Annotated in this window: 22 protein-coding genes, 1 tRNA gene and 2 pseudogenes; 7 read left to right on the top strand and 18 right to left on the bottom strand. The window is 69.1% G+C overall.

Annotated elements, in window-relative coordinates:
* Nucleotides 1-44: 44 nt before the first annotated feature.
* From ACWEO7_RS05140 to gmd, 8 genes are read right to left on the bottom strand one after another with little or no spacing between them, the layout of a single operon-like run.
* Nucleotides 45-1394: a cytochrome P450 gene (locus tag ACWEO7_RS05140; RefSeq protein WP_452420918.1), complete on the bottom strand. Its 1350-nt coding sequence runs from the start codon at nt 1392-1394 to the stop codon at nt 45-47.
* 11 nt (nt 1395-1405) lie between these two features.
* Complete coding sequence (locus ACWEO7_RS05135) at nt 1406-2683, bottom strand: flavin-containing monooxygenase (RefSeq protein WP_452420916.1); 1278 nt, start codon at nt 2681-2683, stop codon at nt 1406-1408.
* Nucleotides 2680-4248 (bottom strand): glycosyltransferase family 87 protein, encoded by a 1569-nt coding sequence (locus ACWEO7_RS05130; protein WP_452420914.1) that lies wholly within the window; start codon nt 4246-4248, stop codon nt 2680-2682. The genes ACWEO7_RS05135 and ACWEO7_RS05130 overlap by 4 nt, the downstream gene beginning before the upstream one ends.
* 55 nt (nt 4249-4303) lie before the next feature.
* Nucleotides 4304-5482: a nucleotide disphospho-sugar-binding domain-containing protein gene (locus ACWEO7_RS05125; RefSeq protein ID WP_452420912.1), complete on the bottom strand. Its 1179-nt coding sequence runs from the start codon at nt 5480-5482 to the stop codon at nt 4304-4306.
* A gap of 4 nt (nt 5483-5486) precedes the next feature.
* Nucleotides 5487-6671, bottom strand: coding sequence for a class I SAM-dependent methyltransferase (locus ACWEO7_RS05120; protein ID WP_452420910.1), 1185 nt, complete (start codon nt 6669-6671; stop codon nt 5487-5489).
* Nucleotide 6672: 1 nt separating this feature from the next.
* On the bottom strand, nt 6673-7620 hold the full coding sequence (locus tag ACWEO7_RS05115) for a GDP-mannose 4,6-dehydratase (RefSeq protein WP_452420908.1): 948 nt from the start codon (nt 7618-7620) through the stop codon (nt 6673-6675).
* A 1-nt stretch (nt 7621) separates the two neighbouring features.
* On the bottom strand, nt 7622-8875 hold the full coding sequence (locus tag ACWEO7_RS05110; protein ID WP_452420906.1) for a class I SAM-dependent methyltransferase: 1254 nt from the start codon (nt 8873-8875) through the stop codon (nt 7622-7624).
* The gene (gene gmd / locus ACWEO7_RS05105) at nt 8872-9894 is read right to left on the bottom strand and encodes a GDP-mannose 4,6-dehydratase (protein ID WP_452420904.1); all 1023 of its coding nucleotides are present in this window, start codon (nt 9892-9894) and stop codon (nt 8872-8874) included. Before gmd ends, ACWEO7_RS05110 begins: the two co-directional genes overlap by 4 nt.
* Nucleotides 9895-10010: 116 nt before the next feature.
* On the opposite strand from gmd, the gene ACWEO7_RS05100 reads away from it, so the two are divergent.
* Nucleotides 10011-10739 (top strand): polyprenol monophosphomannose synthase, encoded by a 729-nt coding sequence (locus tag ACWEO7_RS05100; RefSeq protein WP_397077952.1) that lies wholly within the window; start codon nt 10011-10013, stop codon nt 10737-10739.
* On the opposite strand, the gene ACWEO7_RS05095 is transcribed toward ACWEO7_RS05100, so the two are convergent.
* From ACWEO7_RS05095 to ACWEO7_RS05060, 8 genes and pseudogenes are all read right to left on the bottom strand, one after another.
* Nucleotides 10717-11442, bottom strand: a complete 726-nt coding sequence (locus ACWEO7_RS05095) for a hypothetical protein (RefSeq protein WP_452420903.1) — start codon at nt 11440-11442, stop codon at nt 10717-10719. The genes ACWEO7_RS05100 and ACWEO7_RS05095 overlap by 23 nt on opposite strands.
* A 58-nt stretch (nt 11443-11500) precedes the next feature.
* Nucleotides 11501-11914 (bottom strand): cupin domain-containing protein, encoded by a 414-nt coding sequence (locus ACWEO7_RS05090; protein ID WP_450017369.1) that lies wholly within the window; start codon nt 11912-11914, stop codon nt 11501-11503.
* Nucleotides 11915-11929: 15 nt separating this feature from the next.
* Entirely contained in the window at nt 11930-13762 is a 1833-nt protein-coding gene (locus ACWEO7_RS05085) for a thioesterase domain-containing protein (RefSeq protein ID WP_452420901.1), read from the bottom strand.
* Nucleotides 13759-15708 (bottom strand): thioester reductase domain-containing protein, encoded by a 1950-nt coding sequence (locus ACWEO7_RS05080; RefSeq protein WP_452421065.1) that lies wholly within the window; start codon nt 15706-15708, stop codon nt 13759-13761. The genes ACWEO7_RS05085 and ACWEO7_RS05080 overlap by 4 nt, the downstream gene beginning before the upstream one ends.
* A 102-nt stretch (nt 15709-15810) precedes the next feature.
* Nucleotides 15811-15858: pseudogene (locus ACWEO7_RS05075) on the bottom strand (hypothetical protein); the annotation flags it as partial.
* 20 nt (nt 15859-15878) lie between these two features.
* A pseudogene (locus ACWEO7_RS05070) lies at nt 15879-25679 on the bottom strand (SDR family NAD(P)-dependent oxidoreductase); the annotation flags it as partial.
* The gene (locus tag ACWEO7_RS05065) at nt 25676-47365 is read right to left on the bottom strand and encodes an SDR family NAD(P)-dependent oxidoreductase (RefSeq protein WP_452420899.1); all 21690 of its coding nucleotides are present in this window, start codon (nt 47363-47365) and stop codon (nt 25676-25678) included. The gene ACWEO7_RS05065 and the pseudogene ACWEO7_RS05070, both read right to left, overlap by 4 nt.
* A 178-nt stretch (nt 47366-47543) precedes the next feature.
* Nucleotides 47544-47894: a winged helix-turn-helix transcriptional regulator gene (locus ACWEO7_RS05060; RefSeq protein WP_452420898.1), complete on the bottom strand. Its 351-nt coding sequence runs from the start codon at nt 47892-47894 to the stop codon at nt 47544-47546.
* A 143-nt stretch (nt 47895-48037) separates the two neighbouring features.
* On the opposite strand from ACWEO7_RS05060, the gene ACWEO7_RS05055 reads away from it, so the two are divergent.
* From ACWEO7_RS05055 to ACWEO7_RS05030, 6 genes are all read left to right on the top strand, one after another.
* Nucleotides 48038-48907 (top strand): NAD(P)-dependent oxidoreductase, encoded by an 870-nt coding sequence (locus ACWEO7_RS05055; protein WP_452420897.1) that lies wholly within the window; start codon nt 48038-48040, stop codon nt 48905-48907.
* Nucleotides 48908-49040: 133 nt separating this feature from the next.
* Nucleotides 49041-49125, top strand: a tRNA-Leu gene (locus ACWEO7_RS05050).
* A gap of 110 nt (nt 49126-49235) precedes the next feature.
* On the top strand, nt 49236-49694 hold the full coding sequence (locus ACWEO7_RS05045) for a hypothetical protein (RefSeq protein ID WP_452420895.1): 459 nt from the start codon (nt 49236-49238) through the stop codon (nt 49692-49694).
* Nucleotides 49691-50773 (top strand): tyrosine-type recombinase/integrase, encoded by a 1083-nt coding sequence (locus tag ACWEO7_RS05040; protein WP_452420894.1) that lies wholly within the window; start codon nt 49691-49693, stop codon nt 50771-50773. The genes ACWEO7_RS05045 and ACWEO7_RS05040 overlap by 4 nt, the downstream gene beginning before the upstream one ends.
* Entirely contained in the window at nt 50773-52176 is a 1404-nt protein-coding gene (locus tag ACWEO7_RS05035; protein ID WP_452420893.1) for a hypothetical protein, read from the top strand. Before ACWEO7_RS05040 ends, ACWEO7_RS05035 begins: the two co-directional genes overlap by 1 nt.
* Nucleotides 52177-52537: 361 nt before the next feature.
* Nucleotides 52538-54838 (top strand): hypothetical protein, encoded by a 2301-nt coding sequence (locus ACWEO7_RS05030; RefSeq protein ID WP_452420891.1) that lies wholly within the window; start codon nt 52538-52540, stop codon nt 54836-54838.
* 163 nt (nt 54839-55001) lie between these two features.
* On the opposite strand, the gene ACWEO7_RS05025 is transcribed toward ACWEO7_RS05030, so the two are convergent.
* Together ACWEO7_RS05025 and ACWEO7_RS05020 are read right to left on the bottom strand one after the other, a co-directional pair.
* The gene (locus tag ACWEO7_RS05025) at nt 55002-55598 is read right to left on the bottom strand and encodes a hypothetical protein (protein ID WP_452420889.1); all 597 of its coding nucleotides are present in this window, start codon (nt 55596-55598) and stop codon (nt 55002-55004) included.
* Nucleotides 55599-55600: 2 nt separating this feature from the next.
* Nucleotides 55601-57145 (bottom strand): hypothetical protein, encoded by a 1545-nt coding sequence (locus ACWEO7_RS05020; RefSeq protein WP_452420887.1) that lies wholly within the window; start codon nt 57143-57145, stop codon nt 55601-55603.
* Nucleotides 57146-57671 lie beyond the last annotated feature (526 nt).

Below are 57671 nucleotides of genomic sequence, written 5' to 3'. Positions count from 1 at the left end.
ACCCTCGGCAGCGTCGATCGCCACGTCTGCTCCGGCGGGCGAGGTCAGGTCGTGACGGGTTCGGTGACGCGGCGGACCGGGCGGATGCGGATGCCGAACTCCGGGCGCAGGTTCACCGAAGCCAGCGGCACCACCGGGTGGGTGTCGTCGAGTTCGAGGCGGAAACGCTGCACCGTCATGGCCAGGATCAGCACCATCTCCGTCATCGACATGTCCTTGCCCAGGCAGATGCGCGGGCCGCCGGAGAACGGAAAGAACGCGAACTTGTGTCGTTCGGCCACGGCGGCGTCGGCGAAACGCTCGGGACGGAACTGCTCCGGGTCGTCCCACAGACGTTTGTCGCGGTGGATGTAGTACATGCACAACGTGACCCGCGCGCCCGCGGGCACGTGGTAGCCGCCGATCTCGTCATCGGCGATCGGCGTGCGTTCGACGATCCAGGCGGGCGGATACAGCCGCATCGTCTCCTCGATCACCATGCGGCAGTAGCTGAGCTGCCCCAGATCGGCGAAGGTGGGCGTGCGGTCGCCGATCACGGAGCGCACCTCCTCGGCCAGTCGCTCTTGGATCTCGGGATGGGTGGCCAGCAGGTAGCACGCCCACGACAGCGCGTTGGCCGGTGACTCGTGACCGGCCACCAGCAAGGTCTTGATCTCGTTGAGCAAGTCCTCCTCCCGCATGCCCTGCCCGCCCTCGTCGCGAGCGCGCACCAGCGCGGTGAGCACGTCGCTGGTGTCGCCGCCGCGGCGGCGTTCGTCGATGAGATGGCGCACCACGTCGTCGAGTTCGCCGACCTTGCGCGCGACCCGGCGGGCCTCCGGCGTCGGGAACGACTGCGGTAGCTTCACCGGCGCGTTCACCCGCTTCATGATGAGCGCGAACGCCGCGCGCATCGCGTCGGTCACCTGTGTGGTGCCGGTGGACAGGTCGATGCTGAACAGGATCCGGCCGGTCACCGCGAGCAGCAGCTTGACGTAGTCGTCGTAGATGTCGCGGAATTCTCCGGCCGCGGCGTCCCAGCTGTCGAGCATCGCCGCGGCGCTGTCGGTGATGTCGTCGGCGAAACCCTTGACGTGCGAGTGGGAGAACGCCGGGGAGATGAGTTTGCGCTGTCCGCGCCAGTACTCCAGGTTGTTGGTGGTCAGTTGCCCGTCGCCGAGCAGGATGCTGAACTCGTCGTAGATCGGGCTCTTGCGATAGTTGGTGTAGTTGTCCTTGAGAACGTACTCGGTCATCGCCGGATCAGCGACGAGGTAGACCAGCATCGGGCCCGCCTTGACCCGCACGACGTCGCCGTAGCCGTCCAGCAACGCGCCCACCGTCGTCAGCGGGTTTTTCGCCAGTTTCGGCAGCATGCGTCCGGTTTCCACCAGACCGGGCCCGGGTGCTTTCATGGTCCGACCTTTCACTTCAAGAGCTTGGCGTGCTTGCGCAGCTGGTTCACGTAGTCCTGTTTCTCCACCACCAGCGGGTACTGGTCGGCGTGATAGAGCCGCAGCCCGGCGTACAGGTCGGGCCGGCGGCCCTGGGTGGCGCGGTCGAAACGCTCGACCCGCGCCGGGTCGTTCGCCTTGGCGCGCAGATATTCGGCGACCAACTCCGCCTGCTTCTCGTAGACGTCCCAGTGCGAGCCGATCGGCCGCACCATCCCGATCACGAACAAGTCGCGGGTGTGCGGCGGAAAGATGTTGAGATACAGACCCGGTCGCAGGCTGCCGTCGGCCCAGTTCAACAGAGTTCGGTCGACGACGGGGTAGTTCGGCACGAAACCGGTGGCCAGCACCACCAGGTCGACTTTCTCCTCGCTGCCGTCGGCGAACGTCACCCGGTCGTCGTCGATCGATGTGACGTCGGGTTTGGGTGTGATGTCGCCGTGCGTGTAGTAGTGGTGCAACTGGTCGCCGAGCATCGGGATGACGATGCCCTCGGCGAAATCGGGCACCGGCAGCCCGAACGAGCGGGAGCGGCCGCGCAGATAGGAGAACAGCCGCTCGAAGGCCCGCTTGCGCAGCGGCCGCCACATCCGGCCCTGCAGCATGCTGTCGGTCGGGCGGCCAAGCATGTACTTGGGCATGCAGTAGAACCCGCGCCTGCTGCTGTGCAGGGTCAGCGCGGCGTTGACCGCGCAGTCGGACAGGATGTCGGCCGCCGACTGCCCGGCCCCGATCACCAGCACCCGCTTGCCGAGCACCTGTTCGGGATCGCGGTACTCGCTCGAATGCAGCACGGGCACCGTGCCCGAGCCGGGGATGTCGATGCGGCGCGGGGTGCGGTCGTGGCCGGTGGCGATGACGACTCCCGCGTAGTGTCGCTCGGATCCGTCGGCCAGCGTCACCGACCAGCCGTCACCGCTGGGCTTGACGTGCTGCACCGCGGTGTTGAACCGGATCCGCGGCCACAGCTCGAAGGCGTCGGCGTAGGCGTTGAGGTAGCGCAGCACGAGTTCGTGGCCGGGATAGTCGGGATAGTCTTCGGGCATCGGAAAACCCGAGAACGCTTGCACCCCTTTGGAAGCGATCACGTGAGTGTTGCGGCTGACCGGCGAGTCCGGGCGCCGGGCGTCCCAGATCCCGCCGATACCGTCGGCCGCTTCGAGCACCTCGAAATCCAAGCCGTGCGCGGCGAATTCGCGTGCGGTCGCCAGACCGGCCGCGCCCGCGCCGATCACACAATAGGTGCTCATGCCGCGGCGACCCGTTCCGTCTGTGCGGAGTCCTCCTGCGGCGGAGTGGGTTCCGGCTCGGTGCCCGCGCTCGCCCGCCAGGCCACGAAGAAGCAGGCCACGTAGATGATCGTCTGCGCCACCAGCGTGAAGTAGACGTTCTCGTTGTAGACCGCGATGATCAGCCAGGCCACCGTCAGCAGTGCGACGGTGCGTTTGCCGCCGCGCATCAGCCCCGCGTACACCGCCAGCATCCACACCGCGCCCACCGCGATGTACACCCACGGCCCGAACGGCGCGCGGAACGACGCCAGCGTCAGCACCGCCAGCCAGATGGCCAGCTGCTCGGCGCGCACCCGCGGCCCTTCGGCCCCCGCCGACAGCCGCCGGTGGATGCGCACCGCGGTGACCGCCACCAGGATCAGCAGCAGCAAGGTGTAGACGTTGGTGATCACGCGTGCGGGACCGACCGGATCGCCGATGTCCCAGCCCATGATGTTCGCCTTGTAGGGCAGCCCGAACGGCGAATAGTTGACCAGCTGATTGGCGCGTTCGACCAGCACGAACTGGTGGAACTCCCCGCTGGCCAGCCGCTTCCAGGTGCCGTCGGACAAGAACCGCCGCCACGGCTCCCAACCGAAGATCGCCAACGTCGCCAGCGAATACAGGCCGCCGAACACGGCCGTCCAGGCCGCGGGCCGCCAGCGCCGCTGGACCAGCAGATAGACCAGCAGAATCGCCGGGGACACCTTGGCGACGATCGCGAACGCCAGCGCCGCGCCGCCGAAGATATTGCGCCGCAGATGGAAAAGCGCCATCGCGCCCGCACCGCCCACATACAGCACCAGCACGTGGACGTTGCCGATCTGCATGGTCGCCAGCGTCGGCAGGCTGACCCACACCACCGGGGTCAGCGCCGCCAGCACCCCGCCCTGCCTGCCGCCGACCCAGCGGGCGATGGCGAACATGGCCACCAGCACGATCGCCACATACAGCGAGTAGTACAGCGCCCGCAGCGTGGCGAAGTCGTGGCTGAACAGCAGCAGCAATCGCGGCAGCAGCAGGAACGGCGGCGGGTAGAGGTAGGCGTCGCGATCCTGCGGTGTCACCGCGGGCAGGATCGAATCCGCGTGGGGCGACTCGTAACGGTGACGGACGTAGAGACCGGCCGGGTCGTGTTCGGCCATGAGCGCGCCGCTGATGTAGCCGGACAGGTGGGTCTTCTTGACCAGGAAGTCGTCGTCGGCCGACAGCGAGGCGTCCACGTTGTCGGCGTCGAGGATGAACTGCGTCAACCGGGCCAGGACCGCGACGACGAGCACGATCACCAGGCTCCACAGCACCCGCACCACGATCGGTTTGCTGCGCACCACCTCCCGCCACTCGTCGGGCACCCTCGGCACGAACAGCACGAACAGCACCGCCGCGCACACGATGCCGAGCACGGCGGTCACGGGGCCCGGTAGGCCGGTGAGCGCGAGCACGATCATCACGACGGGGACGAGAATGCCGACCACGAACACCGCGTACATCGCGGCGTAGTAGTCGAGCGAACCACGGAACCTGGTCCATGTCCTGGATATCATCTGCAACCTACGGCTTTCGGTTCCCGCGCCGCCCGGTTCGGGCCGCGCGGACGGTCTATCTGGTCGCTGCTCCGGCGTGCTCGGCCAGCTGCGGAACAACTTGGGACACCACGTCGCCGGGTGCGGGTGCGGCGCGCAGGTCGGCGCCGATCTGTTCGGCGGCGGCGCGGAAACGCGGCTCGCGCAGCAGCGTGCGGATCGCGGTGGTGAGCGCCTCGACGTCGCCTTGCCCGGCAGCGGTCTCGGCGGCCAGCCCGGCCCCGCTGCGCACCAGGCCCCTGGCGTAATCGAACTGGTCGAACATCTGCGGCAGCACCAGTTGCGGTAGGCCGAACCAGCCTGCGGTGAGGCCGGTGGTCGAGCCGCCGTGATGCACGAGCAGATCGCAGCTGGACAGGAAGAGGTTCAGCGGAACCTCTTCCACGACACGGACATGGTCGGGCAGTTCGCCGACCGTGGCCCGGTCCGGTGCCGAGAGCGCGACGATGACCTCCGCGTCGTCGAAGGCGGCCAGCGCGGCGAGCACGGACTGCAGCGGCCGGGGACCGGTCAGGCCGAGCGTGCTGCCGCCCATGCAGACCGCGATCCGTTTGCGGCCGTGCTGGTTGCGGTGCCACGGCGGCAGCACGCCGGTGCCGTTGAACGGGACGTAGCCCAGCCGGATGCTCGGCGGAGCGTCGGGCGCTTGCAGCCGCGGCGGGCAGATATCGAGCACGGCGACCGGATCGGCCAGCCGAGTGCCCGCCTCCTCGGCGAGTGCGGCGGTGCGGTCGGTGAAGGGACCGCCGGTGGGGTCGATGCCCCAGCGGTGCACCAGCACCGGCAGCTCCAGTTGCGCGCCGAGCGCGCGGCCGATGGTGGCCAGCGGGTCGGTGAGGATCACCTCCGCGCCCCAGTCGGTGGCCACCGCGGCGAATGTCTCGAGGTATTGGCGGGCGTGGTTGTGCCAATTCTGCGCGGCGATCTGCCACAAGCCCTGTCCGCTGGACTGGTCGCGGTCGGCGAACAGCGGCAGCGGGAACATGCCCGGGTTCACCTGGGTGCGCAACTGGTCCATCGGCACGTCCAGCGCGGTCACCTCGACGGCGTTGAGCCCCGAGCGCAGCGCCGTCGCCGTCACGTCGTTGCGCGAGGCGACCAGCACTTCGTGGCCTGCCTGGCGCAGCGCCCAGCAGAACGGCACCATCGCCAGCAGATGGCCCGACGAGGGCACCGGCACGACTAGAAACTTCATCCGATCACTCCTTCGGCTTCATCCACTCCATCGGATTGGTGTGCCGAGGCACCCATGATGGAGCCGATTGCTCGGCAGTGCGGCGTTTTTCGATCACCACGATGTTGTGGTAGAAGTGCAGCGCCCCGATCCAGTCGTCGAAAGCGCCTGCCGCCCGGCCGGATTCCTTCTCGAATTCCTGGTGGTGCAGCGCGTCCACCAGGGTTTTCAGATAACCGATGGTGGTGGCCGGATCGTCGGTCGCGGTGCTGCTTCCGCCCCAGCCCGACCAGTAGGACGTCTGAGTGTCCTCCACCACGTACAGTCCGCCGGGCCGCAGGTGGGCGAACAGCGCACCGAACGAGGCGATCACGTCGCCGCTGATGTGGCTGCCGTCGTCGATGATGATGTCGAACGGGCCGAGGGAGTTGCCGAGCCCGTCGAGGAACGCCGGGTCGCCCTGATCGCCGCGCAGGGGTTGCAGGCGCGGCTCGGCGATGCCGGACTTGTCGAAGTAGTCCAGCCCGAACACCAGGCCGCGGCGGAAGTACTGCTTCCACATCCGCAGCGACGCGCCGCCGACGTCGGGGGCGGTGTATCCGCCGATGCCCAGTTCGAGGATGCGGACCCGGCTGTGGCGCAGCGGCGCGAAGTGCCGCTCGTAGTGCTGGGTGTACCAGTGCCCGCCCCACTTGTCCGAACCGAAGTGCAGCGACAGCGCGTTGAGGTCGTAGTGGTGGGGACGGCAGGCGGTGACGATGCGGTCGGCGGCTACGGCGGCGGCGTCGCGGGCCAGTCGCCACGGGTCGTCGGGCGCGAAACTGCCCGGCCCCGGCTCGTCCTTGATCGTGATGGCGCGGGTGCCAAGGGCGGCGTCGGGCGGTCCGTAGACCGCGCGCAGCAACTCCACCAGATCCTGGCGCACCACCAGCCACGGATCCTCCAGGGTGCCCGGCGCGACCGCGGGGTCCTCGGCGCCGAAGGTGACCAGGTAGTCCAGCTGCTTGCCCTCGTGGGTCAACTCGAACACCGCGGTCACCGGTTGTCCCGGGCGGGCGCCGTAGCCCGCGCGCCAGGCGATCTCCTTCAGCACCGCGTCGGCGACGGTCTCGGTGCCGATCTCGCCGATCCGGGCGGCGGTCTCCTCGGGGACGCCGTCGGCGACGGAGATCAAGTGGGCGGCGAGAACGTTCTCGTCGTTCAGGGTCACGTCATCCATCCGTTCCGCCGGTGCGTACCGGCCTCGATTGCTCAGCAAGGCGCACGCCCTCGGCGACGAGCATGGCCCGCACCATGCCGTGGAAATCCACCGATGGGCGCCACCCGGTCCGCGCGCGCAACTTCTTCGCCTCACCCACTCGCGGTCGCCCGCCGCGGGTGAGCACCGAGGAGCGTTCGCGGACATGGTCGTGCCAGTCCAGTCCGGCCATGCCGAACGCCGCCGCGCAGAACTGCGCGACCGTGTGGTGTTCGCCGGTGGCGACGACGAACTCGTCCGGCGCGTCGAGCGCCAGGATCCGCGTCATCGCCTCGACGTAGTCCGGGGCGTATCCCCAGTCGGCGCCCGCGTCCAGCCTGCCCACCTCCACCGCGCCGGTCTCACCGCGCTGGATCCTGGCGACGGCGCGCACGATCTTGCGGGTGACGAATTTCTCTGCTCGGAGGGAAGATTCGTGGTTGAACAGGATGCCGGCCGCCGCGAAGACGCCGCGGGCACGGTAGGCGCGGCAGGCCAGCAGGCCGGCCGCTTTGGTCACCCCGTAGATGGAGTCCGGCCGCAGCCCGCTGTTCTCGTCGCACACCGCGTCGCCGTCGGAGCCGAAGACGTGCGACGAGGCCGCGTAGAACAGGCGGGTGCCGGTGCGGTGGCGATCGATCGCCTCCGCGAAATGCTGCACCGGCAGCGTGTTCACCCGATGCGAGGCGCGGGCCAGCTCGTGCGGGTCGCCGTGGTCGTCCTGCGAGGAATGTTGCACCGCCGCCAGCAGGTAGACCTGCTGGGGGCGTTCGGCGGCGACGAGTTCCTCGACCGCGGCGGCGTCGGTGATGTCGACCGGGCCGTCGCGGCCGATGCGCAGCACGCGCTCGCCGCGCCCGGCGAGCAGGTCCGACAGCAGCGTGCCGTCCTGCCCGGCCGCGCCCGTGACGACGATGGTCATCTCACACCACGTCCAGTTCCGGCAGCGGGAACACCAACCGCCCGCCCGCCGCGCGGAAAGCGCTCTCCCGCTCCAGCATCATGGTGCGGAAATGCCAAGGCAGCACGAAGAACTGGTCGGGCGCCATGGCACGCGCCTGCTCCTCGGACACGATCGGGATCGCGCTGCCGGGGGTGAACTTGCCGAACTTGTCGTCGTTGACCTCCGCGATGCACGCCAGATCCTCCGGCCCGATCCCGCAGTGCTGCAGCACCACGTTGCCTTTCGTGGAGGCTCCGTACCCGAGCGTGCGCAGACCGGCCTTGCGGGAGCGGTCGAAGAACTCCCGGACCTGTTCGCGGTGCTGGTCGACCCGTTTGGCGAATTCCGCGTACGGCTGCGAGGTGTGCAACCCGAGCGCGGACTCCTCGTGGCGCATCCGATCCAGCGCGGCGGCGTCGGCAGGCGAGGCGACCCCTTGCTTGCCGAGTGTGAGTGCGAAGCTGCCGCCGTTGACGGTATTGCGTTCCACCTCGAGCACCACGAATCCGCACCGCCGCGCCATCCACTCGATCTGGTCGAGGGTGTAGTACTCGAGGTGCTCGTGACAGATGGTGTCGTAGGAGGTGGTGGCCAGCATCGCGGGCAGATAGCTCTGTTCGAGCACCCAGATGCCGTCGTCGGCGAGGCTGTCGTACACCGCGCGCATGAACTCCAGCGGGCGCGGGACGTCGTAGAACATGGCGATCGAGGTGATCACCTTGGCCCGCCGCCCCTCGAGCACCGATTCGGCCAGCTCGTGGTCGAAGTAACCGGTCACCAACCGCACGTGCGGCGGATAGAACCGGCGGAACTTCTCCCCCAGCGGGTCGATGCCCAGAATCGTCGCCGACCCTTCCGGATAGGCGCGCAGCAACGTCGCGTCGTTGCTGCCGATGTCGATCACCACGTCGTCCGGTGCCAGTGACACCCGCTGCCGGATCCTGTCCACCCGGTGGGCGAGGTGCTCGATCATCGATCGATTCAGCCCGGAGCGGTATCCGTAGCCGGGCGAATACATTTCGCCGAAGTCCGCGGTGTGGCGCAACTGCACCAGCCCGCACTCCTCGCTGCCTTCGGGCACGCAGCGCACCAACTCCAACGGGTAGCGCGGCACCTCGGTCGGTTCGGTGGCCGGGAACACTCCCGTCAACGCCATCGTGCCGAGGTCGACGACCGTTTCGAGCCGGGTGTTCCCGCACACCCGGCAGCCCTGCACCGCCACTGCTTGCGTCACGCGTTCTCCATATCGTGGGCGACCATCAACTCGACGAGCTCGGTGAAACTCGTCCGGGGCTGCCACCCGAGCTTCTCGCGCGCCTTGCTCGGGTCACCGGTGAGATGATGCACCTCGGCGGGGCGGAAGTAGGTCGGATCGACCTCGACGAGCACTCGCGAGGTCCGTCGGTCGATCCCCTTCTCGGTCAATCCGGTTCCTTCCCATATCAATTCGACACCGGTGGCGGAGAACGCGGTCTCGCACAGCTCGCGCACGCTGTGCGTCTCGCCGGTGGCGATCACGTAGTCGTCGGGTTCGGGCTGTTGCAGCATGAGCCACATCGCCTCGACGTACTCCTTGGCGTATCCCCAGTCCCGGCGGGCGTCCAGGTTGCCGATGAACAACTTCTCCTGTTTGCCCTGCGCGATGCGCACCGCGCCCCTGGTCACCTTGCGGGTGACGAAAACCTCGCCGCGCCTGGGTGATTCGTGGTTCAACAGGGTGCCGTTGACCGTGTACATCCCGTAGGCCTCGCGGTGGTTGACCGTGATCCAGTACGCGTACAGCTTCGCCACCGCGTACGGCGAGCGCGGATGGAACGGTGTGCGCTCGCTGAGCGCCACGTCGTGCAGGCCGCCGTAGAGCTCCGAGGACGAAGCCTGGTAGAACCGGGTCGCGATGCCGGTCTTGCGGATGGCGTCCAGGATGCGCAGCGTGCCGATGGCGTTGGTCTCCGCGGTGAACTCCGGGATCTGGAACGAGATGTGCACGTGCGACTGCGCGCCCAGGTTGTAGATCTCCGCCGGTCGTACGTCCTCCAGGATCCGGTTGAGACTGCTGGAATCCATCAGATCCCCGTAGTGCAGGAACAGCCGGCGTTGGGAATGGGTATCGGAATACAGGTGGTCTATGCGGTCGGTATTGAAATTCGATGCACGCCTGACAATCCCGTGCACCTCATATCCTTGCTGCAACAGGAATTCTGTCAGATAAGACCCGTCCTGGCCGGTGATGCCGGTTATCAGTGCCTTTCTCATCAAACCTCCAGCCCCGAGACTAACCGGTCGCCAAATGGCGGGCAATACCTATCTTTCGGTCGCCGCCGGTATTAGAATTCGATTGCATGAGCGCGGCCTCCGAAAAAACTCTGGTAATGATTCCGACGTACAACGAGCGTCGCAACGTGGGCCCGTTGCTCGCTCAGATTTTGGAACAGGGCTCCGATTTCGACGTCCTGTTCGTCGACGACAATTCTCCGGACGGTACCGGAGATCTGCTCGATGAGCTGGCCCGACAGCACGCGCCCCGCATCCATGTGCTGCACAGGGCGGGACGGCAAGGCGTCGGCTCCGCACACCAGGCCGGTATCCGCTGGGCATACGCGCAGGGATATGCGCACATCATCACGATGGATTCCGATTTCGCGCATCCGCCGTCGTATCTTCCGGCATTGCGCGCCGCTTCCGACGGTTTCGACATCGTGGTCGGATCGCGATATCTGAAAGAGGACAGCCTCGCCGACTGGACTCCCTTCCGCAAGGTCCTCACCCGGGTCGGGCATTTTCTCACCGTGACACTGCTGCGGATGCCCTACGATGCCACCGGCGCGTTCCGATACTACCGGTTGGACACGGTTCCGGTGGCGGCTTTCGATCGCGTTCGTTCGACCGGCTACTCCTTCTTCTTCGAAAGTCTCTACATCCTCGCCGCCAATGGTTTCCGGATCGAACAGGTGCCGATCCACGTCCTCAACCGCACCGCGGGCGCGTCCAAGATGCGCACCCGCGATGTCGCGACCAGCGTGCGTTTCCTGCTGGTGCTGTGCGCGGAGAAGTACCTGCGCCCCGGCAGGCATCGCGTCACCTCGCCGGCGCATCGCTGACCCTCCGCCCGGCCAGCCAGTCGATCACCGCCGCCGCCTCCGGCCAGTCCGGGCCGGTGGCGGTGGTCGGGAACTGGTCGTCGACAAAATCTTTGGCGAACTGCGAGGACGAGCCCACCGCGTCGCGGACCTCCGCCAGCGTCACGGTGGTGCGTGCGCCGACCTCGTGCAGGCCGGTGTCCTCCAGGTGGGCGGCGATCCAGTCGGCGCACCAGTCCACCGGGGCGAAACTCTGCCGGGAGCGGCCGCTGGCGAATACCGGACGGTCGGCGGCCATGTCCGCCAGCACACCCTTGCGGTAGTCGCCGCCGTACATCGGGCCGAGCCGGACGACGAAAGTGTCGCGGCCGGAACACATTCGCTCGGCTTCCGCGCGATGCCGCCCGTAGACCGTGTCCAGCTGGGTCCGTGCGGAGATGCTGCTGATCTGCACGAACCGGTCCCAGCGCCACTGCTCGCGCAGCAGGCGCGTCTTGTCCACCGTCTCCCGGCGATCGTCGCCGGGATGCTGCTCGGCCCAGAACCGCTTCGACGGGCAGGCGGCGTTGATCAGCACGTCGTAACGACCTGCCGTGCAGTGGGATTCGTGGTCGTCGCGCACCACGGGCACGACCTCCCATCGCCGCGTCCTGCCGAGCGCCTCGACCAGTGCGGCGCCCACGTATCCCGCGGCGCCGAGCACCGCCACCCGCATCCCGCTCATGCGAGGTCCTGTCCGGCACGGGCGGTCGCGCTGGTCGGCCGCACCGGCATTCGCCCGCTCACGACTTGCCTTCCAAGGTGTGCGGCAGCGGCGCCACCTGCACGATCGGCGGATCGCACTCGTCCCACGGCTTGGTGAGCATGGCGACGAAGGTCAGCGGGGTGATCGAGTACACGGTGTGCATCACCCCGATCGGCGTGCGCGTGCAGATGCCCTTGCCCACATGGATGAACTCCTCCGGGCAGTCCGGATCCTCGTGGTCGTCCTTGGTCACCAGCACGCCGTTGCCCTCGACGAACAGCAGGTACTCGACGAAATGCGGGTGGTAGTGCAGGCCGCGCACCTTGCCGGGGTGCATGTAGATCAGGTTGAACTCGAGCAGGGGTTCCGGCGGGACCCAGGTGAAAATGCCACCGCGCCCGTCGCGGACGGTGTCGAGGTTGCACGACGGGGTGAGGACTTCGACCTTCATTACTGCATCCCTTCATCAGGCGGATACCGCGTCTGGGCGGACAGCGGCGAGCTTGTCCGCGAGCGAGTCGAGCAGCGCTGCCCGCTGCTCGACGAGAAAGAAGTGGCCGCCGGGCAGCAGCTCGGTGGAGCGCAGTCCCGGCAGGACGTCGCGCCAGGCCTCCAGCTGGGAGGTCGCGACCTGGCGGTCGTCGCGACCACCGAACAGGTGGGCCGGGCACGACGGCGCGGCCGCGGGTGTGAATCGGTAGTCGTCGAAGATCTCGAAGTCGCTGCGCAACGCGGGCAGGAACAGCGCCATCACCTCCGGGGTCTCGCGAACCTCCGGCGGGATGCCGCCGTAATGGCCGACCGCCGCGACGAACTCGTGGTCCGGCAGCTCCGACAACCGACCCGGCCTGGGAAGATGCGGAGCCACCGCGCCACCGAGGAACAACGCGCGTGGCGCGATCCCTTCGGGCAGGCGGCGGGCGACCTCGTAGGCGGCCAATGCGCCGAGGCTGTGGCCGAAGAACGCGAACGGAAGATCGGTCAGCGGCAGCACCGCGGTCAGCGCGCTCTCGACCAGATCGGTGAATCGCCGGATCGGCGTCTGCGCCAGATGCCGTTGGCGGGCGGGCAGTTCCAGAACGCACAGCTCGACCCAGTCGGGCAGCTGGCGCCGCCACGGCGTGTAGGCCGCCGCCTTACCGCCGGCGAAGGGCCAGCAGAACAACCGCAGGCTCGGCGGCGCGGCGCTCTTGCGGTGGATGGTCAGCGCCTGCGCCTCGCGAATTGGTTGCGCCGCAACCGCCGTCGGAGATGTCATCGCGGCCGGAACAGCCGTAGCGGGTTTCGGTGCGACCGGCACAGCCGTTCTCGGTGTGACCGGCGGAGCCGCTGTCAGTGCGGCGGCCGAGGAAACCGCCGAGACCGCCTCAACCGGAGCGGCTTTCGATAAGGGCAGCGCACGTACATCAGCTACCGTCGCGATCCGGGTCACCGGGGCATCCAGCGTCGCGAAGAACTTCGACAGCGGAGCCGACGGGCCCACCTCGTAGCGGGGTGTGCCCGAGCGCAGCAACGCTCGCATGTTCGCCGTCCAGCGCACCGGGGCGGAGATCTGGCGGACCAGATGCTCGGCGACGGTTTCGGGCCGATGGAACTCCCCGGTGTAGTTCGAGGTCACCGCGACCGCGCGCTCGGCCCGCATGCGCGGTGCGCATTCGGCCAGATGCCCGGCGAACTCGTCCTCGATGCCGCGCATCCAGCGGGAGTGGAACGGCGCGCTGACCCGCAACGGGACGAACCGCAGTTCCGGGAAGCGCTCGCCGAGCACGCCACGTGCGGCCGACACAGCGTCGCGTTCACCGCTGATGACCAGCTGATCGGTGGAATTGTCGTTGGCCACCTCGACGCCCGCCTCGGCCACCAGATCGGTCACCCCCGAGTCGGCGATGCCGGGCAGGATCAGCGCGGCCATCGCGCCCGCGCCCTCCGGCACCGCGCGCTGCATCAGCGCGCCGCGCGTGCGCACCAGCCGTACCCCGTCGGCGAGATCGAAGACACCCGCCGCGACCAGCGCTGCATACTCGCCGAGACTGTGCCCGCCGAAAGCGACCGGCTGCCAGCCGGATTCGCTCACCAGCACCCGGTAGGTGGCGATCTCCATCGTCAGCACGCACGGCTGGGTGTACTCCGTGCGATGCAGTCGCGGATCCCGCTCGACGCAGATCCGCAGCAGGTCTTCGCCCACCGCGTCGCTGGCCTCGGCGAAAGTGTCTCGCGCGAGCGGGAATTCGGCGCAGAAATCCGCTCCCATCCCGGTGCGCTGCGCACCCTGCCCCGGGAAGACGATCGTGCAGCTCACCGCAGCACCTCCGCGGTCGGCTCGGCCCCGCGGGGCGCGGGGATGTAGCCCACCTCGGCACAGTGCGCCAGGTACACCCGCACCAGATCCTCGGTCGGCGGGCAGTCGATGCCCGCCGCGCCGAGCACCCGGCGGGTGTAGGTGCAGTCGGCGTAGGAACTCTCCTCGTAGTGGATGGTGCCGAACAGCTCGATGCCGTACTTGAACATCTCCAGGGTCTGGCTGTCGTACACCTCGTCGGTGCCCAGCCGGTAGATCTGCCGATCGGTGGCTCTGCGGTGGAATTCCTCCAGCGGCACCAATGCCACCTCGTACCCGGCGCGCTGGACGTAGCGGACCACGTCGTAGTAGCGGCGGATGTCCGGATTGGTCAGGTGGTAGGTCTCCCGGTAAGTGGCGCGGCGTGTGGCGATGTGCACGATCGCGGCGCTGACATAATCGACCGGACTGATGTCCCAGTGCACCGGCGTCAGCATCGTCTCGCCGGTCTCGATCATCGTCTTGAGGATGTCGTAGTACGCGCCTTTGACGCTGACCTCGGAGAACGGGTACCGGCCTGTCCGGCTGTCGCCCATGATGTTGCCGGGGCGAACGATGTCCCACAGCAGTCCGCGTTCGCTCGCCGCCCGGATCAGCTTCTCGGACTCGTATTTGGTCTGCTGGTAGGGCAGATGATCGTAGCCCTGGCCCAGTTCGAGATCCCGCTCGGTGAACGGCGGGTTGTTGAAGTTGAGCCGATCGCCCAGCGCGCTGAAGCTCGAGACGTACACCAGGTACTTGCCGCGCGAGCGCAACGCGAATTCCACCGCGCGACGCGTTCCTTCGACGTTGATCGGGGCCAAGGCGTCGTAGAAGGTGACCAAGGTGGTGCGGCCCGCGGCGTGGATGGTCAAGTCCACGTCGTCGGCCAGCCGCCGCCAGGTGACCTCGTCCAGGCCGAGCCGTTCGCTGGAGACGTCGCCGAGCACCGCGGTGACGCGTTCGGCGAACGCCTCGTCGAGGGTCGCCTCCGGGTCGTAGGTGCTCAGGAAGTGCTTGATCCGCTGCTCGGCCGCGGCCACGGTCTTGCCGCGCACCAGGCAGGTCACCCGGACGTCGGTGCGGGTGAGCAGATCGTGCAGCAGCTTGCCGCCCAGCACGCCGGTCACGCCGGTGATGAAGACCGACCGCACCGGGATCGGGACCTCCATCGTCACCACGGGGATGTCCTGCTGGGCCGCTGTGGCCGCGGCGGCCACGGTCGGGCGTGGGCCATCGTCGCGTGCCGTGCCGGAGATGATGCCTTCGGCCACCAAATAGTGCGACAGCGACGCGATCGTCGGATGCAGCTCGGTCGATTCCGCCGGGATCTTGACGTCGTAGTGCTTCATCAGCCGGTTGAGCATCCGTACGGTGGCCACCGAGTCGAATCCGAAGTCGGCGAATTCCGCGTCGAGGTCGAGGTCGGCCGGGTCGGTCTTGGTCAGATCGGCGAAGATCTCCCGGATGTGCTCGGCGAGCCGGTCGCACAACTCGCTGTCGAATTCGTCACCGGAGGGCTCGGTGACGGCCGGTGCGGCGACTTCGGCGGTGGGCGTTTCGACCGGTTCCGGCGGTGCCGCAACGTCGTGAAGCGCTGTGCCGTTCGGTGAGTGCCCGTTGCGCTGCTCCGACTGCGGTGGCTCGAGCTCCTGCGTGACCACCGTCTTCGCGACCACGTGCGGTGTGCGTCTGCGGTAGTCCTCGGGCACGATCCAGTACCTGCGCCGGGCGAACGGATAACCGGGCAGACTCAGGATCCGGCCGAACGGCTGCTCGTAGCCCTGTTCCCAGTCCACGGTCCATCCGCCGGCCCACAGCTCGGCGACTCGCGGCAGGTTGCCCGACCGCAGCAGGGCGCCCACTTCGGCGCGGTCGGCATCCGATTCGCCGGGCAGCTCGTCGAGGTCGCGGTGGGTGCGGGCCACGCCGCGGAAGACCAGTAGTCCCTCCGCCGGTGCGGGTGCGCTGGAATCGGCCGTGCTGTCGAGTAGTTCGACGAGTTCGGCCGTCGAGGTGGCGACCACCGCGAGGCGATGTTCGAACGGTGTCCGGCCGACGGCCAGCGTCCACGCCACATCGGGCAGAGCGGGTGATCGCGAAGCCGATCGGCGGTGCGGACGGCCAGCTCCGCCAGCCGGTCGGCGTCGCGGGCCGACAACACCACGATCCTCGGCCGCCCATCTTCCGGCGTTGCCGCGACGGGCTCGGCGTCGGTGAGGATCATGTGGGCGTTGGAGCCTCCCGCGCCGAACGAGCTGACGGCGGTGACGCGTGGTGTGCCGTCGCCGGGGCGCGGCCAGGGCGTGGGCCGGTCGATGACGTGAAACGGTGTCGCCGCGAAGTCGATTCCCGGGTTCGGCGGATCGCTGTGCAGGTTCGGCGCGATGGTGTCGTGGCGCAGTTGCAGCAGGGCCTTGACCACGCCCGCCGCGCCCGCCGCCGCTTCCAGATGTCCGACACTGGATTTCGCCGAGCCGATGCCGCAGTAGCCCTGCTCCGCCGTCGAGCGCCGGTAGGCCTTGGTGAGGGCCGCGATCTCGATCGGGTCGCCCAGCGCGGTACCGGTGCCGTGGGCTTCCACGTAGCCGATGTCGGCCGCGTCGACGCGTGCCGCGGTCAGGGCTCGGCCGATGAGGTCGGCCTGGGCGACGGGGTTGGGGACGGTGAACCCGTTGGTGCGCCCGCCGTGGTTGATGGTGCTGCCCCGGATCACGCCGTAAACGCGGTCACCGTCGGCGCGTGCGTGCCGCAGCGGTTTGAGGACCAACGTGACCACACCCTCGCCCGGCACGTAGCCGTCGCCACCCGCGCCGAACGTCCGGCAGCGGCCGTCGGTGGATGCCCAGCGGCCGTAGCCGAGCAGCAAGTACTTGCCGGGATGGATCGACACGTTCACCCCACCGGCCAGCGCGTAGGCCGCTTCGCCGCGGCGCAGGCTCTCGCAGGCCAGATGCAACGCGGTCAGCGACGCCGAGCATGCCGTGTCGACCGCGAGAGACGGTCCGGTGAAGCCGAAGTGGTAGGACACCCGATTCGCCACCGCGAAATACCCCGAGATCGGCACGCCGACGAACGCCTGATACTCGGCGTAGCCGACCCCGGCGAAGACGCCGGCATCCGGCAGGCCGCGTGCTGCGGCGCTGCGGCGTACCCGATCGGGCGAGTAGCCAGCGTCTTCCAAAGCCGCCCAGGAGGTTTCGAGGAACAGCCGTTGCTGCGGGTCCATCTCCTCGGCGTCTTTGGGGGTGATGCCGAAGAAGCGAGCGTCGAACTTGTCGACGTCATCGATGAATCCGCCCCAGCGCGCGTAGGTGGTGCCCGGTTCGTCGGGATCGTCGGACAGGTATTCGCGGTGATCCCAGCGTTGCGGCGGCACCTCGACGATGCAGTCGCGACCGGCGACCAGGTTGGCCCAGAACTCCTCGATGTCCCCCGCCATCGGGAACTTGCCCGCCATGCCGATGACGGCGATGTCCTCGGCGTCGTCCGCGTCGTCGGCGGAATGCTCGGCGGGAGCGGTGGGCTCGGAGGCGACCTTGCCCACCGGTGCGCCGCCGGATGACGCGGTTGCGGTCGTCGTGTCCTCGGTGACGGCGGCCAGCCGCGGCCCGTGCTCGTCGGCGAGGTAGCCCGCGAGGTCGCGGACGGTCTGGTATTCGAACATCAGCGTGCTCGGCATCGGTCCGAAATCGGTTTCCAGCCGGTCGTTCATCTTGCTGATCAGCACCGAGTCGATGCCGTAGTCCTGCAGCGGGATTCGGGTGCGGATCCGCTGCGGATCGAGTCGGCAGTACTCGGCGAGCAGGCCTTTGAGGTAGGTCTCGGCGGACTGCCGTCGCTGCGCGGGGTCCGGCGGTGTGGGCAGGGCATGATCAGGCGCCGCAAGTCCACGAGGCCGATCGTCGGCAGCGCGCTGGAGCGCGCTGTTGTCCTGGAGCGCAGCGGCTTTCCGGGTCGCGTGCACCGGTGAGCCTTCGACAGGTTGCGAGAATGTCGCAGAGCTATCGAGTGCCGGCTCGACCGTGGACGTGCCGGATGCCACCGGTGCGGCGGTGCTGAGCTCGCGTGGCTCCGCGCCGGTCGATGGGGCTGCGGTGCGCCGCGTCGCGGCGAGGTCCTGAGCGTCGCCGACAACGGAGCTCTGCGACGGGCGCGCCGTGTGCTCGGACGACGGGGCGCTCATGTCCGGTGCCCAGCACCGTTCCCGGTCGAACTCGTAGCCGGGCAGATGAATACGGCGCGCGGCCGGGTCGGCCCAGCCCGCATGTGAGACGTGCCCGCCCTCGACCCATTGCTGTGCCACCGCCTCCGGGTCGTCCAGCACGGTGGCAGTGTCGTGATCCGCGGCGGGGGTATCGGTCGTTCCGGTGTAGACCCCGGCAGGCCGGTCGCCGTCGGCGAAGGCGGCAAGCCGGGCCACGACCGCATCCACCGAATCCCCGACCACCGCGAGCCGATGCTCGAATTCGCTGCGCCCGACCGCGAGCGTGCGCGCGACGTCGGCGAGCGACAGGTCCGGATGCGCCGTGAGATGCCTGCGCAGCGTCCGCGCCATCCGCGACAGGCTCGTAGCGCTGCGCGCGGAGAGCACCACCACCTGCGGTTCCCCCGGCCCCGCGCGCCGTGCGGTCGCTACGACCGGTGCGCCGTCGACCACCAGGTGCGCGTTGGTGCCGCTGAAACCGAAGGAACTGATCGCGGCTCGCCGTGGCGCGCCGTCCCAGGCGCGCAGTTCGGTGTTGACGAAGAACGGCGACTGCTCCAATCCGAGCAGCGGATTCACCGAAGCGACGTGCAGCGAGGGCGGCACCTGTCCGGCGCGCATGGCCAGCAGCACCTTGAACAGGCTCGCCATGCCCGCGGCGTGCGAGGCGTGCCCGATGTTCGATTTCACCGATCCCACCGGGATGACGCCGACCGCGTCGGTGTAGCGGCGAAAGGCCGCGGTGAGTGCCTCGAGTTCGATCGGGTCGCCCAACCGCGTTCCGGTGCCGTGCGTTTCGACGTAACCGATGGTGGACGGATCGATCCCGCCGTCGCGATACACCGCCAGTTCCAGTTCGGTCTGCGAGCGAACGCTGGGTGCGGTGATGCCGTTGGTGCGGCCGTCGTGGTTGATGCCGATACCGCGGATCACCCCGTGGATCGGGTCGCCGTCGCGTTCGGCGGCGGCCAACGGCTTGAGCACCACCACACCGACACCCTCTGCGATCACGAAACCGTCGGCGTCGGCATCGAAACTCGCGCATCGGCCGCGTGGTGAGAGCATGCCCATCGATGAGGCGAGCAGGTGGTATTCGGGTGTCACGAACACCGCGACACCCCCGGCCAGCGCCAACTCCGACTCGCCCGCGGCGAGACTGCGGCAGGCCTGGTGCAACGCGACCAGCGCCGAGGAACAGGCGGTGTCCAGCCCGAGACACGGGCCGGTGAGATCCAGGTGATAGGCCACGCGGGCAGGCAGGATGGCCGGGCTGTTACCGGTGAACACATGATGGGAGCCGACCGTTCCGCGGTTGCGCAGCAGGGTGGCGTAGTCCGACCCCGGTGAGCCCGCGAACACTCCGCATCGGCTGCGCCGCAACGACTTCGGATCGATGGCGGCGTCCTCGATGGCCAGTCGGCTGTGTTCCAGGAACAACCGCTGCTGCGGGTCCATGTAATCGGCTTCGGCGGGCACCATGTCGAAGAACGCCGGATCGAACTGCTCGACGCCGTCGAGGAAGCCGCCCCACTTGGAGTAGGTCTTGCCCGGCGTCGCCGGTCCCGGACGGAAGTGCTCGGCGATCGGCCAGCGGGCGGCGGGAATCTCGGTCACCGCGTCTCGCCCGGTGGCGAGATTGCGCCAGAACTCGTCGAGGTTCGCCGCGCCCGGGAATTGCCCGGACATGCCGATGATGGCGATGTCCATCGATGCCGACCTTTCGCTGGGCCGCGCGGGCGCCGTGGCGGTTGGAGTTGCGGAAGCAGCCACGCCGGTGACGACAGCCGCGCCGCCGTCCGCGGTGGCGCCCTGTTCGGCCATGTGCCTGCTGAGCAGACGCACCGAAGGATGGTCGAATACCACCGTGGGTCGCAGCGCCAAGTCGTAGCGGGCATTGACCCGATCGATGATCTTCACCGCGAGAATGGAATCCACGCCGTACTCCGACAGCGGCAGTTCCGCGCGCACGTCGCCGCGCGCCACGCCGAGGCCGGCGGCCACGAGGGCGATGAGCTCGGCTTCCAAGGCGGCGGCGGTGCCGACCACGGTCGCCGCTTCGGTGTCCACGCGTTCCGACGGTTCCTTGATCTTCGCGAGGCCGGGTTGCGCGACGGGCACGGGCTCGGCCGATGGTTTCACGAGGTCGGCGCTCACCGCGGCCAGCAGCCGGAAACTCGGCTCCGGGTCCGCGGAAAGCCCGGGGCCCCACGCGCGAACGCCGGAGAAACCCGCGGTGGTCATGGCGTCGCGCCACTGCGGTTCGGACAGCAACGGTGAGTGCGGGAGACGCACCTCGGGATCGCGGTAGGAGTGCCAGCCTTCCAACAGCCCGAAGGTCAGAGCGAGGACCTCCAGGTCGGTGGTCGCCTCGGTGCAGGCGAGCACACCGCCCGGCGCGAGCAGCCGCCGGACGTTGCGCAATGTCGCGTCGATCGACCGCGTCGCGTGCAGGACGTTGGCACAGATCACCAGATCGGCTTGGTGCGCGGGGAACCCTTGCGCGACCGGATCCGCCTCGATGTCCAGCACCCCGAACCGCACGTGTGAGCGCGTGCCGAAGGTGCGTCGCCCGTGCGCGAGGAAACTGTGCGACACGTCGGTGTAGTGATAGTCGAACGCGATCCCGCGTTCGGTGAGCGCGTCGAGCACCGCGTGCGTGGAACCGCCGGTGCCCGCACCGACTTCCACGATCCGCACCGGCCGGGTATCGCCATCCCGCTGCGCGACCGCCGACACCAATCCGGCGAGCAAGCCGTTGGTGAAGTCGTAGGCGGCGTTGCCGCGATAGATCGCGCCGACCAGTTCGAGATCCCCGCCGGGGAACAGCACCTCGGTCGCGGACAGCTCGCCGCGCAGTACGCGCGGATAGGCGGCCAGGCAGGCATCGAGCAAGGCCACGTACGGTTCGGTCTCCGGGAAACGGGCGAGCAAGTCCGCGCGCATCCCGCTGGTGCCCGGTGGCGGGCCGGCGACTTCGATCCGGCCCTCGTGCCATCGCACCAGCCCGTGTCGCCGCAGAATGTCCAGGCAGCTGGTGCGTAGCCGGTCGAATTCGGGCCGCACACCCAGGCGCGCGTCCAGCGAGCGCGTGGTCCACTCCCCCGGCGTGAGCCCCATTCCGGCGAAGGTGGCCAGCAGCAGCATCGCCGCGTAGCGGCCGAGTTCGGCTTTACCGGGCTCCACCGTGCCCGCGGGCCGGACGGACGCGTCGAACCGCTCCACCGCGGCATCGAACCCCGCACGCGGCGGTGCGATGATCCAGTAGTCGGTGCGCTCGAAAGGATAGCCGGGCAGCGGGATTCGTTGCCTCGGGCCGCCGCGTCCACGCCAGTCGACATCGGCGCCCGCGACCCACTGCCTGGCCAGCTCCTCCTCGCCGGCCGCGGGCGCGTACAGCGGTGGCCGGGTGTGCGCGTCCACGGTGCCGGTGACCACAGGGCCGAGCTGGTCGGTGCCGAACCGGTCCAGCGCGTCGGCCACCTCGAGCGGCGAGGACGCGACCACCGCGAGCCGGTGGGCCAGTGCGGGCCTGCCCACTTGCAAGGTGCGCACCGCGTCGAGGAAATCCGCGGGGTCGAGGGTGCGGAAGTGCCGTGCCATGATCTCGGCGTAGCGGCGCAGCCGCTCCGGAGTGCGCGCGGACAGCACGAAGATCTCGGGTTCACCGGTGGCGGCCGGACGCACTCGGTCGTCGATGAACTCCGCGAGCACCACGTGAGCGTTGGCGCCGCCCGCCCCGAAGGCGCTGATACCCGCGCGCCGCGCCACCGCGACGCCGTCGACCGTGCGGCGCGGCCAATCCTCCAGTTCACGCGGTAAGTGGAACGGCACCGAGTTGAACGCGATGGCCGGATTGACCTGTGCGGCATGCAATGTCGGCGCGATCAGGCCGTGGCGCAGCTGCAACAGCACCCGGGTGAGACCCGCGACGCCCGCGGCCGCTTCCAGGTGGCCGATGTTCGACTTCGTCGACCCGAGTGCGCGGGAGCGGCCGCCGCCGGTCTCGCCGAAAGCGGCGGCCAGCCCGGCTATTTCGATCGGATCGCCGAGCGGTGTCCCGGTTCCGTGCGCCTCGAGGTAGTCGATCGTGGCGGGGTCGACCCCGGCGGCGCGCAGGGCCTCGCCGATCACGTCGGCTTGTGCCCCGGGATGCGGCACGCTGTATCCGGAGGTCTGCCCGCCGTGATTCACCGCGCTGCCGAGGATCAAGCCGTGGATGGTGTCACCGTCGGCGCGGGCGGCCGACAGCGGCTTCAGATACAGCACCCCGACGCCTTCGCCGGGCACATAGCCGTCGGCGCTCGCGGCGAAGGGCCTGCACCGGCCGCTCTCGGACATCATGCCCAGGCTGTGCAGCAGCAGGAATTTGTCCTCGTGCAGCAGCAGGTTCACCCCGCCGACGAGCGCCGCGTGGCATTCGCCGTCGAGCAGGCTGCGCCGCGCCAGATGCAGTGCGGTCAGCGACGCCGAACACGCGGTGTCCACGGTGAGGCTCGGTCCGCGCAGACCGAGGGTGTAGGAGGTGCGGTTGGCGATGGACGACGGGATCGAGGCCACCGCGACCGGATCGCCGTCGCGGCTGGCCGCCACTCCGAGCAGCCGGTAGTCGCTCCAGGTGGCGCCTACGAACACACCCACCCGGCGGTCTCGCACGGCCGGGTCGGTGTGGTGGTAGCCGGCGTGCTCCAGCGCCGCGTACGCCTGCTGCAGGAACAACCGCTCCTGCGGGTCCAGCAGCGGCGCCTGAACCGGCGGGATGCGGAAGAATTGGGGGTCGAAACCACCCACGTCACGCAGGAATCCGCCGGTCATCGGTGGCGCGCCGGGCGTGCCTCGGGCGGCGGTGAGCCACCAGCGTTCGGCGGGGACCGGGCCGACCGCGTCGTGTCCGTCGCGCAGATTGCGCCAGAACTCCTCGATGTCCTCCGCGTCGGGGTAGCGGCCGCTGATTCCGACGATCGCGATGGGCTCCTCGACGGACTTGCGATGCTCGTGGACCGCCACGGTCGTGTGATGCGCATCTACCGGCGCGGGTGGCGCGTCGGACGGTGCGGTTGCCGGTTGTAGTCGTGCTCGCAGGATGTCGCTCCGGCCCCATACCGCGGCCAGATGTGCGCGGTGGAGCGTCGCGCAGGACACCAGCAGGTCCAGTCCGGTCGCGGTGGGCAGCAGTCCCACACCGGCGCGCCGCAGCGCCGCGATCTGCTCGGCGGGCGGACGCATGCCGCCCTCGGCCCACAGCGGCCAACCGATGCTGATCGTCCTGCTTCCGGCTCGGTCGCGCTGTTCGCCGAAGATGTCGAGATAGCGGTTGGCCGCCGCGTAATCGGCTTGCCCGGGGTTGCCCAGCACCGCGGAGACCGAGGAGAACAACACGGTCAGGTGGGTCTCCGGCAACGCCCGCGTCAAGTGCTCGACGCCGTAGACCTTCGGTGCGAGAACGGTTCTCGCGTCGTCGCGGCTGCTGCCGGACAGCAGTCCGTCGCGCAACTGACCAGCACCGTGGTAGAGCACGTCGACCGGCCCGAAGGTTGCGTGGGCGATCGCGGCGACGCGTTCGGCGTCGGCCGCGACCGACACGTCGGCGCGCACGTGTACGGCTTCCGCGCCGAGTTCGCCGAGCTCGGCCAGCAGTCCCGCGGCCGCCGCGTCGAGCGGACGGCGCGATACCAGCACCAGCCGTGCGCTGTGCTCGGCGGCGAGGCGGAGGGCCAGGTGCCGGGCGATCCCGCCGAATCCCCCGGTGACGACGACCACCGATCCCGTGCGCAGCACCGCCTCGCCGGAACTCGGCGTGGCATCGGTGAGCGGGCGGGTCCGGCGGATCTGGCGTTCCGCGCCGTGGTAGCGGATCTCGGTGGCGGGGTCGCGTTCGTCGACGCCCAGCTCGGTGGCCACGATGTGGTCGATCGGCCGGGCCGGGTCGCGTTGGATGGCCCGCAGCACCGGTTGCGGCTGTTCCAGCCGCAGTGTGCGCGCCGCACCACCCAGGAGGGCGCAACTCGATTCACCCGCGGGTGTCGCCGGTGTGAGAGCCAGCACCAGCCGCACCGGCGGTTCGGACACTCCCCCGACCGCGCGCAGCAGATCGCGCAGCGGCAGGTACACCCGTTCGATCAGCGCCTGCGGGTCACTGTCTGTCGTTTCGGGCCATAAATACACCGCTGCGTCGAAACGCAGCCGCCGGGCCGTCAGCTGGTCGGCCAGCAGCTCCATGTGCCGTGCGTCCGCCGGGTCGACGACGAAAGCGTCTGTACCGGAGACGAACTCGCCACCGGGACGGACTCGGATGACAGTCACGGCCGCGCCGTGCGGGTAAGGGTGCTCTGCGGTGTCGAAGACGAGCAAGCTGGTGGGTTCCCGACGCGGATGCGTGGTGGTGTCGGTCTCCCAGTCGAACCCGAAAACGACGAGGTCGTCCGCCACTACGGATTCCGGCGACGCGACCTCGTCCACTGTCGGCGGGGCCGCCACCTCGGCGACCACGGTGGATTCAATGGGCACGGTGTCCGGGGCCGAGGTGGCGGGGCGGTAGTTCGCGCCGACGATGTCGGCGAGATGTCCGGCGAGCGCGTCGATGGTCTGGTACTCGAACAGCAGTGTCGGATACAGCGGCTCGCCGACCCTCGCCTCCAACTCGGCGGTCAGCCGCAGCAGACGACCGGAATCCAAACCGAGCTCGTAGAAACCGACATCGGTGGCGATCCCCGCGGCGTCAGCGCCGAGTTCACCGGCCACGAGAGCGGCCAGATCGGCGGTGATCACCGCACGCGGATCACCCGAGACCACCGGCACAGTCGTCGGGCGCGGCGCGGCTTGCCCCGGCGATACCGCCTCCGGCCGCGTCAGCAACCGCTGGATATCCGCGCTGCCACGCACACGCTTGGACGTCAGCCGATACCGCGCCACCGGCGCCCCATCCCGGTCGTAGAGCGCCACATCGGCTTCGAGCAGGTCCCCGCCGTGCCCGCCGCCGCGGACCGCCGCCCGCACGAACACCTCCTCGGGAGTCGCGCGCCAGGCTCGGACGTCGCCGAAGAAGATGGGGATGAACGCGCTGTCGTCGTCCACGCCGAGCCGCTGCGGATCGATGAACGGCACGATCGTGGAGGCGTCGAGGAACGTGGGATGCAGCAGGAAGCCGGGCAGATGCGCCGCGGCCTCGGGACCGAGACCCAGCGTCGCGGTGACCACATCGTCGCGGCGGACGAAATGTCCGGTGGCACGCATGAATTCGCGATGATCGATACCGCGGCCGCCGGTCTGGGCGTACAGCTCCGCCATGCCGCGCGCATGCGACGCCGCCCGGAACTCGGCCGCATCGATCCCCGGCGGCTGGTCGGCGGAATCGGACCGCAGCACAACGCATTCCGCGACGGGCTCGATCGCTCCGACCGGCACGCCTTTCGCGTCCAGGCTCTGTACGTCGATGGCGATCCGGCCGGTCGGACGATCGACGCGGAACGCGATGCGCACCGCGCCGTCGTCGGCGAGGGCGACCGGACGCTGGAACAACGCCTCTCGGATCGTCAGCTCGCCGGGCCGGTACCCGGCCGCCATCGCCGCGCGCAGGATCATGTCGAGATACACCACGCCCGGCAGGATCCGCACACCGTGCACGCGATGGTCGCGCACCACCGGGTCCTCGGCGCGCAGGGTGGTGGCGAAGCTGTCCAATTCGATCCCGCTCATCGCAGCGGCTCCACCTGGAGGAACGACGGTGCGGGCGCGCTGATCGGCACCACGATCCGCGGCGCGGGCTCCGTCGATGTACTGGGAACCGTTTTCGGAAGCATGAAGCTCCTCTTGCGTTTCGGCAGCATGAAGCTCCTCTTGCGGAAGGCGGGTGGATCCAGGGGGTGGCGTGTCGGACGGTGCCCATCGGGCGCCTGCTCAACGATGAGGTGAGCATTGGTGCCGCCGAAGCCGAACGAGCTGACGCCCGCCGCGCGGGGCCTGCCGTCGGCCTGCCGCCACGGGCGCAGTTCCCGGTTGACCCGCAGCGGCGATCCGGCGAACTGGAATCGCGGATTGAGGTTGTCGCAGTGCAGCGACGGCGGCAGCGCCGCGTGGTGCACGGCCAGGATCGTCTTGACCGCCCCGGCGATGCCCGCCGCGGACAGCAGGTGCCCGATATTGGTTTTCACGCTGCCGACCGCGCATGGCTCCGGGCCGCGCGACCGGTCGCCCAGCACGGTCGCCAACCCCTTCAGTTCGATGGGGTCGCCGATCATGGTGCCGGTGCCGTGCGCCTCCAGATACGACAGCGCGTCCGGGGACATCCCCGCCACTTCGAGCGCCGCGGTGACCACCTCGATCTGCGCCCGCATGTTGGGTGTGGTGATGCCCATCGTGTGCCCGTCGTTGCCGATCGCCGAGCCGCGCAGCACCGCGTAGACCCGATCGCCGTCGGCGAGCGCGTCGTCCAGCCGCTTGAGCATCAGCAGCGCCGCGCCCTCGCCCGGCACGAAACCGTCGGCATCCTCGGAGAACGTCGCGCACCGCCCGTTCGGCGAGAGCACACCCGCCGCCGACAACGTGACGAACAGCATCTCGTCGAGCAGCACTTCCACCCCACCGGCCAGCGCCGCGTCGACCTCGCCCGCCCGCAACGCCTGGCAGGCCAGATGCACCGACAGCAACGACGACGAGCACGCGCTGTCGAGCACGACATTGCCCGCGTGCCAGTCGAAGAAGTCCGAGATGCGCGCGGCGATGAAGTTCTGCCCGATGCCGATGATGGTGTGCCGGTCGGCGACCGGGATGCGGTTGAAGTAATTCGCCGCCCTGCTGCCGGCGTAGACGCCGACTCGCTTGCCCGCCAACTCTTCGCGCCGGTATCCGGCGTCGGTGGTGGCCAGCACCGACGTCTCGAGCAGCAGCCGCTGCAACGGGTCCATCTGCCAGGCGAGTTCGTCGGTGACGCCGAAATACTGCGGATCGAACAGATCGATGCCGTCGACGAACCCGCCCCATTTGCTGTTGGTCAGACCGGGCCCGCCGCCCGGGCGGTAGAACCGGGCGGGATCCCAGCGAGCCGGGTCCACCTCCCGGATCCCGGAGGCGCCCGTGGCGAGCAGGCGCCAGAACGCGTCCGGAGTGTCGCCGCCCGGAAGGCGGCAACCGATGCCGACCACGGCGATGGGCTCGGCTGCCCGGCCACGGCGGGTGTCGGCCGCCCAGGTGGCCGCACTGGGGCGGGGTGTCCCGCTGTCGGGTGTGCGTGGATGATCAGCCGGTGGCCGCTGCGGATCGGCCGGTGGATCCGGCGGCGCTTCGGGCGCGAAACGTTCCGGGAACTGCTCGGTCAACAGACCCGCCAAGTCGTCCAGGGTCGGGAACTCCAGTACCAGCGCCGGGTCGAAGGGCGCGTCGACGACCTGCTCGATCCGGCGCACCGCCGAGGCGATCAGCACCGAGTCCGCGCCGTATTCCTCGAACCGTTTGTCGCCCTCGAAGCGGGCGGGGGCCAGTTTCAGTTCGTCGGAGAAGATGCGCAGCAATTCCTGGTACGCCGCCGCGGAGCCGTTCGCCGCCTTTGGCCGCCCGGTCGGCGCGGGCGCCGCCTCTGCTGTAGATCGATTCGTCTGTGTCGAAAGATGAAGTTCCGCACCGTGGTAGGGCAAGACCACCGGGGCGGGTAGTCCCAGTGCCGCGTCGAGTAGTTCGAATCCTTCCGCGGCGCTGAGGGTGGGCAGGCCGGTGGCGCGGTAGGCCGCGCTGGTCACCTCGCCGAACCCGGTGTCACGGAACGACGGCCAATTGATCGACCGGAACCAGTGTCGTCCCAGTGCGTGCTGGGCCTCGGCGAAGCGGTCGAGGTGCGCGTTGGCCATCGCGTAGTCCGACAGCCCCACCGACAAGCCGGGCAGCACGGCCGACACCGAGGAGAACAAGACGAAGAAGTCGGGACGGTCGGCGGCCAGGACGTCGGCGAGGACCGCGGTGCCCGCCAGTTTGGGCGCGAGCACGGTCGCGACGGCGTCACCGGTCTTGCGCACGAACGCCGGGCTCTCCGCGGATACGCTTCCCGCGCAGTGCAGCACGCCGCCGATCGGGCCCAGCTCGTTGCGCACCCGGTCGAAGAAGCCGGACAACCCCGGCTCATCCGTGAGGCTGCCGAAGTAGGTGCGCACGGCGACGCCGCGATCACGCAACTGCACCAGCCGCCGAACCTTCTCCGCCTCGGGACCGGTTCCCGCAGCGACCCGGTCCCATTCCGCCTGCGGCGGTAGCGGTTCCCGGCCGAGGACGGCCAAGCGGCGCGCTCCGCGTTCGACCAACGCCGCCGCGAACGCCGCACCCAGCCCGCGCGTGCCGCCGGTCACCACATAGGTGCGGGCGGGATCCACCCTCAGACCGTCGCGTGCCGTCGCGTCGGTGAGTTCGACGGCTTCGCGTATTCCACCGCGATACCGCACCCGCGGCGCGCTGTCCTCGGTGGCCGCGCTCTCCGCGCCCAGTATCGCCAGCAATCGCGCGGGATCGGCACACACCGCGTCGCGCTCGTCACCGATATGGACGCTCCGTGTGCGCACGTCGCGGATCTCCTCGGCGAGCGCGGCGACCAGGCCGCCCAGCGGCGCCGACTCCGGGCCGTCCGCGCCGGGGTGTCCGGCGGCGATGTGCAGCAGCGCGAGCGAACCGGCGCGCGCCTCGATCACGCCTTGATAGAACCCCATTCGGCCGAGGTCGCCGGTGGGTCGTCCGGTCGCCGCGGGTACGAGGTCGCACACATCGAGGACGCAGTCGGTGTCCGGGTATCGGGCTGCGAGCGCCCGGCCGAGCGCAGCGCCCGCGCCGAAGTCGTCACGGTGCAGGTCGCCCGGTAGTCCGGAAAGCCGCACGAGGCGGCCCGGATCACCGGTGGCGGCGGTCAGCGCCTCCACCAGGTCGTGCGGGGTTCGCGCGTCGTATACGAGCAGGGCGCGGCGGGAACGCAGGTCACCGCCGGGCAGCGCAGCTTCTCGCCAGATCGGAATCAGCAAGCGTTGCGCTGCTGCCCGGCGGGTCGGCGCGGGTGTGGCCGACGCGGACTCCGGCAGCGGCTCGAGTGCGAGCCATTGTGCTGATACGGGTTGCGGTGATCCCGGTGGGAGCGGGGCCTGCCCATTCAGCGCAGGTTGCGCGACCGGGACAGGTCCCGAAGTCGACGTGGGCTGTGGCAGCGAGGTGTTGTCCGGCGTCAATGCGGACCGGTCACTGTGCCCGGCACCCGGTTCCACGCTGGACGCGACGTCCGGAATCCAGTACCGCTCACGGGCGAACGGGTACGTGGGCGCGGGAATACGGCGTCGCGGTCCCGGATCACGGACGGTGGCCCAATCGATGTCCTTACCGCCGAGCCAACGCGCGATCCGGGAATCCTCCGCCGCGTCCCGGCAGGACCTGGCGCCGGGCACGTCGTCGACCCAGGCGCGGACCGCGGCGCGCAACTGGCCGATGTCGCGCGCGACGAACGCGGCGCGCGCGCTGCCCGACTGCCGACCCACCTGCATGGTGAAGGCCAGATCGGCGAGGTTCGGCTGCTGCCCGGCGAGGAAACCGTCCAGCGCGGTGACGTACTCCGTGAGCCGCTCGTCGTCGCGCGCGGAGACCGGGACGACCTGACCGCCGCTGAACCGCGTCTGCGGCCTGCGATCCACGTACTCCTCGATCACCACGTTCGCGTTGGCCCCGCCTGCTCCGAACGAACTCACCGTCGCCCGGCGCGGCCGCGCCGGATCTCCGCCGGGCCATGGCAGCGGCCGGGACGGAATTCGGAACGGTGTGGCCGCGAAGTCGATGTTCGGGTTGGGCGGCGTGGCGTGCAGTGACGGCACGATGGTCCGGTGGCGCAACTGTAGGAGCACCTTCGTCAGCGCCGCGACACCGGCCGCGGCCTCTAGGTGGCCGACATTGGACTTCACCGAACCGATCGGCAGCTCGGTCACGCCGGACGTGCCGAACACCTTTGCCAGACCGGCGATTTCGATCGGGTCGCCCAGCGCCGTGCCGGTGCCGTGCGCTTCGACGTAGGAGACCGACGCCGGGTCCACGCCACCGCTGCGCAGCGCCGAGCGGATCACCGCCGCCTGCACGTCGGGATTGGGCACCGTGAACCCGTTGACCCGGCCGCCGTGGTTGATCGCGGTGCCCTTGATGACGCCGTAGATGGTGTCGCCGTCGGCTTCGGCGTCGGCCAGCGGCCGCAGCACCAGCGCCCCCACACCCTCACTGGCCACATACCCGTCGCCGCCTGCGCCGAAGGAACGGCAGCGGCCGTCGGTGGAGGCGAACTGCCCCTGGCTGAGCGCGACGAATTTGTACGGGTGCAGTGACAGATTGACGCCGCCGACCAGCGCCAGCCTGCATTCGCCGGTCCGGATGCTCTGGCAGGCCAGGTGCAGTGCGGTGAGCGATGACGAGCACGCCGTGTCCACCGCCATGCTCGGCCCTTGGAAGTCCAGGGCGTGCGAGACACGATTCGGGATGCTCCAGAACGTCGACCCGGGCAGCGTGCCGCGCCCGAGCCGGGACTCCTCGGCCCCGAACATCTGATAGGTGCCCCACATGACACCGACGAACACACCGGCCTGCTCCGGACGCAGGCCGCCGCGAGCGAGGTCGGCCCGGGAGTGTCCGGCGTCTTCCAATGCGGCCCAGGCGGTTTGCAGGAACAGCCGCTCTTGCGGGTCCAGGATCTCCGCCTCCCGCGGAGAGATGGCGAAGAACAGCGGATCGAAGCAGTCGACGTCGTCGAGGAACCCGCCCCACTTGGTGTAAGAGGTGAAGGGGTTGTGGCGGTCGGGAACGAAATAGCGGCTGTGGTCCCATCGGTCCGAAGGGATCTCGGTGACGCAGTCGCGTCCCTCGACCAGCACACGCCAATACTCGTCGAGCCCGTCCGCGCCCGGGTAGCGGCCGCTCACCCCCACGATCGCGATATCCCCCTCCGCGCCGATGTGACGATCAGTGTTCGAGATGGCGGCCGCGGTCGGCGTCTCGCGCGATGCGAACGACTCGGCCGACGCATGTCGGGCCTCCTCCTCACCGACGCTGGGCGCGGTCGGCGCGGACGGGTCAGCCGATGCGCGCGCGGTCACGGGCCGCCGGTCGCGCGCGGCCGAGTGGTCGGCAGCAGCCGCCGCGTCGTTCGTGCCGGTCCGGTGATTGCGCGGAGCAGTATCCGTTGCCCGCGGCGGCACGGTCGCGACGCCGTTCGACATGGGCACGGTGACGTCCACGGCCATTTCCGGCTTCAGCCCGGGAGCGGGCGTCCGTGCCGCCGTCCGATCGGAGGAATCGCCATTGCTATCGATCGACGGCGGCACGGACGGCGCTTCCGCGGAGCCCAGCCGCACCAGCAGGCCGACCACCGCGCGCGGGGTGGGATACTCGAAAGCCAGGGTGGCGGGCAGGCGGTGACCGCTGGAGCGCGACAGTTCGTCACGGATCTCGAGGGCCGCGACCGAGTCCAGCCCGAGTTCGTGCAGCGGTCGATCGAGATCATCGCCGGGCGACAACCCGAGACAGCGCCGCACAAGCGCCTCCATCCTCGCGGACAGGTCGGCGACCGAATCGGTTGTCGTAGAAGCGTTTTCGATTGGAGCGACGAAGTCCAGCAGTACGTCCGGCACGTCGGCGGTGGTCACACCCGACATCGTCAACGGCATAGTGGTGACCGCCGGAGCCGCGGAACCGAGCAGTTCGGCGAGCGTGTCGAAAGCCCGGTCCGGCCGCAGCAGGCCGTAACCACGGCGGGCCAGCCGTTGCACCGCGCTACTGCTGAGCCGCTCGACCATTCCCGTGTCCGCCCACGGGCCCCACGCGATCGACAGCGCGGGCGAGCCCGCCGCGCCGCGCGACTCGGCCAGGCCGTCGAGGAAGGCGTTGGCGGCGGCGTAGCCGGTCTGACCGGGCAGACCGACCACCGCCGCGGCCGAGGAGAACAGCAAGAAGAAGCGCAAGGACCGGCCCTCGGTCAGTTCGTGCAGGTGCCATGCCCCGAACGTCTTCGGTGCGAGCACTCGCCCGACCCGTGTGGCCGTCTGCTCGGCGATCACGCCGTCATCGAGCACTCCGGCCAGATGCACAACGCCCGCCAGCGGCGGCAGCTCGCGGTCGAGCCAAGTCAGTGTGGCCGCCACGGCCGTGCGGTCGGCGGCGTCGAGCGACCGCACCTCGATCCGGGCGCCACGCGCCCGCAATTCGGCGATGACGGACTCCGCTCGAGCATCGGGTGCGGACCTTCCGGCGAGCACCACGTCCGGCCAGCCGCGGTCGACGAACCAGCGAGCCAGCCGCACACCGACCCCACCGAGACCACCGGTGATCAGCACCGTCCCGCCCGCGCCGGAGGCGGCCGTCGGCGCGCTGGGCACTGTCAACGGCACGAGCCGCGGCACCCGGCGACGCCCTCGGCGCAACGCAAGCTGCCGCGGCGACGAGGCTGTCACGAACGTGTCGACCACGGAACGAACGTCCGCGTCATTATCGAGATCGACCACGTGGCAGCCCATTTCGCGGTATTCGAGCTGCGCGCTGCGGGCGAATCCCCAGAGCGCCGACTGCTGCGGCGCCACTCGATCGGACGGCTCCACTCGCTGGCCGTGACGGGTGAGCAGCCACACCGCCGGTTCTCCGGCCAGCGCCGCGGCCTGCACGAGATGCAGCGCACCCACCACCAGACGTTCCGCGGCCACCGGTGCGGGCGCGTCCTCGTCCGACAGCGCGACCGCGGAGACGATCCCGCGCAGCGGTGTGCGGCCGTCGTCCACCGCCCCGAGCAACGCCCGCACGGCCGCGGGCACGCCGAGGTCGATCTCGAACTCGTCTTCCCCACGGAACCTGAACCCGTCACCGGGCCGGGCGACTACACACTCCCCGCCACGCGCACGCAAGTCGTCCGCGACATCGTCGGCGAAGCCTCCGGGCGCACCGATGACGAGCCAGCGCCCGGCCGCGGAGCCCGGTGCCGCCGGGCCGGTCTCCCGCCAGTCGATACGGTAGGTGTCCGCGACCGACCGATCGTGGGACGCCGGGGCGGACGCCTGCCCGGCCGAGTTCGGCGTGGGCATCACGCGCAATCCGTTCGCGACCAGCACCGGAGAGCCCTCCTCATCGAGCAGTCGAACATCGGCGACACACAACTGCGGCGTCTGCTCGAGGACGCGCACATGGCCGAATCGAACGGTGCCCGCCGCGGCGGAGACGAGTACCTGGTCCACCGCGAACGGCACCCACGTCTGCTCGTCGGCCCGCGGCGACATCGCCGCATAGGTGGCTTGGAACGCCGCGTCCAGCAGAACCGGGTGCACCGTCCCGGGGCTGGTATCGGTATCGAAATCCGACAAGGTGGCCAAGGCTTCGCGCCGACCAAGGCGCAGGCCGACGACACGGCGGAACGCCGGTCCGTAAGGCAGGCCCGCGCGGGTCAGCCGTTGGTAGAACTCCGCTGCGGCCAGGTGTTCCGGGCAGGCGCCGAGAATCTCCCCGAGAGAGGCAGCGTCCGGGATCCGGTGCGTTCCGGTGCGGACATGGGCGCGGGCGTGTGTGCCCGAGCTTTCCGTCTGCACGTGCACCGCGAATCCGTCGGCGGTCGGGTCGAAGACGAATCGTACCTGTTGCGGGCCGGTCAGCGCGAGCCCGCTGGTGATCACCAGGTCATCGATCGCGACGACGTCACCGGCGACGAGTCCGCGCGCGATGTCGGCGATGGTGGCGACGAACCAGGCGCCCGGCACGACGACCGTCCGATCCACGACATGGTCGGCCAGATATGGCGGAGAATCCGGCCCGAGCATCAGATCGAAATGCGTTGCGGTGCTGCTAGATATCGAATGCTCTGCCTGCCGGACCGCAGCCACAGCCATCTCTCGTCGCGCCCGAAGACCCGCCTTAGGGACGGCATTCAGGTCGACCGGCGCAGGCACGGCCCCGAGGTGCGTCAGTGGGTTCGGCTCGGCTGCGACGCCCGGTCCGGGGACCGTCTGGTCGCCGCGAGCCGGCTGGGTCGTGACGCCGCGATCCGATAGCTCGGCATGTGGATGCCCCAAAACCAACGAGTGCCCTGCGCCGACCGGACGCGACGAATGGCCCACGGCGGGTGCCGATGCGGTACCGAACTCCGGCAGGGTGCTGCCGGACTGCACGGGGATCGGCGGGTGCCCGTCGCCGGCGCTGCTCGGTGCCGCCACAGCGGCGCGGAACGGGGACTCGACCCAATACCGTTGCCGCTGAAAGGGATACGTCGGGGCGAGCACGCGCCGACGATCGTGCGGACGGTGCACCTGCTCCCAGTCCACCGTCACGCCCCCGACATACAGGCGTCCCAGCGCCGTCATCATCGTCTCGCGATCGCCACGGCCGCGACGCAGCGACGCGACGAACCGCGCCGAGTCACCCAGCACGCGCCCGCCGAGCGCGGACAACGTCGGATGCGGCCCGATTTCGAGGAACTCGTCGATCCCCAGCTCAGCCAGCGCACGCAAGCCCTGTGCGAACCGCACCGGCTGACGCGCATGCCGCGCCCAGTACCGCGGGTCGAGTTCGCCCGGGCGCAGCACCGCACCGGTGAGGTTGGAGATCAGCGGAATCGCGGGATCGGACATCCTCGCCCGGGACGCCGCCGCGGCGAGGTCGTCGAGAATCGGGTCCATCGCCGCGGAGTGGAAGGCGTGCGAGACGGTGAGATCGGCGGAGCGTATACCGTCGGCCGACAACTGCTCGCGCAGCGGATCGAGTGCGGCTCGCGGTCCGGCGACCACCACCTGAGCCGGTCCGTTGTATCCCGCGATCGACACCGCGGGCGCATACCGTGCGACAAGCGGCGAGATCTGCTCGGCGGGGGCGTCGACGGCCACCATCGCGCCTCCGTCCGGCAGGCGCTGCATCAGGCGACCGCGCACGGCGACTAGCCGCAGGGCGTCCTCCACGCTCATCGCGCCGGCGGCGCAGGCCGCGGCGTATTCCCCGACGCTGTGCCCGAGCACCGCCGCCGGGGCGATCCCCCACGCCCGCCACAGCTCCCACAGCGCCCACTCGACGGCGAACAACGCCGGTTGGGTGAACACCGTGCGACGCAACAGCTCCGGACCGTGCTCGCCGTAGACGGACTCGATCAGCCCGATACCGTTCGCGATCGGACCCAGCACCGCGTCACAGTGCCGCAGCGCGTCACGGAAGACCGGTTCTGAGTCGAACAACTCGCGTGCCATGCCCGGGTACTGCGATCCCTGCCCGGTGAACAGCAGTGCCACCTTCGTGCGCGCGGTTCGCTCCACCCGACCACGGATCGGAATCGGCGCACGCAGGTCTCGCGCCGCGGCGGTGCTGGTGTCGGCGACCACCGCGAGCCGTTCTTCGAAGTGTGTCCGCGCGGTCGCGGCGGTGTAGGCCAGATCGCCGAGTGTCGCCTGCGCCGAGTCGATTCGGTCTGCCCAGCGCCGCGCGCTGTCGGCGAGGGCGGTCTCGTCGCGTGCGGACAGGACGAGCACCTGCGCGGTCGGCGACTCCGGTCGCGGCGCGGGTACCGGATCACCCTGCGCCAGGATGACGTGCGCATTGGTGCCGCTCATCCCGAAAGAGCTGACCCCGATCGCCGGTTCGTGCCCGGTGCGCGGCCAGTCCCGCGCCTCGCGCACCACTTCCAACGGCAGCCCGGCCCAGTCGATCAGCGGGTTCGGAGTGTGGAAGTGCAAGCTGGGCGGGATCCGGCGGTGCTGCAACATGAGCACGGCTTTGATGACGCCCGCGACACCTGCCGCCGCCTCGGTGTGCCCGATATTGGTTTTCACCGACCCGATGAGCAGAGGCTGCGTGCGGCCCGATCCGTACACCTCGGCCAGCGCGGTGGCCTCGATCGGGTCACCGAGCGGGGTGCCGGTGCCGTGTGTCTCGACGTAGTCCACCGTGTCCGGCCGCAGGCCCGCCCGTTCCAGCGCGTCGGTGATGACGCGCTGCTGAGCCGGGCCGTTGGGTGCGGTGAGACCGTTGGACCGTCCATCGTGATTCACCGCGACGCCGCGCACGATCGCCAGCACCCGATCGCCGTTGCGCCGGGCCTGCGACAGCCGGGTCAGCACCAGCACGCCGCAGCCGTCGGCGCGGACGTAGCCGTTGGCGTCGGCGTCGAACGCTCGCGAGCGCCCTTCGGGCGACAGCGAGGCCAGACGGCAGAAACCGATGGTGGTCTCGGGAGCCAGCTGGAGGTTCACCCCGCCCACCAGTGCCAGATCGCAACGGCCCGCTCGCAGCCCGTCTTCGGCTGCTTGCAGCGCCACCAGCGACGAGGAGCATGCCGTGTCCAGCGTCATCGCCGGGCCTTGCAGCCCGAGAACGTAGGCCAAGCGCCCGGCCGCGACGCTCGGCGCCGAACCGATCACCGAGTAGGCGCCGATCGCGGTCGGATGGTCGGCTCGGGTCGGCGTCGCCGGATACTCGCTGAAGCACAGTCCGACGAACACGCCGGTGCGGCTGCCCGCCAGCGCGCCGGGTGCACGGCCGGAGCGCTCCAGCGCCTCCCACGTGGTTTCGAGGAGCAGGCGTTGCTGCGGGTCCATCGCGCGTGCCTCCGCCGCGCCGATACCGAAGAACGCGGGGTCGAACTCGTCGGCGTCGTCGACGAAACCGCCCCAGCGGGTGTACATCGTGCCCAGGGACGCCGGGTCGGGGTCGTAGTAGGCGTCGATGTCCCAGCGCTGCGGTGGTACCTCGGTGATCGCGTCGCGTCCGTGCCACAGCAGGTCCCAGAAGTCCTCCGGTGTGCGCACCCCGCCGGGGAAACGACAGCTCATGCCGACGATGACGATCGGGTCGTCGTCGGGCCGGTCGCTCTCGAAGCCGATTCCCGTCGAAACATCCTGTCTCGCAGACTGTTCTGGTGGAGCTGCGATCGGGTACCGCGGCGTGGGTGCGACCGGGTTCACCTCGTCAGCGATCGGGGGCACGTCAGCCGCGACCAAGGGCATGTCAGCGGGCACCGCGGACACGTCGGCCGCGACAGCGGGCGCGTCAGTCCCAGGCAAGAGCACGTCAGCCGCGACCAGAGGCACGTCGGCGACGACCCGGGGCACCTCAGCCCCGGCGGGGGACAAATCGTCAGCCCCGGCCAGAGGCAAATCGCCCGCGTACGAGGGCACGTCCGCGGCGATCACGTTCGCGCCTCCGGCCGGAGCGGCTGCGCCCTTGCGGTGCAGGAACCGCGCCATCTCACGCACGGTCGGATAGTCGAAGACGAGCCCGGCGGGCAGGGGCATTCCGACCTCGACGGCGAGCGCGGCCCGCAGTTCCATTCCGGTCAGGGAGTCGACGCCCGTGTCGTGCAGTGGCAGATCAGGATCGAGTTCGCCCGCGCGATCGAGTACTCGCATCGCGACGCGCTGGACGAGCGCCTCCCACGGAGCCAGATCGTCGGACGCCGACTGCGTTCGCGGTATCCCCGTGGTCTCCGGTGGAATCGTCGGCGGTACGGCCGGCGCGATCTGCGGCACGCGCTGCGCATACCACCGCTCGGGCACGAATTCGAAGACGCCAGGGGCAGCACTGTCGTGCCGGACGAGGTGCTCCAGCGCCGCGGCCGCGTCGCCCGCGGACAGCGGAGGCAGCCCGCGCCGCACGAGACGTGCTGTGACGTCGGGCCGATCGGCGGCCATGCCCACATCGGCGAACGGTCCCCACCCGATGCTCAGCGCGGGCAGTCCCTCGGCACGCCGCCGCCAGGCCAGCGCATCCAATGCCGCGTTGGCCGCGGCGTAATTCGCCTGGCCAGGGGTGCCGAGTACGCCCGCAACGGAGGAGTAGGTGATGAAGAGTTCGATCGGTTGATCGCGGGTGAGCTCATCGAGGTGGCGCGCCGCATGGTATTTGGGTCCGAGCACAGTCTCGAACCGCGACCAAGCCTGCTCGCTGATCACGCCGTCGTCGAGCACTCCCGCGCAGTGGACCACGCCGCGCAGTGGCGGGAATCCGGATTCCGAAATGCCGTGCAGCAGTCCCGCGACGGCCGCGCGGTCGCCGACATCCGCCTGCCGCGCCGTCACTCGAGCGCCGGTGGCGCGCAGCGATTCCAGCAGCCGTTCCCCTGCCGGATCCGGCGCGCGTCTGCCTACCAGCACCAAATGCCGTGCTCCACGGTCGGCCAGCCAGCGCGCGGCCTCGGCGCCGAGGCCGCCGAACCCTCCCGTCACAAGATAGGTGCCATCGGGCAACCGGTCGCCGCGCGCGGCGACCGGGACGTCTTTGCCGAGCAGGACGACGCGACCGGGATGATCTCGTTGCGACATGGCGCGGAACGCCTCGGCGGCACGATCGATTCCGTAGGCCGCGTGCGGCAGCGAGGTCAAAGCGCGCTGCTCGAACAGCGCCAGCACACTGCGCAAGGCAGCGCCCAGTCGCCGCGGGTCGATAGTCGCCGGATCGAAGGTCCGGTGGTCGACATCCGTATGCCGATGCACCGTTCCGGTCTGCACCGGGTCGACGATCTCGACGAATCGCCCTCCCACATGCAGTATTTCGGATGCGTGTGCGGGGAAGCCGTCCCCCGCGGTGTGCACGACGACGTCCAGTCCGTGCCCGGCGGTCGCCGCCCGAACCCGTTCACCCAACTCGTGGCTGCGCCAGGTATGGATCTGTGTGACGGGCAGACCCGCGTTACGGGCCCAGCGACACAGGGCGGCGGTCGCGCACACCTGCGCTCCGGCGTGCGCGGCGAGCTGGACCGCGGCCATGCCGATGCCGTCGGCGGGGCCGTGGACGAGCACCCGGTCCCCTGCGCGCAGACCGCCGAGGTCGAACAGCGCGTGCCAGGCGGTGGTGAAGGCATACGGCACGGTCGCGCCGTCGGGGAAGGGCAGGTCGTCCGGCAGCCGGGCCACCATGGCCTGGTCCACCGTCACGTGGCGGGCGAAACTGTCGGCCGCCAAGGCGACGACGCGGTCACCGACCGCGAATTGCTCTACCCCGGCACCGATCGCGGTGATCCGGCCCGCGCACTCGGAACCCAGCGGTCCCGCCCCATCCGGATGGATGCCCGAGGCCACCCAGAGGTCGTGGGTGTTGAGGCCGGTGGCGGCGACGACGATCTCGACTTCCCCGGCTGCCGGTGCGCGTCGGATACCGGGCTCCAACCGCATCCGTTCGAACTCGCCGGAACGGTGCGCGACCAACCGGTAGTCGGTGGACGCGAGGCCTTCAGTGACGCGCGCGGTCAGCCAACGGCCGTCGCGGAGGGCGAATTCGCCTGCGGCGCGGCCGCTGAGCAAACCATCGACGATCGGGGCGCTGTCCACGACGGTTTCCGGGGGCAGGTCCAGCAATCGACACCCGAACTCGGGGTGCTCGGTGGCCAGCGTGCGTCCGAAACCCCACAGCAGAGCTTGATCGGGGTCCGGCCGGTCTGCCGGGTCGACGCGCTGGGCGTTCACGGTCAGCAACCAGAGCGCGGCGGGCCGGTGCACTGCCGAGTCCAGAGCGCGCGTCAACCGCAGGGCGGCTTCGATACGAACCCGGGCAGGAGCCGCCGTCCACGCGAAGACTATGCCGTGAAACGAATTCGCGGCCTCGGAAGACGCTGCGGGCCCGTCCTCGGGACGAACGACCACGATCTCAGCGCCCCGCGCGCTCAATCCGGCGGCGACGGCGTCCCCGACCGCCCCGTCACCGAAGATCAGCCAGCGACCCGCAGGTTCCTGGCGCACGCCGCCCTCGACAGGAACCCATTCCACGTGATGCAGCAGACGTGCGAGTCTTGTCGAGTCCGACTCCGATGCAACCGATTTCGGCAAGGAATCGAACTTCGCGGCCAGGAGGCTCACACCATGAACGCTGGCGAGCGGTCGCCCGGACTCCGAGTACAGGGTGGCGTCACCGACGATGATCCGCCTCCCTCGTTCGGTCACCCGTACCCGGCACCGCACGGTCGCATCTCCGGCCGTCGGGTTGCCGAAGAATCGGACACGATCGATCTCCGACGGCAAGAACAACTCCTGGCCGCCGGTAGCTGTCACCACGATGCTGTGCAGACAGGCATCGAGCAGGATCGGATCGAGCGCCGTGCCGTCACCGGGCAACCGGAACGCCGTCTCGGCCTCGGTGTCGCTGATCCGCCGGAACTCCACGGCGCAGCGGTAGTCGGGGCCCAGGTCCAGGCCCAGCCGGGCGAGAGTGTCGTAGTAAGTGGGCCAGATGCGCGCATCGGAAACAGCGGAACCGGCCTCATACGGGTCCGCCGAATGAGACTGCGCCGCAGTGAGTGTCGCTTGCGCATAACCCTCTCGGGCGTCGTCGGAGCCAACGAAGCGCACATCGTGGCCGTCCGGGCCGGGTTCGACCACGACCCGCACCACCGCTTCGGCGGTGACCTCCAGCGGCGTGATCAGCCGCAACTTCGCGACTTCCCATGCCCCGGGTAGTCGAATGGCGATCTCGTTCAGCTGAGCGCTCAGCCACGCCGCGGGCACTGTCGGCAGACCACGCAGCCGATGCCCTGCGAACATCTCCGGGGTGAGCCGCAGGGTGCGTGACGAACTCGAGTCCTCCCGGCGCGGTGTCAGCTCGAGCCAATGCCGTTTGCGCTGGAACGGGTAGGTCGGGACATCGACATGTCGCCAATGGTGACCGGAATAGACAGCACCCCAATCGATCTCGGCGCAATCGACATACCGTCGAGCCAGTTCGAGCGACCCGCTCGACACCTCGGCGACCGACCCGCTCACGGTGACCCCGGAGGCGACGTTCTCGAGCGCGGCACGAAGCTGCGCGGCAGTGTCGAAACCGATCGCCACGCGCTCACCGAAGTGTGTTCGGCCCAGCGCGGCGCGCGCACACAGATCCACCAATGCGATCTCGGGGTGGGCGACGAGGAGATCCAGGTAGCGAGCCGCCAGTTCGCGCAGGGCATCGGCGCTTTTCGCCGACAGGACCAGCAAATGAGGCCCGGCCTCGTCGGGGGCATCGGCCTCCGCGAACTGCGGCGGTTCTTCGATCACCACGTGCGCGTTCGTCCCGCTGATCCCGAAGGCGCTCACCCCCGCCCGCCGCGGCCGCCGCGAACGCCGCCACGGCCGCTCCTCGGCGACCACCCGGATAGCGACCGCATCCCAGTCGATATGCGGATTGCCCGAACGGAAATGCAGCGAGGCGGGAATACGCTCGTGGCGCATCGCCTCGATCACCTTGATGATGTTCGCGATGCCCGCCGCCGCCTGGGTGTGCCCGAGATTCGACTTCACCGACCCGATCCACAGCGGCGTGGTTTCGGTGCGACCCTCCCCTAGTGCTGCGGCCAGGGCGTTCACTTCGATCGGATCACCGAGTGCCGTGCCGGTGCCGTGCGTCTCGACATAATCGATGTCTCCCGCCTCGACGGCCGCGTCCGCCAGCGCCGCGCGGATGACCCGCTCCTGCGCCGGACCGTTGGGCGCGCTCAATCCCTGGCTGCGGCCATCGGAATTGACCGCGGAGCCGCGCACCAGCCCCAGCACCCGATCGCCGTCCCGCCGCGCGTCCGCCAGCCGCTTGAGCACGAGCATTCCCGCGCCGTCACTCCAGACCACGCCGTCGGCGCGGGCGTCGAAGCTCTTGCACCGGCCATCGGCGGCCAGGCCGCGCGCCCGCGCGAAATAGATATCGAGCGAAGGCGTCAGCACCACGGTGGCGCCGCCCGCCAGCGCCAGATCACATTCGCCGCTGCGCAGACTGCGCACCGCCGTGTGCACGGTCACCAGCGACGAGGAGCACGCGGTATCGATGGTGAGGCTCGGCCCCTCCGCGCCGAGGAAATACGACAGCCGGCCGGAGGCGACGCTGGAGAGGTTTCCGGTGCCGAACCAGGCATCGGGCGCGAGGTCGGCGCGCGCCATCCGCTCGGCGTAGTCATTGGACATCACACCTACGAAGACGCCGGTCCGGCTGCCGTCCACGCGGCTCGCCGGATAACCGGCGTGTTCGAGCGCCTCCCACGCCGTTTCGAGCAGCAACCGCTGCTGCGGATCCAGCATCCGCGCCTCACCGACGGAGATGTCGAAGAATCCGGCATCGAAATCCTCGACACCATCGACGAAACCGCCCCAGCGGGTGTAGGTCTTGCCGTCGGCATCCGGGTCCGGATCGAAGACGGCGTCCACGTCCCAACGGTGCGCGGGTACCTCGGTCACCGCGTCGGTTTCGGTGGTCAGCAGGCGCCACAGATCGGCGGGTCCGCGCACGCCGCCGGGATAACGGCAGCCGATGCCGACGATCGCGATCGCATCGGCGTAATCATCCGGGGCAGTGACGGATTCCCGGGATGTGAGGTGAGACACGTTCGGTGTACTAGGTGTAACCGGAAGTTTCGTTGGGTATACCGGGGGTGTGAGCTGCTCGGAGATGCGCGTGGTCGGTCGTTGTTCGGCCTGCTGCTCTGCCGTGTGGCCGGGGGTGGACGTGACGCCGAGCCGGGCGATCTCCTCCGACACCGCGGCGACCGTCGGATGATCGAACAGCAGCGTCGCCGGAAGTCGCATTCCCAGATCCGCGGAAAGCGCGTTGCGCAGCTCGACCGCCATCATCGAATCGAGCCCGAGTTCTCGCAGCGGCGTGCGGTCGGAAACGGCTGTCGTGCGGCCGAGTGCCGTCATGGCGTGGGTGCGCACCAGTTCCCGCAGTTCCGCCGGATCGCGCGAATCCTGGGCCTCGACCGCGGCGATCGGTTCCGGCTCCGCCGAAACCTCTGTGACGGCGGGAAAGACCGAGACAACTCCCTCCGCCGACAGCAGCGAGCGCAGCGCTCGGACACCGTCTTCGGCGGCCAGTTCGCCGACACCGTGACGTGCCCACGCGCGGCGGGCGGCGTCGCTCAGCCCTTCGGCCATGCCGGTGCCCGCCCACGGCCCCCACGCGATGCTCAGGGCAGGCAGCCCTCGAGCCAGCCGCAGGCGGGCGAGAGCATCGAGATACGCGTTCGCCGCGGCGTAATTGCCCTGCCCTGCGGTGCCCACCACGGCGCTGACCGAGGAGAACAGCACGAACAGATTGATCGGCTGTCCCTCGGTCAACTCGTGCAGGTGCCACGCGCCCGCGACCTTTCCCGCGAACACCCGGTCGATGTGCCCGGCGGTCTGCTCGAACAACAGGGCGTCGTCCAGAACCCCCGCACAGTGCACGACCCCGGCCAGCCTCGGCAACTCCACACCGAAGCGGCTGATCAGGCGGGACAACGCATCCCGGTTTTCGACATCGACCACCGCGGTCTCGACTCGCGCCCCCAAAGCCGCGATCCGCGCCATCTCCCGCTCGTCTCGCGAGGTCGGGCCGCTGCGCCCGGCCAGCACGATCGTGCCCGCACCGGCCTTGGCGAGCGTCCGCGCGGCAGTCGACCCCAGCGCGCCGCGTCCGCCGGTGATCAGATACGCACCGCCGCGCTTCACCTCGGGTGCCCCACCCGGTTCGTCGGAGGGCTGTAGCCGGGTCGTGTAACGGTGACGCCCGCGCAGCGCGATCGCGGAATCCATGGCGCCGGATCGAATTTCGTCCACCAAGCGGTGGTCGTCGCAGCGCGCGTCCGCGGGCAGGTCGATCAGGCGGCACTGCAACTCGGGCAGCTCGGTGCGCGCCACCGCGCCCAGTCCCCACAGGGTCGCGGCGGCCGGACGCACAGGTTCCCCGGCGAGCGCTCCGGTCGCCCCCCTCGTCACCAGGTACAACGGTGCGTCGGAAACCATCCGAGCCATCCGTTGCACCACCGCGAGCGCGAATCGCGTTTCCACCCGTGCCGATTCGGCGCTGTCGTCCGCGTCGACATCGGCGAGGTGGATCACCGCACGGTCGTCGCCAGGCCAGACGCCAGGATCGGTCGTACGCTCCACGGCCACCGCATCGGTACCCGCGGCGCGCAGCGCGGCGGCGAGCCGGTCCGCCTGCTGCCCGACGCCGACCACCAACGCGGCGCCGGGCGCCCGTCCGCTCGGCGACCCCACGACGCGCTCCCACGTCGGACGGTGGGTGAAGCCGGACATGCGATCCCGATCCTGCGGCTGCCCGGCAGTGCCGGACTCGGCGAACCATACGTCTTCGATATCGCAGACCACCGCGCCGGCGGTATCGAAAACCGTGAGACGAACCGTGCGGCCGGTGCGCTCGGCCAACGCCCACGCCGATGCCCCCGCATCCTGGCCGGAAAGTCGCAGACGGCCGATACCCACCGGCAGTCGCGCCGCGTCGCCGCCTGCGGACACCAACGCCAGACCGGTCTGGATCGCGGCGTCCAGCAGACAGGGCAGCCAGGCGTCGGGTTCGTCGGCGAGTTCCGCCGGGCGCGTCAGTTCGGCGAGCATGCGGCCCTCTCCGGACCGCAACCGCGTAATCCAGCGGAATCGCGGACCGAAGGTCAATCCCGCGTCCGCGCAACGCCGGTAGAAAGCCGCGACATTCTCTTCGGTGGACAGCGCGAGCCGCGCCGCGGACAGTTCGTCGGAATCGCGGGGTCGATTCGTGGCGGATCGAACCGTAGCGGACACCGCGGTGACCGCGCCCTCGTCGACGTGGAACCGCACCTCGGCGCGGTCGCCCACATCGGAGACCAGCGGCTCGGACAACTCCTCCAGCGGCACCCGTCGCGCCGCGATGAAGTCGACCAGCTCGTGGCTCGCGCCTCCAGCGGCACGCAACGCGCGCAACGCGAGCTCCGCCGCGGGCACCACCGCGCGGTCGCGGAACCGATGCTCGGCGAGATATCCGGTGCTCGGCGACGGGCTCGCGATCGGCACAAAGACCCGCTCTCGTTCGAAGGGGTAGGTGGGCAGGCCGTTGCGCCTGCGCGCGTCCACCGGAACCACTGCGCTCCAGTCGATTTCAGCGCCCAGGCGATACAGCTCGCCGACTCCGTTCAGCAGCACCTCGTCATCGGTGGACGTCCGGCGCATGCTCGGTAGCCACACAGCGTCGGGGTCGGTGTGCCGCCCGAATTCCGACAGCACCGGATGCGGTCCCACCTCGAGGTAGACATCCACGCCCCACTCCGCGGTCGAGCGCACACCCTCGGCGAAACGAACGGTGCCACGGGCGTGCGCGCGCCAGTACGCCGCATCCATGAGATCCTCGATCCGAGTGCCGGTCACGTTCGACACCAGCGGAATCGTCGCCGCTCGGGGGGCGGGAACCAGTTCGGCGACGCTGGCTTCGAAGTCGTCGAGCATCGGATCCAGCAGGGGCGAGTGGAACGCCGCCGTCCCGGGCAGCCGCACGGCACGGATCGACCGTTCCTCGGCAGCCCGCACAACCCGCTGCACGCCGTCCACCGATCCCGACACGACGAATTGCCCGGGGCTGTTGACCGCCGCGACCGACACACTCGCCGAGAGCTCGTCCAACAGTGTTTCGAACTCCGCGGGCGCGGCGAAGACCGCCGCCATCGCCCCGTGCTGCGTCACGGCCTGCATCAACCGGCCCCGTTCGGCGGCCAGCCGCAAGCCGGTGGCGAGGTCGAACACGCCCGCGACGGTCGCCGCGACCAGTTCACCGAGGCTGTGTCCCAACACCACGTCGGGGCGGACGCCGAACGCCGACCACAGCTCGGCGCAGGCCCATTCGAGCGCGAACAAGGCCGGTTGCGCGTACTCGGTACGGGCCAGCACATCGTCGTCCGCCTCGAACAGCACCGACCGCAGGCGCAGCCCGCCGCGAAGCGGTCCCAACAACTCGTCGCACCGGTCGAGCGCCGTGCGGAAAGCCGGGTACCTGCGGTCGAGCGCCGCGCCCATCCCGGCGTACTGCGCACCCTGCCCGGTGAACAGCATCGCGACCCGCGGCTTGCCCGGATCCGGGTCGATGGACCGATCTGACGGTGCCGCGAGTTCGCGCGCCGCTTCCTCGGCTGTCCTGGCCACGACCGCTCGCCGGTACGCGAAATGCGTGCGTCCCAGCGCCGCGGTGGCGGCGACGTCGGCCAGCGGCATCTCCTGCCGGTCCAACTGCTCCGCATAGCGTTGGGCCAGCGCATCGAGAGCCGACCGGGAGCGCGCCGAAATGACCAACAGCGCAGGCTCTTTCGGCTCGGCACGCGCCAGGGGCTCGGGTGCCTGCTCCAGCACCACATGTGCGTTGGTGCCCGCGAATCCGAACGAACTCACCCCCGCCGATCGCGGCTGCTGCGTCCGCGGCCAGGCGACGTCGTCGGTCGGTACCGCCAGCGCCGTGCCGTCGAGCCTGATCTTCGGGTTTATGGTGGCGAAATCGTGCTGACGCGGAATTCGTTCGTGCTGCAGCTGCAGCACCACCTTGATCAGCCCGGCGATGCCCGCGGCCGCCTCGAGGTGCCCGATCCGCGACTTCACCGAACCCAGCAGGCACACCGACCCATCCGCACGTGGCGCGCCGAGAACCTGTGACAACGCCTCGATCTCGATCGGATCGCCCAGCGGTGTGCCCGTGCCGTGCGTCTCGACGTAGCCGATCCGATCGGCGGCGCATCCGGCGTCGGTCAACGCGTCGAGCAGCAACTCGCGTTGTGCCGTCGGATTCGGTGCGGTCAGCCCCATGGAACGACCGTCGTGGTTCACGCTCGAGCCTCGGACGAGCGCCCTGATCTCGTCACCATCGTCGAGCGCCCGCGAAAGCGTCTTCAGCACAACGACACCCGCGCCCTCGCCGCGCACATACCCGTTCGCGCGCGCGTCGAAGGGACGACAGCGCCCGTCCGGAGAGAGCGCGCCCATACGGGCCAGCGCCTCCGAAGTCAACTCGGATTGCAGCAGGTTCACGCCGCCCGCCAACGCGACGTCGCACTCCCCCGTACGCAGACTGCGGCACGCCTGATGCACCGCCACCAGCGACGACGAACAAGCGGTGTCGATCGCCACCGCGGGACCACGCAATCCGAGCACGTAGGACACCCGCCCGGCCACGATGCTCGACATCGTCCCGGTGAGCGTGTGCGCGTCCACCGAACTCACCCAGTCCGGGGTGATCGTGCGCTGGTATTCCTGCCAGCTGACACCGAGGAACACCCCCGTGCGGGCAGCCGCCGGACTGCCCGGCACCAGGGCGGCGTCTTCCATTGCCGCCCAAGCCACTTCGAGCGCCAGCCGCTGTTGCGGATCCATCGATGCCGCCTCGCGCGGTGCGATCCCGAAGAACTCCGCATCCATCGCATCGATCGGACCGGCGAGCAGCCCGGCTCGCCGCCGCGCCCGTCGAGGCGCCGAATCCGTTACCACCCAACGGTTCTCCGGCGCCTCGACGATCGCGTCGCGGCCCGAGGACAGCAGTTCCCAGTACTGCTGCGGGGATTCCGCGCCGCCGGGAAAGCGACAGCCGATTCCCACGATGGCGATCGGCTCGCGCTGCGGCCGCGCCTCCAACTCCTGAATCCGGCGGAGCGCCCGCGTCAGCAAGACCCGAAGGCCATACCCATCATCCGACATCTGCGAAGCCACCCACATCTTGCAAAAGTTGTGACGTGGAACATACGACGCGCCCGGTTAGGCGTCAATTGCCTTCGGTGTGCACAAAATTAACTCAAGTTACCAACTAGTAGCTTGATCTTCCGCTGAACCATGTTGCCCAAGTGAAACATTCACTTTTGAAGGATTCACTTCCGAGCTACTCATGCACCCGCCGCGCGCCGATCCGATCGATCCGCTCCCGCCCCCACGCACCCAGCGGCTCCAGTGCGGCGTTGAGCGCGACCCCGACGTCGGTCAACCGGTACTCCACCCGCGGCGGCACTTCCCGATAGACGGTCCTGCCGACGATGCCGTCCTCCTCCAGCTCCCGCAGCTGCTGGATGAGCATCTTCTCCGAGACGCCGGGCAGCCCCTTGCGGAGCTCGCCGAAGCGCCGAACCCGGTGGTTGTCCAACTCCCAGAGAATCAGCGCCTTCCACTTGCCGCCGACGACATCCATCGCCGCATCGATCCCGCAGAAGTACGGCCCCGCCCGCTTCGAGCCCATCGTCCACCCTCTCCATCTGTTCACAAACCATTCGGTAAGTACCCCACAAAATAGTAGGTACTTGCCTCCCCGCCAGCTGTCCAGCACTCTTGATTTCAGCGCGCTGACCAGGACCTTCCCGACCCAAAGGAGCTGAACCCGCAATGGCGGAGACCACGAAGACCCCGGTGACCATCCTGGGACTCGGCGCGATGGGGCAGGCGCTCGCCGCGACCTTCCTGAAGGCGGGGGTGCCGACCACCGTGTGGAACCGCACCCCCGGCAAGGACGCCGACCTCCGCGCCGCCGGAGCCGCGAGCGCCGCCACCATCGCCGAGGCGATCGACACCGACGGCCCGATCATCGCCGTACTGCTCGACCACGCATCGGTGCACGCCACCCTCGACCCGGTAGCCCACCGACTGGCCGGACGGCAACTCATCAACCTCACCAGCACCGCCCCCAACGAGGCCCGCGAACTCGCCGCCTGGGCGAGCCGATACGACTGCGACTACCTCGACGGCGGCATCATGGCGGTGCCACCCATGATCGGACAGCCGGGCGCATCCATCCTCTACAGCGGCTCACAGACGGTCTTCGACGCACACCACGAGTCCCTCGAATTACTTGCTGCCGCAGAATACTTAGGCGACGACGCGGGCCTCGCTTCGACCTACGACTTCGCCCTGCTGGCGGCCATGTACGCCATGTTCGGCGGCTTCCTGCACGGCGCGGCCATGATGCGGTCGGTCGGCGTCCCCGCCGCCGAATTCGGACGACGCGCCGCCGCATGGCTCAACGCGATGACCCAATCGTTGCCCCACCAAGGCGCCGTCATCGACACCGCCACCTACACCGACCCCATCCAGTCCATCGCCTTCCACAAAGCCGCACTCGACGCGATCAACCGCGCCAGCCGCGACGCCAACGTCACCCCCGACTTCGTCGCCCCGTTGAAAACCCTCCTCGACCGCCAGGTAGCCGACGGCCGAGGAGCCCTCGGCTTCGAACGCACTTTCGAAGAACTTCTCTGATCCGTCGCGTGGGCCGCACTCCTTCCACCGGTGCGGCCCACACGCCCTTCGCTCGCAAACGCTCAAGAATCAGCAGGTCAAGCCGCGATTTGGTCCACACGGAGATGATCCGATAATCTTGCTGGGCACACCGGTCCGGGTGGCGGAATGGCAGACGCGCTAGCTTGAGGTGCTAGTGCCCTTTATCGGGCGTGGGGGTTCAAGTCCCCCTCCGGACACAGAAAACGACCCATTTCTGCTACAGAAAACGTGTCAGGGCACTGCCCGGACACTCGTCCTCCGGCAGAGCCGGTGACCTGCGGTTTTACCCCTGGGCGGGGGTGAAATTGTGACCGAGAACACACTACTGCCGGTCCTCCCTGCCTTCTCCGCAGTCGATCAGCCCGCAGTCAATCGAGCGATGTGCGGTGTGCCCGGCCTGCCACTAGGCAATGTCGAGCAACCTCCCGCGCGCACGGCGGTACACAGCATCCGCCCGGTTGATTCCAACGGCCGCGTGGTCGACAAGGCCGTGCTGACCGCGTTGGATTGGCGGCCCGGTGACCAGTTGTCGTGGCGGCTCGCGGGCGGGCTGATCGTGATCAACCGCCCCGGGTACGGCCGCCGCGGTGTCACCAAGTACGGGCACCTCTCGCTACCGGCGCCGGTCCGTCGCGGGGCCGGCATCCGTATCCATGACCGGGTTCTGCTGGCGGCGGACCCGCAGCAGGAGCTGCTGGTTGTCTACCCGCCGCATGTGCTCGATGAGATCCTCGCGCGCCGCTTCGCCGAGGGAGCGCACGCATGAGCGCGCGCGCCGCGGCCGACATCGCCACGATCGAGATGATGATGGAACGTCTCGGGCTCACTATTGCCGACTTGTCGGCCGGGACCGGGTCAGCCCGAGCAATACCGACTTTCGCCGAGTACGTCCCGACAGTGCTGGCGGCGATGCCGGACGGGCGCACTCGGACGCACTACCGAACATATTGGAACAAGATTCTCGCTCAGCCCGGGTGGGCGCAGCGGTGCTTGGATGAGCCGACGACGGCGGATCTGCAGGGGTTGTGTGAGGCGATCCGCGCGCAGCGGGTGATCCGCCGCAGCGACCGCGGGGGCCGGGAGGTGCTGCGTCACGTGATCGACGCGTTGCGGCGGCTGTACAAGCATGCCGAGGACAACCGGGTCATCGAATACCGGGACAACCCTGCTGCCCGATTGGCCAAACCTAAACGCACCCGTTCGAATCGGCGTGCCTTGCACAGCGATCTGCTCGCGCAGATCGTGCATGTCGCGGCGACCACGGGCAACGATCCGGAGTTGGATACGTTGTTGCTGCGGCTGCACACCGAAACCGGATGCCGCCGCGGTGGGGCGCTGGCATTACGGCCGCAAGACTTGGACCCGGTGCAGTCGCTGATCTTGCTGCGGGAGAAGGGCGGCACCCAGTTGTGGCAGCCGGTCTCCCCCACCTTGATGCGCGCGTTGTGCCGGCATGCCGAGCAGCGCGGCGCGGCGCCGAATGAGCAGCTGCTGCGCGCACGCAACGGGAAGCCGATCACCCGCCGCCGCTACAACGGCCTGTTCGAACGCCTCGGCCGCCACCTGCCGTGGGTTCATTCTCACGGCATCTCTATCCATTGGCTGCGCCACACCACGACCACGTGGGTCGAACGCCATTACGGTCCGGCGGTGGCGAGCGAGTTCGCCCGCCACTCCCACAGCGGGAGCGGTACGACCGGCATCTACACCACCGCCACCATCAACGAAGTCGCCGCCGCCCTCGCCCACCTCACCGGCGAACCCCACCCCTTGGCCACCACAGACTCGGCCCAGGATCGGGCCGGGCATGGAGCGGCAACCATCCCTGCTCTGGAAGGTGCGTGATGACCAGAAGCCTTCACACCGACCAATCCGCCTCCGACACACCCGCATCCGACGAATCCGACTCGAATCATGTCGGATTCATAGTCCAGTCCGGCCGGTGGTGGACGCGTCGCGGCCAGCAGGTGATGCCGACGGATCTGGCGCAGCGGGTCGCCCAAGCCGAGCAGCAGGTGCCGTGGCAGGGCCACCGTGCGCTGTATGACGTGCACAGTGAACGGGAGATCGCCGCCGAACGGGCCCTACATGTGTGGATGCGCGCCAAGCGGCGCCGCCAGCGCAAACGCGTGTTCCGTGCCGAGCTGGCGAACGCGGATCGCGACCGCCGCGCCGCGACCGCGATCGAGCGCGAGGACGCCACCGAGCAACGCTGGCATCGTCGAGCTCGCGCTCAGCGGCGCCGTGAAACCAATCCCGATGCTTTGGAGGGGATGCTGCACCGTCGCGCGACCCGCTCCTCGTGGCGGCTGCGCGCGGTCATGGCCATCGGGTTGCTGTGGTCAGCGGTCAACGTCGGCCGCAACCTGAGCCCGGACGGTGGGAACGGGGAGGTGAGCTGGTGGTTGCTGTGGGCGCTGAGTTTCGGTATCGAGGCGATGATCTCGGTGCCGATCCTGGAGATCATGGCCCAGGCCGCCACCGCCGCGCGCCTGGGTATCACCGTGCAGCGCGCCAAGATTGTCCTGTTCGAGGCCGTGCTATTGACCGCGACGGTCGGACTCAACAGCGGCCCGCACCTGGCTGCTGGTGATCTCGGCCGCGCCGCGGAATACTCCGTCGCCCCGATCATGGTGGTGGTGTTGATGTGGCTGCACGCCTGGCTCACCGCCCGCAATGCCGAGATGATCGCCACGCTCGCCGCCCGCCGCACCGAAACTCCCGCGCACGAATCTTCTGCCTGGGATGACAGCGGTGTCGGCTCTGCGGATCGCACCGTAGCTTCTGGCCGGCCAGCACTGTCGCCGATGCCAGCGCGACCGGCATATCCCGCGTCGGCGACCACGACGACGGCCGCGGGATCCGAATCGGCGGGTTTCTCACCGCCAGGCCGGAGCGGGGCAACCGCTGTCGCCATCTCCCCGGGATTCGATGAACAGTCGACACCGCAGCCCCCCGGAGAAGCAACACCAAGAACTGGCGGCGGGGTCATGACGACGTTGACGGTCAACTCGTGCGATGAGATCGCCGAGCAGCTGGTGCTGCGCAAACTCGTGCAGAAGCCTGCGCCGCAGATCGTGGCCATTCTGCAGCTGGCCGCCCAAGGCCTCAACGCCAACCGGATCGCCACCGAGATGAGCGCGATCACCTCCTCCCCGTGGGCGCGCTCCACCGTCGACCGCATCATCGCCCGCGCTGAATCCCTGGGCTTCGACCCCGCCACCGCCGATCAGGGGGTTGCGGCCTAGCCCAACGTTCCAAGCGGTGCCCGCAGGCACCCCACCCGCCTGAAGACGCGCTAGTTCCGGAACCAGAAAGGACGCCACTACAGAGACTCGCCGCTGGAGTCGGCTTGACCGGCCGACTCACAAACCCCGAAAGACGCGTAGTGCCCCCAGTTGACGGCTGAGGGCACTACCAACAACACAACCCTGAAGGTTGCTGATGCCAAGCACCCCCAAGGGTAGCTCACGCCTGCGCGCGCCATCAACCGCTGCCGACCGCAGCGGCGACCACGCACGCTCTACTGAAGCCGAGCTACCCGCTGTACCCGAAAACCATTCGCGCACAACCGGTCATGATCAGAATGATGCCGCCGCGGCGCGTGCGGTGTTCATGCGATTGGCGCCGCTGCTGGCCGCGCGCCGCTCGATGCGCCTGTGGAACCCGAGCCTGGGCCGCTACAACGACCACGCCCGAACTCTGACCCGTAAACTGCCCGACCAGCCTGCGGCGGTGCCGATCTATCGTGACGGCCGGACCCGTCTGCTGGCGTTGGATTTCGACAGCGCCCGCGATGACACCGCTGCGGTCGAACGAGACGTCCAGCGCTGCCTGGGATGGGTTCAGGAGGCCGGCGGCCGCGCGATCACCGACTGCTCCACCAGCGGCGGCCGCCACATCCTCATCCCCCTACCCCTCGGGGTCACCCTCGACCTCGCCCAAGCCGAAGCCCTCGCGCGACTGCTCGCTGCGCGGCTACCCAGCCTGGACATCACACCGATGCTCAACCCCGCCACCGGCTGCATCACCCCGCCCGGATCGCGTTGCAAACAAGGCGGATACCGCCGCCTGGACGGCACCATCGACGACGCCATCGACACCCTCACCACCCGATCCGCGCCCGGCTTCGTGGCCCGACTGCAGCACCTGCTCGCCGGGACCGCGCACGACGCGAACACCGTGCACGATGCGCGCGCGATACCGCGCACATCGTGCGCAGCCGACCCAACTGCGCACGACATGCAGCTGTGGGAGGGTGAAGGCGAGTGCGCGCGGTTGCGCGCGGAATACCGCCGCCGAAGCCCGCTTTCTGCCACCGTCGAGGCCTTCGCGCGCGAGGGCGCTGCGCCGTCCGATGGACGCTGGATCACGCGCGCGGGGCGGTTGGATCGCTCCGCGGCACGCCAATCCGTGCTCGCCGCCGCGGTCGTGCGCGGCTACTCCTACCTCGACGTGCGCGCGAAACTACCTGTCGCTGGTGGCCGCTGGCGCGGATTCGCCGACGCCTACCGCCGCTACGGCCGCGGCGCCGACGCCGCAATGCGCCGCGACTGGATCTCCGTCTGCCGGTGGGCCGAGAACTCCGTCCCCGAATTCCTGCCTGTGGCGCACAAGCAAAAAGACACAGGGGGTACACCACGGCTCCGGCCAGCGGCGCATCTGCAGCAGCGGTGGTTGGCGGCCGCGACAGTGTGGACACATGCGCAGTGGCCCCGGTCCTCACGGCGGTGGACGGTTCTGGCGGTGCTGCAGGCCTTGGCATGGGCGTCAGCAGTCGGAGGGCAGGTCGCACGTGGAGTGCCCGTCGTCGAGTTCGGTGGCCGGTCACTGTCACTGGCCGCGGGTGACCTACCCGAATCCACCGTCTGGGGCGTCCTGCGGGAACTACGCGACATGCCCGGCGCACCGATACTGCGCACCCGGCCCGGCCGCAGACTCGCGGCCGACCGCTACGCCTTGGTCACCCCGCACCACGGCCACCGAGCTATCCGCCCGGACTCAGTGCAACTGAGTCGCGTGCGGGTCGAACCCGTCCATCCCGCCTGGACCGTGCTGGGGATGCACTGCCGGCGCATCCACGAACTCATCACCCGCGACGGGCTCACCACCCCCGCCGATGTCTTCGCCGCCGCATCCGTCAGCTCCAGCGCGGGATACAACGCACTGGCTGTCCTCGCCACCGCCGGACTCATCAACCACACCCACGGCCACCTACGACCGGGACCAACCAGTCTCGACGACGTCGCCCACGCGCACGGCCTTCACCAGCAGCGCCTCCGACGCCTCGCTTGCCACCGACGCGACCGCACGGCATGGAAGCAGCGGCTCACTCACCACGACAGACACACTGGTAGGCGGGCCGCGCTCGCCAGCGCATCTACACCGTCGAATCCCACCTGGACGCCGACCGTGCAACACCTCACACACGGAATTGGAAGGGAAGTCGACTCATCCAAGGTTACCGCGCTGGCATCCGGCACTCCTCGTCCAGCCGGATCCGATGTGATCGAGTCGGCGACGCGGGTGCTATCCCCCATGCCGGCGGTTGCGTCCGCCGCTACGAGACCGACCGCGTACGGTATGCGCGCCCTGGCTGTCTCCGATGATTACAGAGATTGCGTAGGGCTCGAATCGTCCGGCCAGCGCGCGCACTCCTGGACCGGAACTGCCGGCGAACCCGCGCGCATTACAGCCCCCGCGGGTTACCTGCGCGCAGTAGCCGAAATCTACGTGGAAACATCTGCTACGCCGATCGCTGGTGGGCGTTGGCTGATCGCGACAGACTCGACGGTCGTCTACGAACGCCCCACCGGTGTGCAGGTAGCTTCCACCGTTCCAGCATCGATGCTTCGGCGTTCGCCATCTTGGACGTGCGTGTCCGGGCCATTCGAATCGGCGAGGCAGTGAAGCGCTGGAAAGCCGATCCCGTCACTCACTGCGCACCCGCCGCTCCGCCGTCGACAGCGGAGTCCGCGCCCTCGCCCACGCCTTCTGCTTCGGCGGGGGCGAGGTATTCCGGATTCTCACATGGGTCGAGAAGTGGACTTCCTTCGCGCCAGGCGTCGGCTGACTACCGGGTTTGCACTGCGTGGTCGAGTGATTCGATGAAGTTTCGGCAGGTCTGTGCCGCGTGGAGAAGGTTCTCATCGGTCAGCACGACGCGGCCGCCCTCAACCACGATTCCGGCGTTGAGCAGTTTGTCGGGGATCGAGGTTCCGGATTGTTTCTGCCGGCGGGTCAGTTCACCCAGGCCGTGCGCAATCGCGTTACGCGCGTCGGCCAGGCGCTCGATCGGGCCCCAGTCCACTACGGGTTTACCGATGTTCAACCAATTCTTGTATGCCTTTCGCTGCTCACTCCAGGTGTTGGTGGCGCTGATCAGGCTGTCGTCTACTGCTGCGGTGAGGACTTCGCTGGACAGGGTTTCGAACGTCTGCTCGACCTCGCGTGCCAGCAGGTCGGCAGCGAATGCTTCGGTGATCGACAGAAGGCGCAGCAGCGTAGCCTGGCGCTGCTCTTGGACACGATCGGCCGTCGTTTCCAGCCGGAGCCGCCCGGCCGGCTCCGCAGAGAGCGCCGCTGCGGCGATCTGATGTGAGGCCAGGGTCCGGAACAGCAGCGCAGCGGAGGCTTCGGCCTCGACCGAGGGCACGGACAGGGTAGACACGGTCACTGCTCGTCTGCGGCGGCGGTGAGTAGGAGCCGATCCAGCGCGTCGTCGGATGTGGCGTGGGCTTTCGCCTGGTCGAGACCGATGAGTCCGACGAACGCCAGTCGCCGCCATTCGGGCCCGACCCGCGCGATCGCGGCGGTGACCACCTCGGTGTCGCCGCGCCCGATCCGGCCCAGCGCCGCCGCGGCGGTCGCAGCGACAGCGGGCGCGCCGGTGGTCACGCTGTGGTGCAGCCACTGCTCATAGGGTTGGCTCGTTTCGTCCACGCCGCTGTGTGCCGCGACGTGGGCGAACCACAGAGATTGCCATGTGCCGAGAATGTCCTTGGACACGATGGGCCCCAGGGTGGCGCGCACTACGCGTTGGTGATCGGGGCCGGTCTGGCCGAGGCTGGTCAGATACTGCGCTGCCTGCGGGGTGAGCGCGGGCTCTTTGCGGATGATCGTCTCGATCCATTCCGCCGGTGCTGTGTCTCCCGCAGCGCCCAGCACTGGCAGGGCGCGACCGAGAAGCGACCGCAGGACAGCACCATCCTGAGCGTCGAGATCGCTATCTTCGACGTTGTCGGTCCACAACTTGAAGGCTCGGCGCCCGGCCTCGAGGCGACGCTGTCCCTCGTCCCCAGAAGTCGCCTCCTCCGAACTGGTGTCGGAATCGGCTTCCGCTTCCTCGGTGTCGGCTTCCTCGGTCTCGTAGCCGCGCTCGAGCAACCCGAGATCGATGTCGGACTCACCCTCGCCCTCGGGGTCGAGCAGACGCTGTCGTGCTTCGGTGAAGGCAGTGAGCGAGGCGTCGTAGCTGTCCCTCCCGTAGGTCAGGGTCTTGGTTTCGTTGAGCACCAACCCCAGAGCACGCACTTCGAACTCGCAGGCCTCCAGCGCGTCGCGGGCAGTCTGCAACGTGGGCACCGCGATCCTGAAATCGTCGGAGTAGGTGAAGGTCGCGTGGCCGCGCCGCAGCAACCGGCGGCGGGCAGGATCGATGTAGACGTCACCGAGGATATCGCTGGCCGAATGGACTTGAGGTATCCCGACCTGCCGGCCGAGCACCGTGGCCAGCAGACCACGTAACGCTGTCACCGCCATCTCATCGCCGGTCTGGCTCACCAGCTCAGTCGCGAGAAGATCATGATCGACGAACTCGTAGTAGGCGTTCACATCGGTCACGCAGATATACCTGGCGCCCGAGACATCCAGCGGCGCACGCCGGAACTCCTCGATCGAGACTCGTTCACGCAGCCGCTCAGGCAGCCGACGACTGAGACGGTGGACCAAAACCCGGTACAGCACACTGTCTTCCAAGGTCAGGGTGTGTAGCGGTCGTGTCCCGCGCCATTCCTTGTCGGCGAACACGACACTGGCCCGGCGACCGAAAGCTCCCGCACGCAACTGCGGGATCAACCAGTCGGTGACCGCCTCAACCTGCGTCGAAAGCAGTTCGAAATCATCCCGGCGCGGCAACAACCGGCCATGCCACCGAAGCTCCTCACCGACCGCGCGGCGCACATCCCCGCGGTCCAGGAACTCCCGATCGATCCCCACAAACCACCAGCTCCTGATCTGCGCACCATCGCTACACCCATAACAGGCCATACCACGGCGTTCGGCCGACGACGACCGCCCCGCTGTCCCGTTCGTCGGGCAATCACACCCGACCGTTACAACCGGCAGTTCCATGCAGGAAACCGCGCGCCACCTGCCGCCCGAGACTGCTCGGGTGCTTGTCGACGCAATTGACAGTTGGCATGTGGAAACGTGCCGCTGTGCCCCGGACGAACTACTGCTCGCCGCGCAGGTGGCCGCGCGGCCGGGCTGGTACTGCCATGGCTGCGGCTACCGTGCCGCTGATGGTTCTCCACCGAATGTGAGTTGACTTCGACTATTCCTCGTTCAGCATTTCGTTCGCAACGTCCACTTGGAGGCGGAAGCCGAGTAGCCCACTCGGTCGGCCATGAGGCATCCCCAAGGCACTAAGTGAGCGTCCGGGAACTCTCGTCGGCTATCGCTGACGGTGCGTTGCCGGTGGGTTCGTTCGTGGTGGTTTCAGTGGTGCCGGGTCGGCGAATGT

The organism is Nocardia sp. NPDC004260 (assembly GCF_053603155.1).
This window is presented reverse-complemented; position numbering and strand designations above follow the sequence as displayed.

What these genes read in the sequence shown, in the direction of transcription:
- ACWEO7_RS05140 (WP_452420918.1), bottom strand. Translation starts at nt 1,394, where the DNA reads ATGAAAGCACCCGGGCCCGGTCTGGTGGAAACCGGACGCATGCTGCCG.
- ACWEO7_RS05135 (WP_452420916.1), bottom strand. Translation starts at nt 2,683, where the DNA reads ATGAGCACCTATTGTGTGATCGGCGCGGGCGCGGCCGGTCTGGCGACC.
- ACWEO7_RS05130 (WP_452420914.1), bottom strand. Translation starts at nt 4,248, where the DNA reads ATGATATCCAGGACATGGACCAGGTTCCGTGGTTCGCTCGACTACTAC.
- ACWEO7_RS05125 (WP_452420912.1), bottom strand. Translation starts at nt 5,482, where the DNA reads ATGAAGTTTCTAGTCGTGCCGGTGCCCTCGTCGGGCCATCTGCTGGCG.
- ACWEO7_RS05115 (WP_452420908.1), bottom strand. Translation starts at nt 7,620, where the DNA reads ATGACCATCGTCGTCACGGGCGCGGCCGGGCAGGACGGCACGCTGCTG.
- gmd (WP_452420904.1), bottom strand. Translation starts at nt 9,894, where the DNA reads ATGAGAAAGGCACTGATAACCGGCATCACCGGCCAGGACGGGTCTTAT.
- ACWEO7_RS05100 (WP_397077952.1), top strand. Translation starts at nt 10,011, where the DNA reads ATGATTCCGACGTACAACGAGCGTCGCAACGTGGGCCCGTTGCTCGCT.
- ACWEO7_RS05095 (WP_452420903.1), bottom strand. Translation starts at nt 11,442, where the DNA reads ATGAGCGGGATGCGGGTGGCGGTGCTCGGCGCCGCGGGATACGTGGGC.
- ACWEO7_RS05090 (WP_450017369.1), bottom strand. Translation starts at nt 11,914, where the DNA reads ATGAAGGTCGAAGTCCTCACCCCGTCGTGCAACCTCGACACCGTCCGC.
- ACWEO7_RS05065 (WP_452420899.1), bottom strand. Translation starts at nt 47,365, where the DNA reads ATGTCGGATGATGGGTATGGCCTTCGGGTCTTGCTGACGCGGGCGCTC.
- ACWEO7_RS05060 (WP_452420898.1), bottom strand. Translation starts at nt 47,894, where the DNA reads ATGGGCTCGAAGCGGGCGGGGCCGTACTTCTGCGGGATCGATGCGGCG.
- ACWEO7_RS05055 (WP_452420897.1), top strand. Translation starts at nt 48,038, where the DNA reads ATGGCGGAGACCACGAAGACCCCGGTGACCATCCTGGGACTCGGCGCG.
- ACWEO7_RS05040 (WP_452420894.1), top strand. Translation starts at nt 49,691, where the DNA reads ATGAGCGCGCGCGCCGCGGCCGACATCGCCACGATCGAGATGATGATG.
- ACWEO7_RS05035 (WP_452420893.1), top strand. Translation starts at nt 50,773, where the DNA reads ATGACCAGAAGCCTTCACACCGACCAATCCGCCTCCGACACACCCGCA.